Origin of the sequence: Providencia sp. PROV174 (genome assembly GCF_028480685.1) — a bacterium.
GTDB classification, from domain to species: domain Bacteria; phylum Pseudomonadota; class Gammaproteobacteria; order Enterobacterales; family Enterobacteriaceae; genus Providencia; species Providencia rettgeri.
This window is the reverse complement of the sequence record NZ_JAMPOT010000014.1, coordinates 288358-346028: the sequence shown is the minus strand read 5'-3', so window position 1 is coordinate 346028 and position 57671 is coordinate 288358. Positions and strand designations below refer to the sequence as shown.

Annotated in this window: 53 protein-coding genes and 1 other RNA gene (2 of these 54 only partly in view); 17 read left to right on the top strand and 37 right to left on the bottom strand. The window is 40.7% G+C overall.

Going from position 1 to position 57671, the window contains the following annotated elements; translation table 11 throughout:
• The 4 genes from prfB to xerD all read right to left on the bottom strand — a co-directional run.
• A protein-coding gene (gene prfB, locus PSE60_RS14425) for a peptide chain release factor 2 (protein WP_210837139.1) occupies window positions 1-432 on the bottom strand; the annotation gives its coding sequence in 2 pieces (ribosomal slippage) (window positions 1-353 and window positions 355-432; 1101 coding nt in all) (it extends 670 nt beyond the left edge of the window).
• Window positions 433-561: 129 nt separating this feature from the next.
• Window positions 562-2295, bottom strand: coding sequence for a single-stranded-DNA-specific exonuclease RecJ (recJ, locus tag PSE60_RS14420; RefSeq protein WP_272665841.1), 1734 nt, complete (start codon window positions 2293-2295; stop codon window positions 562-564).
• A 9-nt stretch (window positions 2296-2304) separates the two neighbouring features.
• Window positions 2305-3009 (bottom strand): bifunctional protein-disulfide isomerase/oxidoreductase DsbC, encoded by a 705-nt coding sequence (gene dsbC, locus PSE60_RS14415; RefSeq protein ID WP_272665840.1) that lies wholly within the window; start codon window positions 3007-3009, stop codon window positions 2305-2307.
• Between the two features lie 21 nt (window positions 3010-3030).
• Entirely contained in the window at window positions 3031-3933 is a 903-nt protein-coding gene (gene xerD, locus PSE60_RS14410; RefSeq protein WP_109912915.1) for a site-specific tyrosine recombinase XerD, read from the bottom strand.
• Between the two features lie 117 nt (window positions 3934-4050).
• Between xerD and fldB the strand changes: the two genes are divergently transcribed.
• Entirely contained in the window at window positions 4051-4569 is a 519-nt protein-coding gene (gene fldB / locus PSE60_RS14405) for a flavodoxin FldB (RefSeq protein WP_004913034.1), read from the top strand.
• A 90-nt stretch (window positions 4570-4659) separates the two neighbouring features.
• On the opposite strand, the gene PSE60_RS14400 is transcribed toward fldB, so the two are convergent.
• A complete protein-coding gene (locus tag PSE60_RS14400; protein WP_042851636.1) occupies window positions 4660-5070 on the bottom strand; it encodes a protein YgfX in 411 nt (136 codons plus the stop codon).
• The gene (gene sdhE / locus PSE60_RS14395; protein WP_004913039.1) at window positions 5051-5317 is read right to left on the bottom strand and encodes an FAD assembly factor SdhE; all 267 of its coding nucleotides are present in this window, start codon (window positions 5315-5317) and stop codon (window positions 5051-5053) included. The genes PSE60_RS14400 and sdhE overlap by 20 nt, the downstream gene beginning before the upstream one ends.
• A 247-nt stretch (window positions 5318-5564) precedes the next feature.
• Between sdhE and ygfZ the strand changes: the two genes are divergently transcribed.
• The 3 genes from ygfZ (at window position 5565) to PSE60_RS14380 (ending at window position 8320) form a co-directional block, all read left to right on the top strand.
• Window positions 5565-6548, top strand: coding sequence for a tRNA-modifying protein YgfZ (ygfZ, locus tag PSE60_RS14390; protein ID WP_272665839.1), 984 nt, complete (start codon window positions 5565-5567; stop codon window positions 6546-6548).
• A gap of 11 nt (window positions 6549-6559) precedes the next feature.
• Window positions 6560-7180, top strand: coding sequence for an HD domain-containing protein (locus PSE60_RS14385; protein WP_272665837.1), 621 nt, complete (start codon window positions 6560-6562; stop codon window positions 7178-7180).
• Window positions 7181-7423: 243 nt separating this feature from the next.
• Window positions 7424-8320 (top strand): YncE family protein, encoded by an 897-nt coding sequence (locus PSE60_RS14380; RefSeq protein WP_272665836.1) that lies wholly within the window; start codon window positions 7424-7426, stop codon window positions 8318-8320.
• 96 nt (window positions 8321-8416) lie between these two features.
• Here PSE60_RS14380 and gcvP read toward each other — a convergent pair whose 3' ends face one another.
• From gcvP to PSE60_RS14345, 7 genes are all read right to left on the bottom strand, one after another.
• Entirely contained in the window at window positions 8417-11293 is a 2877-nt protein-coding gene (gene gcvP, locus PSE60_RS14375) for an aminomethyl-transferring glycine dehydrogenase (RefSeq protein ID WP_272665835.1), read from the bottom strand.
• 414 nt (window positions 11294-11707) lie between these two features.
• Window positions 11708-12100 carry a glycine cleavage system protein GcvH gene (gene gcvH / locus PSE60_RS14370; RefSeq protein WP_123382449.1) on the bottom strand — a complete coding sequence of 131 codons (393 nt, stop codon included), beginning with the start codon at window positions 12098-12100 and terminating at the stop codon, window positions 11708-11710.
• 45 nt (window positions 12101-12145) lie between these two features.
• A complete protein-coding gene (gene gcvT, locus PSE60_RS14365) occupies window positions 12146-13240 on the bottom strand; it encodes a glycine cleavage system aminomethyltransferase GcvT (RefSeq protein WP_272665834.1) in 1095 nt (364 codons plus the stop codon).
• Between the two features lie 519 nt (window positions 13241-13759).
• Window positions 13760-14989 (bottom strand): FAD-dependent 2-octaprenylphenol hydroxylase, encoded by a 1230-nt coding sequence (ubiI, locus tag PSE60_RS14360; RefSeq protein ID WP_272665833.1) that lies wholly within the window; start codon window positions 14987-14989, stop codon window positions 13760-13762.
• 26 nt (window positions 14990-15015) lie between these two features.
• Entirely contained in the window at window positions 15016-16194 is a 1179-nt protein-coding gene (ubiH, locus tag PSE60_RS14355) for a 2-octaprenyl-6-methoxyphenyl hydroxylase (RefSeq protein WP_272665832.1), read from the bottom strand.
• Between the two features lie 34 nt (window positions 16195-16228).
• On the bottom strand, window positions 16229-17551 hold the full coding sequence (gene pepP, locus PSE60_RS14350; RefSeq protein WP_272665831.1) for a Xaa-Pro aminopeptidase: 1323 nt from the start codon (window positions 17549-17551) through the stop codon (window positions 16229-16231).
• A gap of 191 nt (window positions 17552-17742) precedes the next feature.
• Complete coding sequence (locus PSE60_RS14345) at window positions 17743-18321, bottom strand: YecA/YgfB family protein (RefSeq protein WP_004913063.1); 579 nt, start codon at window positions 18319-18321, stop codon at window positions 17743-17745.
• 139 nt (window positions 18322-18460) lie between these two features.
• Here PSE60_RS14345 and zapA point away from each other — a divergent pair, with 139 nt between their 5' ends.
• The 3 genes from zapA to PSE60_RS14330 all read left to right on the top strand — a co-directional run bounded on the left by zapA (window position 18461) and on the right by PSE60_RS14330 (window position 19796).
• Window positions 18461-18790 (top strand): cell division protein ZapA, encoded by a 330-nt coding sequence (gene zapA / locus PSE60_RS14340; protein WP_004913067.1) that lies wholly within the window; start codon window positions 18461-18463, stop codon window positions 18788-18790.
• A 111-nt stretch (window positions 18791-18901) separates the two neighbouring features.
• Window positions 18902-19083: non-coding RNA, 6S RNA (gene ssrS / locus PSE60_RS14335), on the top strand.
• 119 nt (window positions 19084-19202) lie between these two features.
• Complete coding sequence (locus PSE60_RS14330) at window positions 19203-19796, top strand: 5-formyltetrahydrofolate cyclo-ligase (protein ID WP_272665830.1); 594 nt, start codon at window positions 19203-19205, stop codon at window positions 19794-19796.
• Between the two features lie 38 nt (window positions 19797-19834).
• Here the strand turns inward: PSE60_RS14330 and serA are convergent, their stop codons facing one another.
• Complete coding sequence (gene serA / locus PSE60_RS14325) at window positions 19835-21085, bottom strand: phosphoglycerate dehydrogenase (RefSeq protein WP_004913072.1); 1251 nt, start codon at window positions 21083-21085, stop codon at window positions 19835-19837.
• 444 nt (window positions 21086-21529) lie between these two features.
• Window positions 21530-22192, bottom strand: a complete 663-nt coding sequence (rpiA, locus tag PSE60_RS14320; RefSeq protein ID WP_102137421.1) for a ribose-5-phosphate isomerase RpiA — start codon at window positions 22190-22192, stop codon at window positions 21530-21532.
• A 203-nt stretch (window positions 22193-22395) separates the two neighbouring features.
• On the opposite strand from rpiA, the gene PSE60_RS14315 reads away from it, so the two are divergent.
• Entirely contained in the window at window positions 22396-23307 is a 912-nt protein-coding gene (locus PSE60_RS14315) for a LysR family transcriptional regulator ArgP (RefSeq protein WP_210837163.1), read from the top strand.
• Here PSE60_RS14315 and PSE60_RS14310 read toward each other — a convergent pair.
• The 4 genes from PSE60_RS14310 to PSE60_RS14295 form a co-directional block, all read right to left on the bottom strand.
• A complete protein-coding gene (locus PSE60_RS14310) occupies window positions 23304-24038 on the bottom strand; it encodes an oxidative stress defense protein (protein WP_272665829.1) in 735 nt (244 codons plus the stop codon). The genes PSE60_RS14315 and PSE60_RS14310 overlap by 4 nt on opposite strands.
• A gap of 151 nt (window positions 24039-24189) precedes the next feature.
• Complete coding sequence (gene argO / locus PSE60_RS14305) at window positions 24190-24825, bottom strand: arginine exporter ArgO (protein ID WP_272665828.1); 636 nt, start codon at window positions 24823-24825, stop codon at window positions 24190-24192.
• Between the two features lie 197 nt (window positions 24826-25022).
• Window positions 25023-25895 (bottom strand): small-conductance mechanosensitive channel MscS, encoded by an 873-nt coding sequence (gene mscS / locus PSE60_RS14300; RefSeq protein WP_210837166.1) that lies wholly within the window; start codon window positions 25893-25895, stop codon window positions 25023-25025.
• A gap of 142 nt (window positions 25896-26037) precedes the next feature.
• Complete coding sequence (locus PSE60_RS14295) at window positions 26038-26403, bottom strand: YacL family protein (RefSeq protein ID WP_272665827.1); 366 nt, start codon at window positions 26401-26403, stop codon at window positions 26038-26040.
• Between the two features lie 190 nt (window positions 26404-26593).
• Here PSE60_RS14295 and PSE60_RS14290 point away from each other — a divergent pair, with 190 nt between their 5' ends.
• On the top strand, window positions 26594-26971 hold the full coding sequence (locus PSE60_RS14290; RefSeq protein ID WP_272665825.1) for a VOC family protein: 378 nt from the start codon (window positions 26594-26596) through the stop codon (window positions 26969-26971).
• A gap of 65 nt (window positions 26972-27036) precedes the next feature.
• Here PSE60_RS14290 and acnB read toward each other — a convergent pair whose 3' ends face one another.
• The 9 genes from acnB to nadC form a co-directional block, all read right to left on the bottom strand.
• On the bottom strand, window positions 27037-29634 hold the full coding sequence (gene acnB / locus PSE60_RS14285) for a bifunctional aconitate hydratase 2/2-methylisocitrate dehydratase (RefSeq protein ID WP_272665824.1): 2598 nt from the start codon (window positions 29632-29634) through the stop codon (window positions 27037-27039).
• A gap of 441 nt (window positions 29635-30075) precedes the next feature.
• Window positions 30076-30429, bottom strand: a complete 354-nt coding sequence (locus tag PSE60_RS14280; RefSeq protein WP_272665823.1) for a VOC family protein — start codon at window positions 30427-30429, stop codon at window positions 30076-30078.
• A 393-nt stretch (window positions 30430-30822) separates the two neighbouring features.
• Window positions 30823-31146, bottom strand: coding sequence for a hypothetical protein (locus PSE60_RS14275; RefSeq protein ID WP_042851637.1), 324 nt, complete (start codon window positions 31144-31146; stop codon window positions 30823-30825).
• A 16-nt stretch (window positions 31147-31162) separates the two neighbouring features.
• Window positions 31163-32536, bottom strand: a complete 1374-nt coding sequence (locus tag PSE60_RS14270; RefSeq protein WP_272665822.1) for a hypothetical protein — start codon at window positions 32534-32536, stop codon at window positions 31163-31165.
• Window positions 32537-32830: 294 nt separating this feature from the next.
• On the bottom strand, window positions 32831-34258 hold the full coding sequence (lpdA, locus tag PSE60_RS14265; protein WP_272665821.1) for a dihydrolipoyl dehydrogenase: 1428 nt from the start codon (window positions 34256-34258) through the stop codon (window positions 32831-32833).
• A gap of 204 nt (window positions 34259-34462) precedes the next feature.
• On the bottom strand, window positions 34463-36322 hold the full coding sequence (aceF, locus tag PSE60_RS14260; RefSeq protein WP_109912932.1) for a pyruvate dehydrogenase complex dihydrolipoyllysine-residue acetyltransferase: 1860 nt from the start codon (window positions 36320-36322) through the stop codon (window positions 34463-34465).
• Window positions 36323-36335: 13 nt separating this feature from the next.
• Complete coding sequence (aceE, locus tag PSE60_RS14255; RefSeq protein WP_004913119.1) at window positions 36336-39002, bottom strand: pyruvate dehydrogenase (acetyl-transferring), homodimeric type; 2667 nt, start codon at window positions 39000-39002, stop codon at window positions 36336-36338.
• Between the two features lie 171 nt (window positions 39003-39173).
• Window positions 39174-39947, bottom strand: coding sequence for a pyruvate dehydrogenase complex transcriptional repressor PdhR (gene pdhR, locus PSE60_RS14250; RefSeq protein ID WP_272665820.1), 774 nt, complete (start codon window positions 39945-39947; stop codon window positions 39174-39176).
• Between the two features lie 726 nt (window positions 39948-40673).
• A complete protein-coding gene (nadC, locus tag PSE60_RS14245) occupies window positions 40674-41576 on the bottom strand; it encodes a carboxylating nicotinate-nucleotide diphosphorylase (protein ID WP_272665819.1) in 903 nt (300 codons plus the stop codon).
• A 107-nt stretch (window positions 41577-41683) separates the two neighbouring features.
• Between nadC and ampD the strand changes: the two genes are divergently transcribed.
• The 7 genes from ampD to yacG all read left to right on the top strand — a co-directional run bounded on the left by ampD (window position 41684) and on the right by yacG (window position 47258).
• On the top strand, window positions 41684-42226 hold the full coding sequence (ampD, locus tag PSE60_RS14240; RefSeq protein ID WP_272665818.1) for a 1,6-anhydro-N-acetylmuramyl-L-alanine amidase AmpD: 543 nt from the start codon (window positions 41684-41686) through the stop codon (window positions 42224-42226).
• Window positions 42227-42494: 268 nt separating this feature from the next.
• The gene (gene ppdD, locus PSE60_RS14235) at window positions 42495-42920 is read left to right on the top strand and encodes a prepilin peptidase-dependent pilin (RefSeq protein WP_272665817.1); all 426 of its coding nucleotides are present in this window, start codon (window positions 42495-42497) and stop codon (window positions 42918-42920) included.
• Window positions 42921-42932: 12 nt separating this feature from the next.
• Complete coding sequence (locus PSE60_RS14230; protein ID WP_272665816.1) at window positions 42933-44333, top strand: ATPase, T2SS/T4P/T4SS family; 1401 nt, start codon at window positions 42933-42935, stop codon at window positions 44331-44333.
• Between the two features lies 1 nt (window position 44334).
• Window positions 44335-45522, top strand: coding sequence for a type II secretion system F family protein (locus PSE60_RS14225; protein WP_272665815.1), 1188 nt, complete (start codon window positions 44335-44337; stop codon window positions 45520-45522).
• A 149-nt stretch (window positions 45523-45671) separates the two neighbouring features.
• Window positions 45672-46277, top strand: coding sequence for a dephospho-CoA kinase (gene coaE, locus PSE60_RS14220; protein WP_210837418.1), 606 nt, complete (start codon window positions 45672-45674; stop codon window positions 46275-46277).
• An 8-nt stretch (window positions 46278-46285) separates the two neighbouring features.
• Window positions 46286-47044 carry a cell division protein ZapD gene (zapD, locus tag PSE60_RS14215; RefSeq protein ID WP_210837387.1) on the top strand — a complete coding sequence of 253 codons (759 nt, stop codon included), beginning with the start codon at window positions 46286-46288 and terminating at the stop codon, window positions 47042-47044.
• Window positions 47045-47060: 16 nt separating this feature from the next.
• Window positions 47061-47258, top strand: a complete 198-nt coding sequence (yacG, locus tag PSE60_RS14210; RefSeq protein WP_004262008.1) for a DNA gyrase inhibitor YacG — start codon at window positions 47061-47063, stop codon at window positions 47256-47258.
• Between the two features lie 77 nt (window positions 47259-47335).
• Here yacG and mutT read toward each other — a convergent pair whose 3' ends face one another.
• The 3 genes from mutT to secM form a co-directional block, all read right to left on the bottom strand.
• Window positions 47336-47743: an 8-oxo-dGTP diphosphatase MutT gene (mutT, locus tag PSE60_RS14205; RefSeq protein ID WP_272665814.1), complete on the bottom strand. Its 408-nt coding sequence runs from the start codon at window positions 47741-47743 to the stop codon at window positions 47336-47338.
• 61 nt (window positions 47744-47804) lie between these two features.
• Window positions 47805-50516, bottom strand: coding sequence for a preprotein translocase subunit SecA (gene secA, locus PSE60_RS14200; RefSeq protein WP_210837389.1), 2712 nt, complete (start codon window positions 50514-50516; stop codon window positions 47805-47807).
• An 86-nt stretch (window positions 50517-50602) separates the two neighbouring features.
• Window positions 50603-51133, bottom strand: coding sequence for a secA translation cis-regulator SecM (gene secM / locus PSE60_RS14195; protein WP_004913160.1), 531 nt, complete (start codon window positions 51131-51133; stop codon window positions 50603-50605).
• A gap of 75 nt (window positions 51134-51208) precedes the next feature.
• On the opposite strand from secM, the gene PSE60_RS14190 reads away from it, so the two are divergent.
• Complete coding sequence (locus tag PSE60_RS14190; protein ID WP_272665813.1) at window positions 51209-51730, top strand: DUF721 domain-containing protein; 522 nt, start codon at window positions 51209-51211, stop codon at window positions 51728-51730.
• A 38-nt stretch (window positions 51731-51768) separates the two neighbouring features.
• On the opposite strand, the gene lpxC is transcribed toward PSE60_RS14190, so the two are convergent.
• From lpxC to murC, 6 genes are all read right to left on the bottom strand, one after another.
• Window positions 51769-52686, bottom strand: a complete 918-nt coding sequence (lpxC, locus tag PSE60_RS14185; RefSeq protein WP_004262020.1) for a UDP-3-O-acyl-N-acetylglucosamine deacetylase — start codon at window positions 52684-52686, stop codon at window positions 51769-51771.
• 99 nt (window positions 52687-52785) lie between these two features.
• A complete protein-coding gene (gene ftsZ / locus PSE60_RS14180) occupies window positions 52786-53943 on the bottom strand; it encodes a cell division protein FtsZ (protein ID WP_004262022.1) in 1158 nt (385 codons plus the stop codon).
• Between the two features lie 60 nt (window positions 53944-54003).
• Window positions 54004-55260 (bottom strand): cell division protein FtsA, encoded by a 1257-nt coding sequence (gene ftsA / locus PSE60_RS14175; RefSeq protein WP_210837392.1) that lies wholly within the window; start codon window positions 55258-55260, stop codon window positions 54004-54006.
• A 35-nt stretch (window positions 55261-55295) separates the two neighbouring features.
• A complete protein-coding gene (gene ftsQ / locus PSE60_RS14170) occupies window positions 55296-56102 on the bottom strand; it encodes a cell division protein FtsQ (RefSeq protein WP_210837393.1) in 807 nt (268 codons plus the stop codon).
• A gap of 1 nt (window position 56103) precedes the next feature.
• Window positions 56104-57024, bottom strand: coding sequence for a D-alanine--D-alanine ligase (locus PSE60_RS14165; protein ID WP_272665812.1), 921 nt, complete (start codon window positions 57022-57024; stop codon window positions 56104-56106).
• Between the two features lie 2 nt (window positions 57025-57026).
• Window positions 57027-57671 carry the 3' end of a UDP-N-acetylmuramate--L-alanine ligase gene (gene murC / locus PSE60_RS14160; protein WP_210837397.1) on the bottom strand. It continues 819 nt past the right edge of the window, so the window shows 645 of its 1464 coding nt (coding positions 820-1464); its start codon lies off the right edge, out of view — the gene reads right to left on this strand; the stop codon is at window positions 57027-57029.

The window sequence follows — 57671 nt, the reverse complement described above, 5'->3', positions numbered from 1 at the left end:
TCTTGAGCCTCAGTACCGCCAGAACCCGCTTGTAAGTCAATGTAGCAGTCTGCGCTATCGTATTCGCCTGAAAACATACGACGAAATTCAAGTTGCTCTAACTTGCCTTGTAATTGCTCTAATTCAGCTTCTGCTTCATTGAATGTATCTTCATCATCTGCTTCAACCGCTAGCTCTAATAAACCTTCAACATCTTCAAGGCCTTGCGTCATCTGGTCAATCGTTTCAACAATTGCCTCAAGCGATGATCGTTCTTTACCAAGGGCTTGTGCTCTCTCGGGTTCATTCCAGACATCCGGCTGTTCAAGCTCAGCGTTGACTTCTTCTAAGCGTTCTTTCTTGGCATCATAGTCAAAGATACCCCCTCAGAACCACTGTCCGTTCAGACAGGTCCTGAATCTTACTTTTTACTGGGTTTATTTCAAACGTCATTTTTCAATATCTTATGGTTAGTCAAAAATAATTTTTTATTCACAAACCGCTTAGTATAGCGGAATTTATCTCATGTTTATAGCGCCATCAAACGCTATTTACTGGTTATTCTTCTGGTTTATAACCCGCTTAATCCGGCCAAATATGCTCAATCATTAATTGTACGTTTTTTTGTCCACGATATTCGTTTACGTCTAATTTAAAGGCTATTTTAGCTTTTTTGACACTGTTGTCTGGCCACCTACGGACATCAATATTAAACATAATTGCATCTAACATAGGCCCACCATTCACAGGTTCTAGCATCAGTTTCAGATGACGTTCGCCGACCAGCCTTTGCTGTAATAATTGAAACTCACCATCAAAGACAGGTTCTGGAAATGCTTGCCCCCAAGGACCGCTTTCTCGAATAAGTTCTGCTGTTTCTAAACAAAACTCATGCCGTGAAAGCTCACCATCACTCCAGATTACTCCAGCTAATTGTTCAGGTTGAACTAATTCACCCATCAATAATTCGAAATGATGTTTAAAGGCGTCAAACTGTTCAACATGCAAAGTCAAACCTGCTGCCATAGCATGCCCCCCAAATTTTTGCATGATGCCGGGTTGTAACGTATTCAACCGTTCTAGTGCATCCCGCATATGAACACCTTGAATAGAGCGGCCAGAACCTTTTAATAAACCATCACCTGCAGGGGCAAATGCGATAACTGGACGATGATATTGTTCTTTGATCCTTGAGGCGAGTATACCGACAACGCCTTGATGCCATTCAGGATGATATATGGCTAAGCCATTCGGTAACTGGCTTTCACCGTATTCGAATTGATTAAAAAGCACGAGTGCTTCTTGTTGCATACCCGCTTCAATCTCACGACGGGTTTGATTTAACCCATCTAATTCATTCGCCAGTTCCCTTGCATACGCCATATCGTCTGTCAGTAATAATTCAATACTCACTGACATATCATCTAATCGACCTGCCGCGTTTAACCTAGGACCGAGAGCAAAACCAAAGTCATTTGCCACTAACCTGGATAAATCTCGTTTGGAAACCTCAATGAGGGCTTTAATACCTGCGCAACAACGCCCTGCTCTAACACGGTTTAGCCCTTGGTGAACTAAAATACGGTTATTGGTGTCAAGAGGCACCACATCGGCAACGGTTCCTAGTGCAACCAAATCAAGGTATTCGGCTAAATTAGGCTCTGCTAACCCTTGTTTCGCAAACCATCCTTGCTGACGTAAATACGCACGTAAGGCTGACATTAAATAAAATGTGACACCCACCCCCGCTAATGATTTAGATGCAAAGCAACATTCATCTAAGTTCGGGTTGATTATCGCATCCGCAGCAGGCAACGTTTCCCCCGGCAGATGGTGATCGGTAATAATTACATTCATTCCATAATGATTAGCAGCGGCAACCCCTTCATGAGATGAAATGCCATTATCAACCGTTATAATGAGATTTGTTCCGCGTTTACTAGCTTCTTCAACAACCAATGGCGTTAAACCATAACCATTTTCAAAACGGTTCGGAACGATATAATTGATATTTCTATATCCCATTGATTTTAGAGCTCGAATCGCTAATGCCGTACTCGTTGCTCCGTCGGCATCAAAATCGCCAACAATGGTAATAGCTTCATGTTCATTTAATGCGCGATAAAGTAGTGGTAGTGCCTTATCAACACCCGATAATGTCCGATAATCCAATAAATTAGCTGCTTTACGCTCTAGCTGAGTTATGTCCGTGATGCCCCGATGTTGGTAAATCCGTTGTAATAGTTCAGGCAAGCCAGGGAGTTGAGCCGCAGAGCTTTGTTGCTGTCTTTGTTGTAAGAGCGTTTCTACATTCACAATAATTAACTATTTTTCGTTGAGTAATTGAACAAGGGCATCCGGTTTCATATAGCCAGGTAACATTTGCCCATCAGGTAGGATGATTGCTGGAGTTCCCGTCACTTTAAATAAATTACCCACACTCATGTGCTTACTTAGGTCAATTTTACAGTCATCAATGATCGCAACGTCCTCACCTTTAAACGCTTGAGTTAGTGCCTTTTGTTGTAGGCCATTACACCAGATAGACGCCATTTTTTTTCCTACGTCACTATCTGCGCCTTGGCGTGGATAAGCCAGATAACGCACAGTGACACCTTGGCGGTTTAATTCATCAACAGACTCATGTAATTTTTTACAATAACCACAGCTAATATCGGTAAAAACGGTCACAACATACTTTTCTTGAGGGGCTTTAAAGATAATCATTTCATCTTTTAGCGCCTCTACTTTTTTCAATAACGGCTGGTTACTGATATTAACCGGGGTTTTACCGCTCATATCATAAATTGGCCCTTGCAATAAATACTTGCCGTCATCTGTGATGTATACAACGCCGGTTGATGTTTCAACAACATTCAACCCAACAATGGGTGAAGGTTTAATCACCTCAACAACCATATTGTATTTTTCCAATGTATCACGGATAACTTTTTCTTCCGTTGCCCCATAAACTGTGGAAGTAAACGACGCAATACATGCGGCAGCCAATAATAACAATTTGCGTTTCATAGATAGTCCTTTAATCATGCATCACCCCCTTGGATGATGCTGCTCATGCAATACTCGTAACCGTTCAGTCGCAACATGAGTATAAATTTGTGTGGTTGATAAATCGCTATGACCTAACAACATTTGTACCACGCGTAAATCGGCCCCATGATTGAGTAAATGGGTGGCAAATGCGTGTCTTAGAACATGCGGTGAGAGTAGCTCACTGTCAATATGAGCAAGTACGGCGTAATATTTTATTCGGTGCCAAAACGTTTGCCGAGTCATTTTCGTGCCACGCTTACTTGGGAATAGAATATCGCTCGTTTTGCCATTTAATAAATCAGGGCGACCTTCATCAATGTATTTCTCTAGCCAATATATTGCCTCTTCCCCCAAGGGAATCAATCTTTCTTTATCGCCTTTACCGACAACACGAATAACCCCCTGCCGCAAGCTTATATCTGAAAAAGTTAAGCCGATTAATTCAGATACACGTAAACCACATGCATATAGTACTTCTAACATAGCTTTATCACGTAGCTCTAAAGCATCTTCGGTAGCAGGTGCGTTTAATAAATCTTCAACTTGTTTTTCACTTAAATCTTTGGGTAAACGCTGCGGGATTTTGGGTGCTGCAATCACTGCTGAAGGGTCATCCAGTCGGATTTTTTCCCGATACAAATATTGGAATAACCGACGCATCGCGCTTAATAAACGTGCTGAACTAGTTGCTTTATATCCACAATCAATGCGTTCAGCAAAAAAAGATTGCAAGTCAATTGATTGAACATTTTCTAAATGCAGCTGGTGAGCATCAAGCCATTTATCTAATAATTGAAGATCATTACGATAAGAAGCTAATGTATTTTCGGCAAGATCTTGTTCAAGCCAAATTGTATCAAGAAATTGTTCAATTAATGGATTAAGTTGTTTTGTTTCCACGACAAATCTACTTCCTTTAGATAATACCACACGATTCTATTATGCCTGAATGTGGTTGCTTCTGTTACAATACATCTCTTGTGATGAAAACCATAGCTGGACATAGTAATAATATATATGAAAATAGGTCTTTTTTACGGTTCTAGTACCTGTTATACCGAAATGGTTGCAGAAAAAATACGTGATATTCTCGGCGATGATTTCGTCACACTGCATAACGTTAACGATACACCGCCTGCAGAAATGGAACAGTATGATGTTCTTATTTTGGGAATACCTACGTGGGATTTTGGTGAAATACAAGAAGATTGGCTTGAAATTTGGGAAGCGCTTCCCAATCTTAACCTCGCAAATAAAATCATTGCGATGTATGGTCTTGGTGACCAAATAGATTATGGCGAGTGGTTTCTTGATGCCCTTGGCATGCTCTACCATCAACTAAAACCAACTGGTGCTAAATTTGTTGGCTTCTGGCCGACCGAAGGCTATACCTTTGATAGCCCTAAACCACTCAATGAAACTGGTGATATGTTTGTTGGGCTTGCATTAGATGAAGTCCACCAGTTTGAACAGACCGATGAACGCATAGCGCAATGGTGCGTACAGATTTTTCAGGAAATTGAAGCGCTATTATGATGCAAACTGATGTTTGCTTGCTGAATCGATAACCCAACGTGAGGGCTATCTAGCCGTATTTAGGCCACCAATTTGGTTGTTCTTGGTAGCCTAAATATCAGGGTATTGCAGCAATAACTGGTTTAAATTACGCCAGTTTTCCTCCGAAAGTGCGTCTTTAGCTACCCATAAATGGATCTTTTGCGGTTTACCTTGTAAGGCTTCTAATGTCAGCAATATGCCGTAACGAGTAAGCCAAGGTGCTTTCAGTATTCGCCACTCGTTTTTCTTCCACTGAAGCTTATTGCCATTAACCAGTACAGCAACCCCTTTTATTTTACTGATATTTTTCTGACTCTTCGCCCAACTCGCAACGACCACCACTAGTAGCGGCAGCCATATCATTGAGTTACCAGGAGACCATGGAGTCAGAAGTAAAAACATCCCAATGACCCCATGAACACAGGTTGAGAACAATTGAGTTTTCCATGAAATGGAGAGATTAGATTTCCACAGGACCACGATTTTTATTTTTTTCCTGAATCAGTTTAATCATACGAAAAAGTTCGTCATCATCTGGGCGACCATGATTCATTAACCAGTTGAATAAATCAGGGTCCGCACATTCTAATAATCGAACAAATACCTGCTTATCTTGGGTTGTCAGGTTATCATATTCATACTCAAAAAACGGCATGATTGAAATATCTAATTCACGCATACCACGGCGGCATGCCCAATGAATTCGCGCTTTATTCTCAATATCCATTCTACTACGGCCTTTTTTGCAGTTAACTGATTAGATTGATTATTTTCCATACTCTAACAGATTATCTGCCAAGAAAACATGTTATAGACTACATAGTTGTAATTTTAGTAGTAAAATACCGTTTTTCTACAAACAGCTGATGAAAAACTATTAGATAATACAGGTTCATCATAATAACTACTTGCAATGTTATCTAGCTATTTTACCATTAGGCACCCTTATCTATCAAAGAACAATAGGTGAAATCATGACTAACCACATTGATAGTACACAGCAATTTCCTCTCGGATCTCAGTCTTTACCACTCGTTTTGATTTCACTGGAAAACTGGGAACTTATTCACCTTCACGGCGCCGATGCAGAAAAATACCTGCAAGGCCAAGTGACCGCGGATATTGCCATACTCACGCAATCGCACACATTAACAGCACACTGTGATCCCAAAGGTAAGATGTGGAGTGACCTCCGCTTATTCCATCACTTAGATGGCTATTCCTATTTATTAAGAACTAGCGTTGCCGATTCACAACTCGCTGAACTGAAAAAATATGCCGTTTTCTCGAAAGTCACTTTTGAAAAGAAACCGGATCTGAAATTAATTGGGGTCGCAGGTAAAGGCGCTAGAGAAGCGCTGGCAACACTATTTACTGCATTACCTGACGACCAAAACCAAGTGGTTACTGACGGCGCTTCCACCATATTGCATTTTGCATTGCCCACAGAGCGTTTTCTGGTAATCACCAGCGAAGAAACAGCACAAAAAATGGCTCAAACCTTGGGTGCTATTCAAGTCAATGATGAACAATGGCTAGCCCTTGATATCGAAGCAGGTTTTGCGGTTATCGATCAACAAAACAGTGCCCAACATTTACCTCAAGCAACCAATTTACAAGCCTTACCTCATGGTATTAGCTTTAAAAAAGGCTGTTATACCGGTCAAGAAATGGTTGCCCGTGCAAAATTCCGCGGTGCAAATAAACGTGCGATGTATACCTTAAAAGGCACAGGTACCACCATTCCTACCATTGGTGAAGGTGTGGAATGGCAGCTTGGTGATAAATGGCGCCGAACAGGAACGGTACTAGCGGCTATTCGCTTAGGTAGTGGCGAAATCTATGTACAAGTCATTATGAATAACGATATGGAAGCCGATAGCGTTTTCCGTGTTATGGGTGATGAGCAAAGTCATCTAACTATCGCACCATTACCTTATTCATTAGAAGAGAATTAATTGGAGTTTTTATGTCATCTGCATTAGGTAGTAAGCCCGTAGAGGTGGTTAATTTTGGGGCTTTTACCGAAGTCGTCCAATTTTTGATGGAATTAGATAAACTCAAAAGTGTTTATCGTAAAAACAAGTTATTAAACCGTGAACGCCAAGAAAATACGGCAGAACACAGTTGGCAATTTGCGGTTGCCGCAATGAGTTTTGCACCTTATGTACAAGGCGTTAATATCGAACATGCGATAAAACTTGCCCTTGTGCATGATATTGTTGAAATTGACGCAGGTGATGTATTGGTATTTGATAATGCCGCTCGTGATGCTATTCATGAAGAAGAAGTTAAAGCGGCTAAGCGTATTTTTAACTTACTACCTAGCCCGCAAAATGAAACATTGCTAGCTTTATGGAATGAGTATGATGCATTAGAAAGCCCGGAATCTGTGTATGCGAATGCCATTGACCGAGCAATGCCAATGCTGATGAACCTGCACAATCAAGGGCAAAGCTGGGTCGAAAACCACATTCGTCTGGAACAAGTTCTCAGTAAATGTGATTATATTCAGCAGATCCTCCCTGAATTCTATCAACAACTTAAATTACAATTGGAGCTAGCTCAGCAAAAAGGCTGGTTGCTGTAATTGTCACCAAAGCGGCTGAAAAGCCGCTTCATTTAACGTTTTACACTCATCTAATCTAATGTGTATTGCTCGTAGCAAGATATACCTTTCACTAATTCATTATTTCAATTTAAATAATAAACCACTTTATATTTTTTAATAATTATTAATCTCGACTTATATAGAAATGCCAATATTAATAACTTGCCAATTATTAATATCACTCCTATCTTTATCATTGAACATTTGCCCGTGAGGTTTAAAATGCAAAAATTCAATGAATATTCAAATCCTTACCTTTTACTACTAGATGTCCATTCACCCGCTATAGTTCAATTCAATAAATCAACGCGTCAAACAATCCCAATTATCGAAGGACTTGGCGGAACCCCTGATGGTATAGCCATTGACCCTGCTAATCGATTAATTTATTGGAGCAATATGGGGAATGATTATGAAGCTGACGATGGCTCCATCAACGTGATGAATTTTGATGGTACTGGCAGAAAAATGCTATTAGGCAATGGAAAAATAAGAACGCCAAAACAATTACACCTTGATTTAGTGAATCAACGATTATATTGGTGTGACCGTGAAGGAGGTATGGTTTCATCATGTAATATCGATGGTTCTGATTTATTCGTCCATGTAGCAAGACCTCGAGATAAACACAATAAAGTGAATATCTTAGACCAATGTGTTGGCATTACTGTTGATGTCGCAAATAATTGGCTCTACTGGACTCAGAAAGGAACCCCTAAAGGCAATTTAGGTCGTATTTTTAGGGCACCATTAACGCCTGAAACCCAACAATTAGCCAATCAACGAAACGATATTCAATTACTCCTTCAAGACCTCCCCGAACCTATTGATTTATTGCTTGATAAAGAAAACCATATTTTATATTGGACAGATAGAGGCGCTGAGCCCGATGGTAATAGCTTAAATTGTGCCAATATTTCTGCTGATGGATTAAGCCATTACAAGGTGATAAGCCGTGGTTTTAAAGAGGCTATTGGACTCACATATGATAAGCCTGCACAACTGATGTATGTGGCTGACCTTAATGGAGGGGTTTACCGAGTCATTATAGAAACAGGTGCTGTGGAAAAGCTACACCAAGGTAAAAATTATACGGGTATCTCACAATATTTAGGTTAAATAAATCCTAAATAAAGGCTTGAATTCAGTAACTCACCGAAATCAAGCCTAAAGAGTATTTAATTCACACTATTTAATGAAAGGTGTGAATTATTCCTACATATAATCTTCAATCGGTACGCACGAACAGTGTAGGTGACGGTCCCCATACACATCATCAAGGCGTTTTACCGCAGGCCAATATTTATTCGCTTTCGTTTGTTCAGTAGGGAATACGGCAAGCTCACGGCTATAACTATGAGGCCATTCCCCAGCTAACTCTGTTTGCACATGAGGCGAATTCACTAATGGGTTATCTTCTAGCGTCCATTGGCCTTTCACTACTTGGTCAATTTCATCACGGATAGCTAACATGGCATCAATGAACCGATCAATTTCCGTAATACTTTCCGACTCTGTCGGCTCAATCATTAATGTTCCCGCCACAGGGAAAGACATGGTTGGTGCATGGAAACCATAATCAATTAAACGCTTAGCAATATCGAGTTCACTGATACCCGTATCTTTTTTAATCGGACGTAAATCGACAATACACTCATGAGCCACATAGCCTTCTTGTCCTGTATATAAAATGTCATAACAGCCAGAAAGACGCTTAGCAATATAGTTCGCATTCAAAATAGCAACTTGGCTGGCTTTGCGTAAGCCATAAGAGCCCATCATACGAATATACATCCAGCTAATTGGCAAAATTGATGCACTGCCAAATGGGGCGGCGGATACCGCACCTTGGTCAGTTAACATTTCTTGCTCAACCACGGAGTGCCCCGGTACGAACGGTGCTAAGTGTTTTTTCACACCAATAGGCCCCATACCTGGGCCACCACCGCCATGAGGAATACAGAATGTTTTATGTAAATTGAGGTGAGAAACATCCGCACCAATAAAGCCTGGCGTCGTTAACCCAACCTGAGCATTCATATTTGCGCCATCAAGGTATACTTGACCGCCATATTGGTGAATAATTTCACACACTTCACGAATACTTTCTTCATATACCCCGTGGGTTGATGGGTAAGTTACCATCACACAAGAAAGAGCTTCGCTATGTTGTTGGGCTTTTTCACGTAAATCAGTTAAGTCGATATTGCCTTCATCATCACAACGCACTACCACCACTTCCATACCTGCCATATGCGCAGAAGCTGGATTAGTACCGTGAGCAGAAGCTGGGATCAAACAAATATTTCGCTCTCCTTCATTGCGACTTTCATGATAGCGACGAATAGCTAATAAGCCTGCATATTCACCTTGAGCCCCTGAGTTAGGCTGCATACAAACCGTATCATAACCGGTTAATTGCACTAACCAATGAGAAAGCTGTTCTATCATTTGATGATAACCTTGCGCCTGCTCAGGTGGGCAGAACGGATGTAGCTCGCCAAATTCAGGCCAAGTAATTGGGATCATTTCCGCAGCCGCATTAAGCTTCATAGTACAAGAACCGAGTGGGATCATTGCTTGGTTTAATGCTAAATCTTTGCGCTCTAAGCTATGCATATAGCGCATCATTTCGGTTTCACTGTGGTAACGATGAAAGTTGGGATGTACTAAAATTTCATCATCACGTTGCATCGTGTTTGGAATTGCTTGTTCTGTCGCTGACACTGACTGGTCTAGTTTTTCAAAATCCAGCTTAGTTTCGACACCTGTTATCACTGCAAACAATTCATTTAAATCTTGGCGGGTCGTGATTTCACTAAAAGTTACACCGACTGCACCACGAATGTCAGTGCGTAAATTCACTTTGGCTTTTTCAGCACGCGCTAGCACTGCTGTTTTGTCAGCAACTTCAATACAAAGTGTATCAAACCAAGTTTTATGGCGTGATACGAAACCTGCGTCTGCTAATGCCTTGGCAAAAATAGAGCTGAAGCGATGAATACGTTCTGCAATTATTTTCAGCCCTTTTGGCCCATGATAAACCGCATACATTGCTGCGATATTGGCTAACAGCACTTGGGATGTACAAATATTCGAATTCGCTTTTTCACGGCGAATATGCTGCTCACGGGTTTGCATCGCCATACGCAGTGCGGTATTACCTGCCGCATCACGCGACACACCGATAATACGTCCCGGCATTGCCCGTTTAAATTCGTCGCGACACGCAAAAAATGCCGCATGTGGCCCACCATACCCCATGGGAACACCAAAGCGTTGCGCTGAACCGAAGACAATATCTGCCCCTTGCTTACCCGGTGCAGCCAGTAATACTAGTGCCATCATATCTGCGGCAACACAGCTGACAATTTTACGTGCTTTTAGCTGAGCAAAAAGCGCGCTGTAGTCATGGACATTACCTGTCGTGCCAACCTGTTGAAGTAACACACCAAAAACACCTTCGTGTTCCAATGCTTTCTCTGCGCTATCCACAATCACTTCAAAACCAAAAGTACCCGCTCGCGTGCGAACGACATCTAGCGTTTGCGGATGAACATCATCCGCTACAAAGAAACGTTCTGCGTCTTTCAGTTTGCTGATCCGTTTTGCCATTGCCATAGCTTCAGCCGCAGCAGTGGCTTCATCCAATAACGACGCTGAGGCAAGGTCTAAACCAGTAAGGTCGATAGTTAACTGTTGAAAATTCAATAATGATTCTAAACGGCCTTGTGATACCTCCGGTTGATATGGCGTATAAGCGGTGTACCAACCCGGGTTTTCTAATAAATTACGCAAGATAACTGGCGGAAGCACCGCTGGCGTATACCCCATACCAATGTAGCTTTTGTAGCGCTTATTGAGTGACGCTATCGCTTTTAATTCCGCTAAGGCTTCTTGCTCAGTTGCTCCCCCACCCACTCTTGGCGGCTCTGCAAGCAAAATGGCTTTAGGGACAATTTTGTCCATCAAAGCATCTAATGACGTTGCACCCACGGTGTCTAACATGGTTTTTAATTGTTGTTCTGATGAACCAATGTGGCGCGAAATGAATTCTGAACGGTTTTCTAATTGACTCAGTGACATCGACATATCTGTGTTCCCATCCTTTGTCTGCTATGCATAAGTTGTAGGGCGGTTATTACGGAACTTGCGAGATAACGCTTAAAATCAATGATATTGCGGTTGTTTCTTGTTTCTAACTAATTAGATTTTATCAATCGTCTAAATAGCTCATCTTATGGCTATCACTAAAAAGTGTTTATTCTAAATAGTTTGCGTTATGGCTAGGCGGTAAACGAAGACAATCTTGGGGAACATACACAAGTATGTAACCCGAGTTGTTGAGTGCATCCACCCATAAAACAAGCGTATTAATAAATCCCATAAATAGTTCATCTTGTGGCTAGGCGGCAAACGAATAAGACCCTAGGAGCATACATCAGTATGTGACTAGGGCGAATGAGCGAAGCCAACGCCGCCACAAGAAGAAATATGACTAGGATTTTATTCTTCGGCTTCGATCATAGAGGTATAACCCGCCGCATCAATTAAATCCGCCAGCTCTGCGGTATCGGATGCTTTAATACGGAAAATCCAACCTTCTTGGTATGGCTGTTCGTTCACGAGTTCTGGTGCATCATTCAGTTCGCCATTAACCGCCACAATTTCGCCACTCAGTGGTGCGTAAATATCGGATGCCGCTTTAACTGACTCGACGACTGCAACGTCATCACCTGCACTTACTGCAGTACCTACTTCGGGTAAATCAACAAACACCATGTCACCTAACGTTTCTTGCGCATGTTCGGTGATACCAACCGTAAACTCACCATTACCTTCATCGCGCAGCCACTCATGTTCACGGGTGTACATTAATTCTTTAGGTGTATTGCTCATCATTAGCCTCTCAATTTTTAAATTTATTAATTAGATTCGCCCAAATTACACTAAGCATTTTCCTTCACGGACAAAGCCCGGTTTAACGACTTCAACTGGCATTTCTCTTTGTCTGATTTCAACAATTGCTTTGTCTTGAATTCCGTTCGGGACACGCGCTAATGCAATACTAAAGCCAAGGGTTGGCGAGAAAGAGCCACTGGTTATCACCCCTTCTTGTAGTTTCCCTAGTTCATCAGTAAAGCGGACAACTTGCCCCGCACGCAGTATACCTTTTTCACGCATCACAATACCGACAAGTTTTTCAGTACCTTGTTCGCGTAATTTTTCCAATGCTTCACGGCCAATAAATTGACGATCTTCTGGTTTCCAAGCGATCGTCCAGCCCATATTCGCGGCAAGGGGAGAAATGCTTTCATCCATATCTTGCCCATATAGGTTCATACCGGCTTCAAGGCGTAAAGTATCACGTGCCCCTAGGCCCGCAGGGTGAACCCCTGCGTTGAGTAACTTATGCCAAAATTCAACAACCTGCTCTTTAGGCATGGCAATTTCATAGCCTTTTTCACCCGTATACCCAGTGGTTGCGATGAATAAATCACCGGCTTGAACGCCATAAAATGGTTTCATTCCTTCAATAGCACTGTTTTGTTCCGCACTGAGTAATGAATGAACTTTTTCTGGTGCTTGTGGCCCTTGAACAGCCAATAGCGCTAAATCATCACGAACACGAATTTCAACCGCATAGCCTTTAGCATGCTGTTCAATCCAATCGAGGTCTTTATCACGCGTTGCTGAATTGACGACGAGACGATAAAAGTCATCAGCGAGGTAATACACAATCAAGTCATCAATAACACCACCAGAAGCATTCAGCATGCCTGTATATAAGGCTTTACCTTGCTCTGTAAGTTTATTGATATCATTGACGAGAAGATAACGCAGAAAATCACGACAGCCTTCGCCGTGTAAATCGACAATAGTCATATGGGAAACATCAAACATCCCTGCTTCGGTTCTGACAAAATTATGTTCATTGATCTGTGAACCATAATGCAACGGCATCATCCAACCATGAAAATCGACCATTTTTGCACCGCAGGCTATATGTTCATCATATAGTGTTGTTTGCTTTACCATGAATACCCTCTTTACATTATTAATATGACAGGGTGATTGCGTGGTGAAAATTACCCATCTGCAACAAAATCACGTGATAATTTTAACCCGACGCAAACGATAACTTTTTAAAAACCTACCACTGTTTGCGGTTCTATTCTATAAAAAAAAATAGGGCTACCATTCCTCTGTATTACTGATTGCGCTCTGCTTTTGCCAGCGATTTTTGTTAAATAATTGAGAATGATCACTCAAAACCCTTACATTTAGAGTCCAACGGTGCAAAATATCACCAAAACTAGAGTTTGAATGATGGCTTAATAAATAAAGCCCACCATAGCAATATAAATAAAACTAATGCGAAAAAACGAATGTAATTAGTTTTTTTCAGTCAGGAAATAAAAGAAGCGGTCTACTACTCATATTAAAACGAGGTCATTAGGATTATTTCTTATACAAAAATCAGTGATGACACTATGTGTATTGAGATAAATATAGAAAAGGCACAATTGATAATATTGCGCCTTTACAGAAAGGGATTTAGAGAGCGTCTTCGACTTGTAACTGTTCCAGCCACTTAGGCATATCAAATAGCCCCATCGCATGGTTCAACAATTGCGGTTTAATCCCCGGTAAGCTATCCGCTAACACTAACCCAATATCACGCAGCAACTTCTTCGCAGGGTTATTACCATCGAATAATTCACGGAAGCCTTGCATACCGGCTAACATCAACGCTGCACTGTGCTTACGACTACGTTCATAATCACGCAAGTATAAATATTGACCAAAATCTTTGCCTTCACGGTGCAAACGTTTAATTTCCCCCATCAACATCGCGACATCCATAAAACCAAGGTTAACCCCTTGGCCCGCTAATGGATGGATGGTATGAGCCGCATCCCCTAACAAAGCTAAACGTTGCGCCGCAAATTGCCTTGCATAACGCCCCGTAAGAGGAATAGTTAATCGTTCACTTTCCACTTGGCAAAGACCAAGACGAATATCAAATGCAACTGCCAATTCTTTATTAAAATCAGCAGGTTCTAAAGATTGGCGCCTTGCTGCTTCAGTGGCAGGCTGAGACCAGACAATCGAGCAAAGATTAGGGTCACTTAATGGTAAAAACGCCAAAATACCTTCACCATCAAAAGCTTGGCGAGCAACACCTTCGTGAGGTTTTTCAGTTCGGACCGTAGCAACTAACGCGGTATGTTCATAATCCCAAAAGGTTAATGGGATATCCGCATGACTACGCAACCACGAGTTTGCCCCGTCAGCCCCCACAATTAACCGTGCTGTTAACATGTTTTCATCATCTAACGTAATAAAAACATCATTTTCTCCCCACACCACTTTTTTAATCGTTGCGGGTGCTAATAATGTCACATCGCGAAGCTGCGACGCCTTTTGCCATAGTGCATCACGTACGACATTATTCTCAACAATATGCCCTAAATGCATTAAGTTGCGTTCTTGAGCGGTAAAAGTAATACGCCCAAAACTGTCGTTATCCCAAACTTCCATGCCATTATATGCAGAAGCTCGCATTCCTTTAATCGTTGACCAAACACCTAAATGAGACAGTAACTTTTCACTTGCCGCATTAATAGCTGATACCCTTAAAGCGTGCGGTTCTGCTGCACTAAATGGTACCTTAGGTGGATGATTCTCAATTACCGCAACACGTAGCCCACTCCCTTCAAGCCCACAAGCGAGTGCTAACCCAACCATACCACCACCGGCGATAACCACATCAAATGATTGCATATTCTTTATTCCTCTTTATTTCGTGGTTATTGGTGTGCAACCCAACCCAATGTTTGGCGAGCCAAAACATCACGAGCTGGCGGTAACATTTCCATTGCCATTAAACCTAAGTTACGCCCGACAATAAGCGGTAAACAGCGATTCGCAAATAAACGAACCAAACCGTCGGTTATCGTAACCGTTTTGTCTCTATCTAACGCCCGAGCTTGCTGGTATTGGCTTAGGAGTGAATAACATCCAATATCTTGCCCCTTGGCATCTGCATTTACCACCATGTGAGCCAATTGCATCACATCACGGATACCTAAATTAAAACCTTGCCCCGCAATAGGATGCAAAGTCTGAGCCGCATTTCCAACTAACACAACTCGATGACTGACTGGGTTAAGTGCTTTACGCAATACCAGTGGATAGCAATGGCGCTTACCTGCCATAACGATTTCACCTAACCGCCAGCCAAATGCTTGCTGTAATTTATCCGTGAATGTCGCATCATCCCAAGCTCTGATGGTGTTTGCTTGCTCTTGTTGATGGCACCAAACCAATGAACTACGCCCTTGTGACATCGGCAATAGTGCTAATGGACCAAATTCAGTAAAACGTTCAAAAGCTTGGCCTTGCGGGTCAATGGCGGTTTTCACATTCGCGATAATAGCCACTTGCCCATAGTCATCTTGTTGCCATTGCATATGGCAGGCTTTACCTATCGCGGAATGGCTGCCATCCGCAGCAATGAGTAATTCCCCGGTTACCTTATCGCCGTTATCCAAGGTGACCGTCACAATATCTTGTTCACGATGAACATTTTCTACTTTTGCAGGGCAATAAAGAGTAACTCCAGGGGCTTTACGTAACAACGAAAACAGGCGGGCGCCTGCTTCGTGCAATTCAATGACATTGCCTAGAGCATCGATATGATAATCATCTGCAGCAATGTTCACAAAACCAGCATGGCCTCTATCAGACACATGAACGTGATTAATGGGGGTCACACAATCCGCTAAAGCAGGCCAGACGCCTATTTTTGCTAACGATTGGCAAGTACCGTGGGCTAACGCAATCGCTCGTGCGTCGAACCCGGGATGTTTGCCATCCGGCAAAGCTGCCTCGATTAATGAAACCGATAATTTTCCTTGGCTAAGGGATGATATCGCCAGTGCTAATGTTGCACCCGCCATACCGCCCCCCACGATGATCACATTCATGCGTTGTTTATTACCTTTCTATGATGACTGACATCTACCCTAAATTGTGCGTTGCTGCTGCCATTAGGGCTTCAATTTCATCAGGGTCTTTCACGACTAAGTCTGTTAAGTTTTCATTTCCGTTTTCGGTGATCACAATATCATCTTCGATACGTACACCAATTCCGCGATATTGTGGTGGCACATCGGCATCTGGAGCAATATACAAACCAGGCTCGACAGTTAATACCATTCCGACTTCAAGTATACGGTCCCGATCTGTGCCGTAAAAACCTACGTCATGTACATCTAACCCTAACCAATGACTTAAACCATGCATAAAGAATGGCTGATATGCTTTGTTTTCGATCAATTGATCTACATCGCCTTGTAAAATTCCAAGTGCGACGAGGCCTTCAGTTTTGATACGAACAATTTCACGAGTCACCTCATGGATACTGGTTCCCGGACGATATAGCTCTAACGCGGTATTTAATGCTTTGAGGACGATATCGTAAATTTCACGTTGTGCTTGGCTAAATTTACCATTAACTGGGAAAGTACGTGTGATATCCCCCGCATAACCTTCAAACTCTGCACCCGCATCAATTAAGACTAATTCGCCATCCTTCATTAGGCTCTCATTTTCGGTGTAATGCAAAATACAGGCATTTTCACCGCTGCCCACAATGGAGTTGTACGAAGGAAAACGTGCACCATGGCGAGTAAATTCGTGCTCTAACTCACCACAAAGTTGATACTCATACATATTAGGTCGGCAAGTTTCCATGGCTCTGACGTGTGCTAGAGCAGAAATTCGCCCAGCCATACGCAGGGTGTTAATTTCTTCTTCCGACTTAAATAAGCGCATTTCATGAACAATTGGCCGCCAATCTACCAATGTTTGTGGTGCTCGTAAGTTGCGGCGGCTGCCTTTACGTAAAATATCTAAGGCATCAAATACCAATTTATCGGCATAGGCAAACTCACCTTGTGCATGATAAACCACGTCGAGGCCATTCAATAATTGATAAAGCTGCTCTTCTATTTCATTGAAAGGTAACGCTTTATCAATACCTAGCTTTTCAGGAGCAGCATCTTGCCCAAGGCGGCGACCAAACCAAATCTCAGCAGTTAAATCACGAACACGGTTAAAAAGAACAGTATGGCTATGTTTTTCATCGCTCTTAATCAGGACTAATACAGCTTCAGGCTCACTAAACCCCGTCAAATAAAGGAAATCACTGTGTTGACGGTACGGGTATTCGCAATCCGCATTACGCTGCGCAGGAGGCGCTGAAAAAATAATTGCTGCACTGCCTGATTGCATTTGAGCCAATAATGCATTGCGACGAGAAATAAATTCCTGTTTATTCATACCGTTTTTGCCTTATTATCAGAATAATTAGATTGCTGAATATATTGCTTGTGTTTAACCAATCACATACAACATACACTGGCGAAATGACTTAAAACTGGATACATCCCGTTTTCAAGCACTTAATTTTATCAGTAATAAATTATTCATCGACAAAGTTAAGTGGCTTTGAAAACGCACATTAATAGAAATTAATGAAGAACGGGCTTATCATTTTCCACTGCCGTTGGGCCTTTAGTTGGCTCAATCAATGCAATGTAACATAATTGTACCGCCACCCTGACATACTCAATCACTTCTTCTAACGCTTGCTCAAGTTCTTCTTGGTCTTCGTCTTCATCATAACCAAGCATACCAATATTGCGTAAATCGGTGATAACTTCACTTATCTCTTTTTTATCAGCCAATTTCGGTTGTGTAACTCCAAGCCCTAATAAAAAGTGATTAACCCAACCAGCCAGTGCATCAGCATGGTCAAAAACAGAAGCGTCTTCGTCAGGGAATAGCATGGCAAATGCAAACTCGCTGTCATCAAGTGCTTCAAATGTGGTATCAAAAAGTTCTCGCAGTGGCTGTGCAACAGTTTGAGGGAAAGCTAAACCATCGTTAGCAAGGTCATGGACTAACGTTTGCCAGCTATGGTCACGACCCCCACCGCAGATCAACCCGGTTATTAGACCATGGATTTCCGCGGCAGTAAGTGCGATTGAGTGCTGTTGCAGAAGTTTGTCCAGTGATTCATAGTTTGGTAAAGATTTTTGTATAGACATCTGAATTCGTCATGTTAGCTTATGATTCGTGATATGCTACCATCAAGGATAGCCGCTAGACCAGTATGCTTTTGTCTTATCTATTAATTGCGCCAAATATGATGTATTTACGGCGAGTATTATTCAGTATGGAGGTATCATGTCCGCACAACCTGTCGACATCCAGATTTTCGGGCGCTCAATGCGAGTCAACTGCCCATCAGAACAAAAAGAAGCCCTTCTTGAGTCGGCTAAAGAATTAGAACAACGCTTGCAAAATCTGAAAGATAGAAGCGGTGTCACCAATATGGAACAGCTTATTTTTATCGTAGCATTGAACGTCTGTCACGAATTAGCACAAGAAAAGACAAAAACGCGTGATTATGCTTATAATATGGAAGAGAAAATAAAAATGTTGCAGCACACAATTGAACAAGCGTTGCACGATCAGGTGAAAATTACTGAGAGGCAGGTATTGCCCCTAGAGTAAATCTGCTTATTAATCAGACACTAGTAGAAAAAAATATACAAAATTAAGGTTGCATTTTAAATCTAGTTTCGTACAATGAAATCACTGAGTAACGATAAGTTCTCAAACCAAATTTCTCTGAGATGCGCGTGAGTGGGCGAGTCCCCTGAGCCGATATTTCAACTAAATAGAATGTGGTTATGGCGCTGGTGAGCATGCCTGATTCGCTCAGGAAGCCTAAAGGTTGCTAAACTGCGTTCACCTTGAACCAAGGGTTCAAGGGTTACAGCCTACAACGGCATCTTGGAGACCCTCAATTAAGTTTCTGCTTATTTTTCATTTGTTTTCTACATAACCGTTCATCTTACGATATACTCTAAGTAATATAATTACTGGGTTAACTGTTTTTATCGTATTTATAACAGGTTATCACATGCAAGATTCTCTCTCGACACAACGCCAGCTGGTACGTCAAACTATCCGTCAGGCACGCCGCCAACTAAGCCTTGAACAACAACAAAGTGCCGCTGAGCAAGTCATGCATAACGCATTACACCACTCGAAAATTGCACAAGCCAATAATATTGCTCTGTTTCTTTCTTTTGATGGGGAAATTGACACAAAGCCGCTTATTCATGCACTTTGGGCTCAAGGTAAGCAAGTGTATCTTCCTGTTTTACATCCTTTTAGTCGTCACCATTTACTGTTTCTTCACTATCGTCCAGATAGCCAACTCGTTAAAAACCGATTTCATATTGATGAGCCACCACTTGATGTCAGAGATGTGCTACCACTCGAAAAACTGGATATCATGCTTATCCCATTAGTGGCATTTGATGCTCAAGGACAACGGTTAGGTATGGGAGGTGGGTTTTATGATAGGACTCTAGCAAATTGGCAACAAACCGGTTTTTATCCGATTGGGCTTGCCCATAATTGCCAGCAAGTAGAAAAACTCCCTATAGCTCACTGGGATGTACCTTTACCCGAAATTATTACGCCGCAAAAAATATGGCGCTGGTCATAAATACCCGCGCCATTATTTCACTCAATTTTTAGCGTAGTTTAGAATAATAAACGTGCACGAATGGTGCCTGGCAAGTCTTTTAATTTCTGAAGTGCTTCATCTGTTTGGTTTGGTGTTTGCATTAATACATCAATAACCACATAACCCACATTGCCAGAAGTACGTAGGTACTGACCGACAACATTAATATTATTTTCCGTGAATACTTGGTTAATGCTATTCAGAATACCTGGACGATTTTCATGAATATGCAAGAAACGGTTTGTATCTTCAGTATGCACTGGCAGAGAAACTTCAGGGAAATTAACCGCAGATAAGGTTGAACCATTATCTGAGTATTTCGCCAACTTACTTGCCACTTCTAGTCCAATATTTTCTTGAGCTTCTTCTGTAGACCCCCCAATGTGCGGCGTTAAAATCACATTGTCGAACTTAATCAATTCAGAGATAAATGGGTCATTAGGGTCATTATTTGCAGCAGGCTCGCTTGGGAAGACATCCACCGCTGCACCGGATAAATGCTTGCTTTCTAACGCTTCAGCCAGTGAAGGAATATCAACCACCGTTCCGCGTGATGCGTTAATGAAAATAGAGCCGGGTTTCATACGGTCAAATTGTTCTTTAGCAAACATATTTTTTGTACTTGGTGTTTCAGGTACATGTAAGCTAACAACATCACTCATATTCAGCAGTTCAGTTAAAGAACGAACTTGTGTTGCGTTACCTAAAGGTAGCTTGTTTTCAATATCATAAAAGAAAACATTCATACCGATACCTTCAGCTAAGATCCCTAACTGAGTACCAATGTGACCATATCCAACAATACCAAGGCGCTTACCACGCGCTTCAAAACAGCCTTTAGCTTGTTTTTCCCAAATACCGCGGTGTGCTTGCATATTGGCTTCAGGAATGCGACGCAGTAAAAGTAATAACTGGCCTAATACCATTTCTGCAACAGAACGTGTATTCGAAAATGGTGCGTTAAAAACAGGAATACCGCGCTTTGCAGCGGCATCTAAATCAACTTGATTGGTGCCGATACAAAAGCAACCTACTGCAACGAGTTTTTCTGCTGCAGCGAAAATTTCTTCAGTAAGATGAGTACGGGAACGGATACCTACAAAACGTGCATCTTTAATCGCTTCTTTTAATTCTTCGTCGGATAACGCACTTTTGTGATATTCAATATTGGTGTAGCCCGCGGCTTTTAAGTTATCAACCGCACTTTGGTGCACACCTTCTAGCAGTAAAAATTTAATTTTGTCTTTTTGCAAAGATACCTTAACCATTTCCCTACCCTATCGTGAACGTACTTAAGATTTATAACAGATGAACATATGTGTTTGCCTAACATAGCTCAAGAGAGATGACATCTATCTACCTTGAGCTATGAGCGTATACCAACATAGCAAAAAATAGCGCAGTAGCAATACAACCGTTTGCTTAATGGGTACTAAAAAGCGCGAAGAAAAAGAAGTTAAATGGTAGAAAATCAGGGGCGGTAACACAAAATAAGGATTTTTCCTGCACAATGCCTATTTGTGTGAGATATATCACCAAAATAGCTCGATATTAAAAAAAATAAAATAAATTTCAAATTGATGATATTTATAAAACTGGTTAATTAATTTAGCGTTTATCAGCTCATAAACTAACTGCAAAATATCAGTAAAACAAAAAAGCCAGTGGGTATAATGCCACTGGCTTATTAGAATAATTGAATACGATATAGATTATAGCTTGATGGTTTTAACGCCTTCGTTTGCAGTTCCCATCAAAACGACGTCAGCCCCACGATTCGCGAACAACCCAACAGTCACGACCCCCGCAATTCCGTTGATGGTATTTTCGAGTGCCACAGGGTCAACAATATTTAAATTATGGACATCTAAAATGACATTGCCGTTATCTGTAATTACATTTTGACGGTACTCTGGCGTGCCACCCAGTTTAACCAATTCACGTGCCACGTAGCTACGCGCCATTGGGATCACTTCAACAGGCAGTGGGAATTTACCCAATACATCAACTAACTTAGATTGGTCGACGATACAAACAAAGGTTTTTGCAATTGCAGAAACAATTTTTTCACGTGTTAAAGCGGCACCACCGCCTTTGATCATATTCATGTGGTGGTCAACCTCATCAGCGCCATCAACATAAACATCTAATGAATCCACTTCATTACAATCAAATACCGTAATACCCAATGATTTTAATTTTTGAGTTGATGCCTCTGAGCTTGATACCGCACCTTCTATTTGACCTTTCATTGTTGCTAATGCATCAATAAAGTGTGAAGCCGTTGAACCCGTTCCAACACCAACAATCGTGCCCGGTTTTACGTAATCAAGTGCTGCCCAACCTACCGCTTTTTTTAATTCGTCCTGAGTCATGCTCATGCCTTTTAAGATTTAATTGAGTCGTGATTAAGGTTATTAATAACTAGTATATACCGGACACCCAATAAGTGGCAGCCTTGTTCGTTGTATTTGTGTCATGGTTATTGGGATTTACGCCACAACAATAATATTTTTAAGTGTTGCGTGTAAAAATATGGCATAGTGCTTGGTAGAATAACAACAAGGAGATCTTTTTGATGAAGCGCCCTGACTATCGCGCATTACAAGCACTGGATGCCGTTATCCGTGAACGCGGCTTTGAGCGCGCAGCTCAAAAGCTCTGCATCACGCAATCTGCTGTTTCACAACGCATAAAGCAGTTAGAAAATCTATTTGGGCAGCCATTACTTGTGCGTACCGTTCCGCCACACCCAACTGAACAAGGGCAAAAATTACTAGCACTGCTTCATCAAGTCGAATTATTAGAAGAGCAATGGTTAGGTGATGAAAATAGTGGCTCCACCCCGTTGTTACTTTCACTTGCCGTCAACGCCGACAGCTTGGCAACTTGGTTTCTTCCAGCCCTAAACCCTGTATTAGGCAATAGCCCTATTCGGTTAAATATTCAGGTTGAAGATGAAACACGAACCCAAGAACGTTTAAGACGTGGCGAAGTGGTAGGTGCTATCAGTATTCAACCCCAAGCCTTACCCGGTTGCTTAGTCGATAAACTTGGCGCACTGGACTATATTTTTGTCGCGTCACCCGGCTTTGCGGCAAAATATTTCCCTGATGGCGTTACTCGCTCTTCGTTATTAAAAGCGCCTGCGGTTGCTTTCGACCATTTAGATGATATGCACCAAGCCTTTGTTCAACAAAACTTTGGCTTGTCACCGGGCAGTGTTCCATGCCATATCGTGAACTCCTCGGAGGCCTTTGTACAGTTAGCGAAACAAGGTTCGACCTGCTGTATGATCCCACATTTGCAGATAGCCAGTGAATTAGCGAATGGTGAATTGGTTGATTTAACTCCAGGGTTATGCCAACGACGCATGCTCTACTGGCACCGCTTCGCACCTGAAAGCCGTACAATGAAAAATGTGACTGACGCCCTATTAAAAACCGGGCGCCAGATGTTAAAACAAGAAGATGAATCAGTAAAAAGCTAGCGTTTTAATTCAAATACCACATCGACTTGGTCATTAAAATCAATACTCTGTTGTTCATAGGTTTCATCAATCTTGAGGTCTTGAGCAACAGAGGCTTTCATTGCCCCGCCGTAATTTCTTGCAGTAATTGGATATGGCACCGCCGCTGGCGCATTATAGTTAATGCTATACACTGGGCCTAACTGAACATTAAAGCCTTTCGCTAAGATATTGGCTTGTTCCGTTGCATTTTTAATCGCTTGAGACCGTGCTTCATCACGATACTGTTGCGGGTTAGCTACACCAAACTGTACTGAATTTATTTCATTGAGACCCGCAGCTAAAGCGCCGTCTAACAAGACATTAAGTTGGTCTAATTTCTTCACTTTCACTTCAACAGAACGTGTTGCCGTGTAGCCTTCGATAGTTGATTTTTGTTTCACACTGCTATAATCATATTTAGGCTGAGTTCGGACATTTGCTGCGTTAATATCTTGTTTTTCAATACCATTTTTCTTAAGAAACTCAAAATACTCTGCAACTCGCTTATCGACCCCAGCTTTTGCCGCTGCCGCATCTTTTGCAGTAACTTCCACCAAAATATTCAGCGTCGCCATGTCTGGAGCCGCCTTCACGATTGCGTTACCCGAAGTAGTAATGTGTGGACCATTCGGTAACGGGTCAGCCAATGATATGGTCGGAACCGCAGCACCTGCTACCATCGCAGCTAAAACTAAAGATTTTAATTTCACAGAACCTCCCAAGACAATTATTTATCGCTAAAAAAGGGATAATTAGTACAAACTATCCCTGCGCTCAATTTAACAGTAACACATGGAACAAAAAGTACAGTCAGAATAATGAGAAATTGAACGTTATTGCTTGTCTGTTGAAGATATATTGTTATTGAGAAAGCAAACCGAGCCCTTTAAGCCCCTGCATAGCGAGTTGAAATGCAATAAACCACATCACGCTACCGACAAAAACATTAATAATGCGCTGTGAACGCGGTTTATTTAACACGGGTGAAAACCAAGCAGCAAGTATTGCTAACGCAAAAAACCACACAAAGGAAGCTGTTAAAGCACCCGCCGTAAACCAAGGTCTCAGCTGGCTTTCTAATTGGCCTCCCACACTGCCCAAGACAACGAAGGTGTCTAAATAAACATGAGGGTTCAACCAAGTGACAGCAAACAATGTGACAATCACTTTCCATCTCGTGATAGCTCGGTTTTCCGTTTGAAGTATTACCTCATCAGGGCTAAGGGCAGTACGAAACGCACCATAGCCATACCACATAAGAAATGCTACACCAGCCCATGTAATCAACTGCATTAATATTTCAGACTGGCTTAATAAAGCACTCCCACCAAAAACACCCGCGACAATTAAAGCGGTATCACTTAATGCACATAATAATGCGCTCATTAAATGAAACTGCTTTCGGCTGCCTTGCTGCAAGACAAAAGCATTCTGTGGACCTAAAGGTAATATCATTGCGGCACCTAACAGTGCGCCCTGTAAATAGATAGAAAACATGCATTAATTCCGGTTTTTTATTCAATTAATATGCATGAATATTAACGAGAAAAAATTATTAGTGGAAATGATTAAGTCTAATAGGTCATAAGCTTCACTTATAACTAAAAACAATTCAGTAAGAAAAATAGAGGTGTGAGAAATGAATAAGAGCCCATCAAAGACAGGCTCTTATTTTCAATAAATACGACTAAATATTACTCTGCAGAATCTTGCTTGATAGGCGTATTTTGTTTATGAACATGAACATCCATTTGTGGGAATGGGATACCAATATTATGTTTATCCAATGCCCGCTTAAACTCTTCAAGCAAATCCCAATACACCGGCCATGCATCACCATTGGTGGTCCAAAAACGGACTAAATAATTTAATGAGGATGGCGCCATATCATGTAAACGGATAGTCACGCCTTTCGCATGCTGAATACGGCTATCCGCAGCGACGATATCCCCTAATACTTTTTTCACCACATCAATATCAGAATCGTAAGCAACACCGACAATAATATCTTGGCGGCGATTAGGCTCACGACTGGTATTAATAATGTTATCGGCAATTATCTTTCCATTAGGAATAACAATAATACGGTCATCTGCCGTTCTTAGCGTCGTTGAAAATATTTGTACATTTTGCACTGTGCCTTCGACTGCACCAATCGAGACATATTCTCCCGCTTTTAGTGGTCTAAATACCACCAGCAAAACACCTGCTGCAAAGTTACCCAGTGAATTCTGTAATGCTAGGCCAACCGCTAAACCGGCCGCACCCATTACCGCAATCACCGAGGCAGTTTGTACACCAATTTTCCCTAATACAGCAATTAAGGTGAACGCAATGATGGTATAGCGTGCAATTGCCGATAAAAAGTCACTGACTGTTGAATCAATGCCTTTCATGGTCATCACGCGATGTAAACCACGTCCGACCCATTTTGCAATCATCATCCCGACAATCAAGATAACGATAGCAGACACGATATTCACAACATACTGAACGAACAGATCTTGGTTTGCCACAAACCAATTCGTTGCATCATTCAACGCGCCTGTAACATCATCAGTATTCATATATATATGCCCTTTAGGATCCAATTATCAATATTAATCCCAGCCAATTAATCTTTAACAAAGCGTTTAATGGCTGGCCGCACATTGCAAATAATAGCGATGATTTATTAAAACACAAAACAAATCACTAAATAAAATTATTTTATCTATTTTCTATAACAAAAACTCGATAATCTTTTAACATTAATAGGAAGTCATCAATCCCACAAAATGCAACACTTTCGTTATCGTAATAGCTCATACCTTCTTCCAACCCTTCAGTTTCAAATGACAACTGATTAGCACGGACCATCACCTCTTCGTCATCTAACAACAATGTGTACTCATGACCAATTAATTCCCATTGTTTTTCACTACCTTTAATTTTTTCGTAATTTTCCTCAATAGCATCTAACAGACTAAGGTCATTTTTAACCTCTTCATTAAGCCAATATCCAATAGCCTCATGATCCATCGAGAATTTAGCGGAGATAGCTCCGGTGATATCTTGGAAAAATTGGTAGTCCATATGCAGTCCCTCTACTCTTGCGTTATTGAACCTAGTATAACGCGAGTCAAACCGCTTTGTTGAGAGGTATTACCACCAGAAAAAATAAAACTGAGTAAAGCATCGGTTTCAACACATAAATCATATGATTCATTTACTATTAAATAGGCAAATAACTAAAATAGTCATAGTTCAATCAATAGGGACCATAATGATCAATCGCTTAGACCATATAGTACTCACCACAACTAACCTTGATGCCTGCCTTGATTTCTACCAACGTGTATTAAAAATGGAAGTTGTTACCTTTGGTGAACAGCGCTACACACTAAGTTTTGGGCAACAAAAAATCAATATCCACCAATATGGAAAAGAATTCGAACCCAAAGCGCACTTGCCTGTACCGGGCTCACTCGATTTATGCTTTATTAGTGATATACCGCTGTGTGACGTACAAAAACAGATTGAACAACAAGGCATAAAAATTATCGAAGGGCCAGTAAATCGTACAGGGGCAACTGGGGCGATCAGATCAATTTACATACGTGATATCGATTTAAATCTAATCGAAATTTCTGAATATATTTAACTAACTTATTATATTGAAACAAAAAAGGCTCCTAATCAGGAGCCTTCATTATTAATATTACCTTATTACACGGCTGTTTGGAAAATCACGCCATCCGCTTTTTCGGTATATTGTGATAATTGGTCAAAGTTCAGGTAACGGTAGGTATCCGCTGCTGTTTCATCGACCTTATCCATAAATTGCAAATATTCTGACGGCGTTGGCAAACGACCTAATAAAGAAGCTACCGCAGCCAGTTCTGCTGATGCGAGGTAAACATTCGCACCTGTCCCTAAACGGTTCGGGAAGTTACGTGTCGAAGTGGAAACAACTGTTGCACCATCTGCCACACGTGCTTGGTTACCCATACACAGAGAACAACCTGGGACTTCAATACGCGCTCCACTCTTACCAAAGACGCTGTAATAACCTTCTTCGGTTAACTGTGCTGCGTCCATCTTAGTTGGAGGCGCAACCCATAAACGTGTTGGTAATTGGCCTTTGTGGGAATCCAATAACTTACCTGCTGCACGGAAGTGACCGATGTTTGTCATACAAGAACCGATGAAAACTTCATCAATTTTCTCGTTTTGAACATCAGATAATAAACGTGCGTCATCTGGGTCATTTGGTGCACACAGAATTGGCTCTTTAATATCATTGAGGTCAATTTCAATCACTGCTGCGTATTCCGCATCTGCATCACCTTCTAGCAGCTGTGGATCCGCTAACCAGCTTTCCATTCCTTTGATACGGCGTTCGATAGTACGACGGTCGCCATAACCTTCAGCTATCATCCATTTTAATAGAACGATATTCGATTGCAGGTATTCAATAATTGGCGCTTTATCCAATTTGATAGTACAACCCGCCGCTGAACGCTCTGCTGACGCATCCGCTAATTCAAACGCTTGTTCAACTTTGAGCTCAGGTAAGCCTTCAATTTCTAAGATACGACCAGAGAAAATGTTTTTCTTACCTTTTTTCTCTACGGTCAGAAGGCCGTCTTTAATTGCATACAGTGGAATTGCATGAACGAGGTCACGTAAAGTGATACCCGGCTGCATTTCACCTTTAAAGCGAACCAATACTGACTCAGGCATATCCAGAGGCATCACCCCTGTTGCCGCAGCAAATGCGACTAAACCTGAACCCGCAGGGAATGAAATACCAATTGGGAAACGCGTATGTGAGTCACCACCTGTACCGACGGTATCTGGCAGTAACATACGGTTTAACCATGAGTGGATAATGCCATCGCCTGGACGCAGAGAAACACCGCCACGGTTCATGATGAAATCAGGTAAGGTGTGGTGTGTTGTCACATCAACAGGTTTTGGATATGCCGCGGTATGGCAGAATGACTGCATGACTAAATCTGCAGAGAAACCCAAGCAAGCCAAGTCTTTGAGTTCATCACGGGTCATTGGGCCAGTTGTGTCTTGTGAACCTACAGAGGTCATTTTTGGCTCACAATATTCGCCAGGGCGAATACCTGGACGACCGCAAGCACGACCAACCATTTTTTGTGCTAATGAGAAACCACGATTGCTTTGTGCAACGGATTTCGCGTGACGGAACACATCTGTTGCTTCTAAGCCCAGAGATTCACGTGCTTTACTGGTTAAACCACGGCCAATAATCAGTGGAATACGACCACCTGCACGAACTTCGTCAATCAGCACATCTGTTTTTAATTCAAATGTTTCTAGCAGCTCGCCCGTTTCATGGTTACGAACTTCACCTTTAAATGGATAGATGTCAATCACATCGCCCATATTCAGTTTAGAAACGTCCACTTCAATCGGTAATGCACCCGCATCTTCCATTGTATTAAAGAAGATTGGTGCAATTTTGCCACCTAATACCACCCCACCACCACGTTTATTTGGTACAAATGGGATATCGTCACCCATAAACCACAGCACCGAGTTAGTCGCTGATTTACGAGAAGAACCGGTACCGACGACATCACCCACGTAAGCTAATGGGAAGCCTTTTTTATTCAGCGCATCGATTTGCTTGATTGGGCCAACATTGCCCGCATCGTCTGGTTCAATACCATCGCGTGCGTTTTTCAGCATTGCTAACGCGTGTAATGGGATATCTGGACGTGACCATGCATCAGGAGCTGGCGATAAGTCATCTGTGTTAGTTTCACCAGTCACTTTGAACACAGTAACTGTCATTTTTTCTGCTAGCGCAGGGCGCTCTTTGAACCACTCGGCATTTGCCCATGATTCAATAACTTGTTTCGCGTGAACATTTCCCGCTTTCGCTTTTTCTTCTACGTCGTAGAAGTTATCAAACATCAGTAAGGTGTGGGAAAGTGCTTTAGCGGCAATTGGCGCTAGTTTTTCGTCATCCAACGCTTCAATCAGTGCGTGGATGTTATATCCGCCCTGCATGGTACCTAACAGTTCAATGGCTTTTTCAGGGGAGATAAGAGGGGAGGAAGCTTCGCCTTTAGCTATCGCGGCTAAAAATCCAGCTTTTACGTACGCTGCTTCGTCAACACCAGGGGGGACGCGGTTGGTCAGCAGATCTAACAGGAAATCTTCTTCACCTTTGGGTGGGTTTTTGAGTAACTCTACCAGTGCAGCTACTTGTGACGCATCTAATGGCTTAGGGACAATCCCTTGAGCGGCACGCTCGGCTACGTGCTTACGGTATTCTTCTAGCACGACGTTCTCCTCGCTTCTTTGTTATTTATATACCCGGCTGTCTGCACCATACTGACAAAATTATCATCCGGTGCCAGGTCAGAGGAATTTGCTCGCATAATCTCAATGGCGGTAAAATTATGCCCAGCTTCGGGCGATCAGCATAGCAGAATTTAAACGTAATGTTAATTCATTCACAAGAAAGCAACATTTAACTACTAACTTTACGCCTTAACACTTCATTACTGGTTAGTTTTCAGCTTAAGATACTATTAACCATCGTAAAACGCCGAAAAAACCATACTTTTTATAATGCATTTTAAAATTTAAAGCACCCTAATTAGTGCCTTTTTTCATCAGCTATCACAAATTATATTTTTTATCGCAATTTTATTTATATTACTAATTGATAAGGTAAATCATTGCGATTGGTTTTAATTTTTTTAAATATTTTAATTGGTTTTATTGTCCTTTTAGGCCAATTAAGTTACCAAATGGATCTTCCACTTGGCACATTCGATTGTTACCATCTATTAACATTGGTCCGCGGTACAGTTTTGCCCCTAGTTGAGTGAAATGCTCAAAAGCCAAATCAAAATTATCGACTTGCCAATACAATACCGTTCCTTTTTTACCTTCACTGACTTTTTTATCCGCTTGCACCACTTCTATCGTGAAGTCTCCGACATGCAGTAAGGTGAAATCAAATTCAGGCAAGTATTCTGCCTTTGCTTGTGGAAAAGCTTGCTGATACCAAGCCAAACCCGCTTGAACATCAGGTACATGAATTAAAATTGCAGTGGGTTTTAGTTCCATAGCGCTTTCTTATTGATATGTATTATTTTGTTTTATCTACACGAATGATTGAAAGCTAGTAGATGTAGATAAAGTGTAAACAATAGCCAAACCAGTATTTGCCTACACCTTTAGCATCATCAAGTCAGACCATATTACGTGTTTTTCTGATAAATAACGAAGAATGGCAGATGAACAGCCCTTATAAATACACAAAAATTATTTATAGGTGCCCAACCGCGATCCCCCCAGCCCACTGCTCACCTCAAGCTGTAAGTAACTGAGCGAGCCCGGATTTAAAATAGGTAGTCGCTATATCCTTACATGCCAAGCTGAGCAACTGTTCATCCAGCTAGCTGAGGATGAGTAAAACCGTTAACAGAGATCCCAGCACTTGCTGGGATCTTTTAACTTTTAAAAATCAGACCACTCTGCGTAGCTAATATCATCTTCGGTTAATTCAGTGAATCCGTCTTGACTTAGCATTTTATTAAAATAAAGGATCGTGTCTTCTAGTGCCTTCTCAATAGTATCTCCATACCCAATAGCACATTCGGGAGAACCATCAAATTTTCTTTTTATTGCCAAGTCAGTCATTCCAGTAAAATTTCCGGATTGACTTTCATAAATTTTCACTTTCATTTTTGAATAAGGCAAAATAGGGATCATTGTAATTGTGAATTCAGCAACTGTTTTCTCTATACGGCCCACATTTTTAATGTTTAAATCATGCCACATAACGTATTCCTCTCTATTATTGTTTTCCAAACGATATTATCTTTCCTTCGATTGTTTTATCTAAATATTTCCCGTTCTTATAATAACGAGTTACGTTGTCTGTAGCCCCTCTTATCTTAGAGGCTTTAGCGCCTTTTAAACTTCTTGAAAACTCTTCAGCTTTTCGTTGATATTGTTCAATATTACTTGCACCAACTTCTTTTCCATGCTTTTCATAATGTTTCTGTAACGATTCTTCAGGTGAATTAAAACTACCTTTATGCCATTGCTCCTTAATATTGTTCTTATTCTCAGATAAATAAGCAATATCTTCTACTGTAATCTGATTAGGCTGTGGGGTTACATGTGTATTATCTATACGTTCAGGTATTTGATCTCCGCCAGTATTCATCCGCCCTTTTTCGGGTATCTGGTTTCCACTCGTATCAATTTTTCCTTGCTCAGGTATTTGGATTCCACCTGTACCTATCCGGCCTTGTTCAGGTATTTGGTCCCCACCAGTATGAGGTTTCTCAACACTTGAATTTTTTGCTGCTTTATCTAAATCATTTGAGCAACTCATGCCAAAAGAGCAATCAAACGTTTCCGCTAGGCCATCACGAATATTACCTAATGTCTTTTCGATACCTTTTACAATATTGCTATTTGCCGTTTGTGTTACTTGTGAATTTGAAGCAACGCCATGAGGTAATGTAGGAACATTCGGTGTGGGAACAGCAAATACACTACTTTGGGCTATTTTCAGCTTATTTAATTCATTTACATTAAACTGAATTTTATCCGTAATACTTTTATGTTGTCTCTTAATTTCGAGCAATTGAATTATAGCATCACGGTCAGCTCGCTTATTAACCGCATCTATATATAGATTTATATTATCAAAAGGAAACCTCGGTATACCCGGTATATTATCGTCAAAATCATCTGCGAGGAGCCTGTCTCTATCTTCAATTGTGCGAAATTTAAAGGTTGCTGAAATTTTTAATTTTGAGGAGTCTGAAGATTGAAAATTCCATTTATATGTACAAGGGTACTTTTGCGGATCAATGATAAATTTCCAGCCAGGCGATTTCTCAATTTCCGCAATATCCTTTCTCAATGTAATTAAATCATTTTCAATTAATGTTTGTTTAGATTTTAAATCATCCTTAATTGTAGTAGAAGAATCTTGAAAAGCATCGACTTTGTGATTATCAACATCATCATGGATATGAGCTATATTTTTATTATCATAAAGATTTTCATTTAAAACATTTTTTAATTCTTCATACCTCCCAGTTAAATCAATATCTTCATGAGCATTATCATAATTATTAAAATAATCATTAAAATGTTCTCTTGGATTGTTTCCCCATACAGTTATTGTACCTAGGTGTGTCACATCATCCATAAACTAACTTCCTTATTAGTTATCAATAAAAAATAGAATAAAGAAATTAGAATTTAATATTTTTATAGTCAACTAACCGTTATTATTAATAAAGATTCGGCCATTTAAAATTAAACACGTATTACTTATAAAACAATTAATATTGATTTTAATAAATAACAGAACAGAGCTATGTGACTGATTGTATATATTCAAAAAAACAAAAAAAGCCAATGTGTTTCCACATTGGCTTCAATTCGCTTTGGCGATAAACAGCATACTAGAGATACTGTTTATCTGTGCGATTAAAGAAAATTATTTTTTCTTTTTCGCTTTTGCGTTTGGTAAATCAGTAATGCTACCTTCGTAAATTTCAGCAGCCATACCGATTGATTCGTACAGTGTTGGGTGAGCATGGATAGTCAATGCTAAATCTTCAGCATCACAGCCCATTTCAATTGCTAGGCCGATTTCACCCAGTAATTCACCACCGTTCACACCGACAACCGCACCACCGATAACACGGTTAGATTGCTTGTCGAAAATCAGTTTAGTCATACCTTCAGAGCAATCAGATGCGATTGCACGGCCTGATGCTGCCCATGGGAAAGTCGCAACTTCATAGCTGATGTTTTGTTCTTTCGCTTCTTTCTCAGTTAAACCAACCCAAGCAACTTCTGGTTCAGTATAAGCGATAGATGGAATAACTTTCGGGTCAAAGTAATGTTTCAGACCAGAGATAACCTCTGCGGCAACGTGACCTTCGTGAACACCTTTGTGAGCCAACATTGGTTGACCAACGATATCACCGATAGCGAAAATGTGCGGAACGTTAGTACGCATTTGTTTATCGACATGGATAAAGCCACGGTCATCAACTTCAACGCCTGCTTTGCCTGCATCTAAGTTTTTACCGTTAGGAACACGGCCGATAGCTACTAATACAGCATCATAACGTTGTGGTTCTGCGGAAGCTTTTTTACCTTCCATAGAAACGTAGATACCATCTTCTTTCGCTTCAACAGCTGTGACTTTAGTTTCTAACAGTAGGTTGAATTTTTTACTGATTTGTTTGGTGAATACTTTAACCACATCTTTGTCAGCCGCTGGGATGACTTGGTCAAACATTTCAACCACATCGATTTGAGAACCCAGTGCATGATACACAGTTCCCATTTCTAAACCGATAATACCCCCACCCATAACCAGCAGACGCTCAGGAACTTCTGTCAGTTCTAACGCATCAGTTGAATCCCAAATACGTGGGTCTTCATGAGGAATGAATGGTAATTGAATTGGACGTGAACCCGCTGCAATAATTGCGTTATCGAAGTTGATAGTCGTGCTACCGTTTTCGCCTTCAACAACCAGTGTATTTGCACCAGTGAATTTACCTAGACCGTTAACCACGTTAACTTTACGGCCTTTCGCCATACCAGCCAGACCACCCGTCAGCTGATTGATCACTTTTTCTTTCCATAAGCGAACTTTAGAGATATCCGTTTTTGGCTCACCAAATACGATACCGTGTTCTGCTAATGCTTTTGCTTCTTCGATCACTTTTGCAACATGCAATAAAGCTTTTGAAGGGATACAGCCAACGTTTAAACAAACACCACCAAGGGTTGAATAACGTTCTACTAAAACAGTTTCTAAACCTAAGTCAGCGCAACGGAAAGCCGCAGAATAACCTGCAGGGCCTGCACCAAGCACAACGACTTGGGCTTTAATTTCAGTACTCATCATGACCTCTTTTTGTTTTGTCCAGCGGTACTGCTGAATAAACGATCTTCCACTGGAAAAGTACACACCGAGAGCAGTTTACAGAATTGTTAACACCCTGAAAAGGCTCATTTCGTGATGTAACTCCCAACCTTTCGTAGCAGCAGCAAAAAATTCTGCCTCAGCCTAAATAAGACAGACCGGCTTATTCGCCGGTCTTATTATTTACATCACTAAACGGCGAATATCGCTCATTAATTGCCCTACTAGGGTGATGAAGCGCGCTCCATCAGCCCCATCGATGACACGGTGGTCAAAGGACAGTGACATTGGCAGGATCAGGCGAGGAACAAACTCGCTACCATTCCAAACAGGTTTCATTGAAGAACGTGACAGCCCCATAATAGCAACTTCAGGTGCGTTCACGATTGGTGCAAAACCAGTTGTACCGATACCACCAAGGCTAGAAATGGTGAAACATCCGCCTTGCATATCAGACGCAGTGAGTTTACCTGCACGCGCTTTCTTAGAAACTTCCATCAGTTCACGAGATAACTCTAAAATACCTTTTTTGTTAACGTCTTTGAAGACAGGAACAACGAGGCCATTTGGAGTATCAACTGCAATACCGATGTTGATATATTTTTTCAGGAACAGACGCTGCGCATCTTCAGAAATGGAGCTATTAAAGCGTGGCATTTCTTCCAGAGCACGAGCAACCGCTTTCATGACAAAAACTAATGGTGTGATTTTCACATCCAGTTTTTTCTTCTCAGCTTCTTTGTTTTGTTGCTTACGGAACTCTTCAACTTCAGTGGTATCCACTTCTTCCATCAGTGTAACATGTGGGATCATCACCCAGTTACGGCTTAAGTTAGCGCCAGAAATCTTTTGGATACGCCCCAGTTCAACTTCTTCGACTTCACCGAATTTGCTGTAATCCACTTTCGGCCATGGCAGCATACCTGGTAAACCGCCACCTGCAGCTGCAGGAGCTTCCGCACGTTTTACTGCATCTTTCACGTAAGCTTGAACGTCTTCACGCAGGATACGACCCTTACGGCCTGTACCTTTCACTTTCGCTAAGTTAACACCAAATTCACGCGCTAAGCGGCGAATGACTGGAGTTGCATGGATGTATGCATCATTTTCAACAAATTCAGTTTTGTTGTCAGTTGCTTTCGCTGGCGCTGCTTGTGCAGGAGCTGCCGCAGGAGCCGGAGCAGACGGTTGAGCAGCTGGAGCCGCTGCTGGAGCTGCACCTGCCACTTCAAAGGTCATAATCAGCGAGCCAGTTTTCACTTTATCGCCAGTCGCAATTTTAATTTCTTTAACTGTTCCCGCAAATGGCGCTGGTACTTCCATTGAAGCTTTGTCGCCTTCAACCGTAATGATTGATTGCTCAGCGGAAACAGTATCACCCACTTTGACCATCACTTCGGTAACTTCAACTTCATCGCCGCCGATGTCAGGAACATTAACATCTTTAATTGCTGAAGCTGTTGTAGCTGCTGGTGCCGCTGCTTGTGCAACAGGAGCCGCAGCAGGTGCCGCGCCTGCAACTTCAAATACCATGATCAGCGAGCCAGTTTTCACTTTATCGCCAGTCGCAATTTTGATTTCTTTGACCGTTCCAGCAAATGGCGCAGGAACTTCCATTGAGGCTTTATCACCTTCAACTGTAATTAAAGATTGCTCAGCTTCTACTTTGTCACCGACTTTAACCATGATTTCAGTAACTTCAACTTCATCGCCACCGATATCTGGTACAGCAACATCTTTAGATGCTGCTGCGCTTGGTGCTGCCGCTGGAGCCGCAGGGGCTTCTGCAGGAGCAGGCGCTGCGGCGCCCGCCTCTGCTTCGAATACCATGATTAATTTGCCTGTTGTCACTTTATCGCCAACAGCAATTTTAATTTCTTTTACCACACCCGCTTGTGGAGATGGGACTTCCATAGAAGCCTTATCACCTTCAACGGTAATAAGTGATTGCTCTGCTTCTACTTTGTCGCCAACTTTAACCATCACTTCGGTGACTTCAACTTCATCAGCACCGATATCAGGCACTTGGATTTCAATAGACATTGATTTTTACCTCTTATGCCAAACGTGGGTTAACTTTATCTGGGTTGATGTTGTATTTTTTAATCGCTTCTTCAACGACTTTTACATCAATCTCACCACGTTTAGCTAATTCACCTAACGCTGCAACGATCACATAGGATGTATCCACTTCAAAGTGGTGACGCAGGTTTTCACGACTGTCTGAACGACCGAAACCATCTGTACCCAGAACACGGTAATCACTTGCAGGAACATATGTACGAACTTGTTCTGCGAACAGTTTCATGTAGTCAGTTGATGCAACGGCTGGTGCGTCATTCATCACTTGTGCAATGTATGGAACGCGTGGTGCTTCAGATGGATGCAGCATGTTCCAACGCTCACAGTCTTGGCCATCACGAGCCAATTCAGTGAAAGAAGTCACACTATAGACATCAGAACCAATTCCATATTCTGCAGACAGAATGTCAGCGGCTTCACGCACGTGGCGCATCATAGAACCTGAACCTAACAACTGAACTTTACCTTTGCTACCTTCAACAGAAGCCAGTTTATAGATACCTTTACGGATACCTTCTTCTGCACCTTCTGGCATTGCTGGCATATGATAGTTTTCATTCAGCGTCGTGATGTAGTAGTAAACGTTTTCTTGTTTCTCACCGTACATACGCTCTAAACCGTTTTGCATAATGACAGCAACTTCATAAGCAAATGCAGGGTCATAAGAAATACAGTTAGGGATAGTCAGTGATTGAATATGGCTATGGCCATCTTCATGCTGTAGGCCTTCACCATTCAGTGTTGTACGGCCTGAAGTACCACCGATTAAGAAACCGCGTGCTTGCTGGTCACCCGCTGCCCACATCAAGTCACCAATGCGTTGGAAACCAAACATTGAGTAGTAGATATAGAATGGGATCATTGGCAGGTTGTTAGTGCTGTATGATGTCGCAGCCGCTAACCAAGAAGAACCCGCACCCAGCTCATTGATACCTTCTTGCAGGATTTGACCTTTCGAGTCTTCTTTATAGTAAGCAACTTGCTCACGGTCTTGCGGAGTATATTGCTGACCTTTAGGACTATAGATACCGATTTGACGGAATAGGCCTTCCATACCAAATGTACGCGCTTCATCAGCGATAATTGGTACTAAACGCTCTTTGATCGATTGGTTTTTCAACATGACGTTCAGCGCACGAACGAACGCGATAGTTGTTGAAATTTCTTTAGATTGTTCTTCCAATAATTGGCTGAAATCTGCCAGTGCTGGGATATCTAATTTTTCGTCAAAGGTTGAGCGACGAGCGGGTAAATAACCACCTAACGCTTGACGGCGCTCATGCAGATATTTGTACTCTTCGGAATCTTTTTCAAACGTAATGTATGGCAGTTTTTCAATTTGCTCATCAGCAACTGGTACATTGAATTGATCACGGAAATGACGAACGCCATCCATGTTCATTTTCTTCACTTGGTGAGCAATATTTTTACCTTCTGCAGTTTCACCCATACCATAACCTTTGATGGTTTGCGCTAAAATAACAGTTGGTTTACCTTTCGTTTCTTGTGCTTTTTTGAATGCTGCGTACACTTTCTTCGGATCGTGACCACCACGGTTCAGAGCCCAAATTTCATCATCAGTCATATCTTTAACTAATGCTGCAGTTTCTGGGTAACGATTAAAGAAATGCTCACGTACGTATGCACCGTCACGCGATTTAAAGGTTTGGTAGTCGCCGTCTAAGGTTTCGTTCATTAATTGAACAAGTTTACCGCTCGTGTCTTTACGCAGTAATTCATCCCAACGGTCGCCCCACATAACTTTGATAACTTGCCAGCCAGCACCATTAAAGATACCTTCTAGTTCATTAACAATTTTACCATTACCTGTAACTGGGCCATCTAAACGTTGCAAGTTACAGTTGATAACAAATACTAAGTTATCTAATTTATCGCGAGTGGCGATAGTAATTGCACCTTTAGATTCTGGCTCATCCATCTCACCATCACCTAGGAATGCATATACGCGCTGAGCTGATGTATCTTTCAGTCCGCGGTTATCAAGATATTTCAGGAACTTAGCTTGATAGATAGCATTAATTGGACCCAGACCCATTGATACGGTCGGGAACTGCCAGAAGTCAGGCATTAATTTAGGGTGTGGATAAGAAGACAGACCATTTCCACCAATTTCTTGACGGAAGTTATTCATTTGCTCCTCAGTTAAGCGACCTTCCAAGAACGCACGTGCGTAAATACCTGGAGAAATGTGGCCTTGGAAGAAGACTAAGTCCCCGCCGTCATTGTTATTATGCGCGCGGAAGAAGTGGTTAAAGCACACTTCATACAAAGTTGCTGATGACTGGAAAGAAGCCATGTGGCCACCCAGCTCTAAGTCTTTTTTGGAAGCACGTAAAACAGTCATTACTGCGTTCCAACGAATTGCAGAGCGAATACGGCGCTCTAAATCCATGTTACCAGGGTATGCCGGCTCATCTTCAACAGCTATTGTGTTGATGTAATCAGAATGACCAGATGCGCCAGCGGCAATATTAACACCGCCTTTACGCGCTTCGCTTAATACCTGTTCGATAATAAACTGAGCACGATCAACACCTTCTTCACGGATGACCGATTCAATCGCCTGTAGCCAGTCGCGAGTTTCAATCGGATCCACGTCATTTTTTAACATATCTGACATGGTGTATTCCTTATCTGTTATCTATTTTATATGTTTATGTGGAGCCTATCTTCCTGCTATTTTTCCAGTTGCCGTAAAACAGCGGGAAGATAGGCCCTGATGTAGTTGCCGCTTTAACTCTCAATTAGAGTATTCACAATAATATAGACGCAGCAGTCAGGATCTATATTATTAATTCAAATCAGGATGTTGCTGTAACCGACGTAAAGAACGTTCTCTGCGAGTTTGCTCTCGGCTAATATCCAACAGTAAATCTTCGATAAAGGCTAAGTGACGATGAGAAGCTTCACGTGCCTTTTCGGGCTCTCTTGCCATTATAGCGGCAAAAATCTGTGCTCGATGTTCACTAACTGCTTTATACATTTCTTTACGGGTATATAAGAACTCAAAATTCTGACGAATATTTTGTTCTAACATCGGGATCATACAGCGCAATAGGTGCAGCAAAACGACATTATGAGCAGCTTCAGTTACAATTAATTGATATTGTAATACCGCATCTGACTCTGCTTCTAATCCACCATTTTCTTCTTGCGCTGTCTTAATTAATTCATAGCTTTGCCGAATCCGCTCAAGATCCTCATCTGTACCACGAAGTGCCGCATAATACGCAGCAATACCTTCAAGGGCATGGCGAGTTTCAAGAAGATCGAATTGAGATTCAGGATTGCCTTCAAGTAGCTGAGCTAAAGGGTCACTAAAGCTTTGCCACATTTTCTTTTGCACGAATGTTCCGCCACCTTGGCGGCGAGATAAAAGGCCTTTCGCCTCTAACGTTTGAATTGCTTCACGCACTGATGGTCGAGATACGTCAAACTGTTTTGCAAGTTCGCGCTCAGGAGGCAGCTTTTCGCCAGGGCGTAGTGTCCCTTCGAAAATAAGATGTTCGAGACGCTGCTCTATTACATCTGATAACTTTGGTTGGCGAATTTTACCGTAAGTCATAATCTGCCATATTCATGAGTGAGTAATTATTGATTACGTATTACCCAGTGTTAATTGGTAATACCAATTTATTTATGGGTTAATAAAGTAACAAAGTATTCACTATCTGTCCATAAAGACCTTGCGCTAAATCATAAAATCCTGCAAATCTTAACAATTTTTTTTAATATTTAGCATGAATTGATAACTAAATATGCAATTTGACATGACATATTTTAACATTAAAACCGACTTATTATGCTTTAAAATAGAAACTGAATCGTTAAACCAACCAATAAATTGAATTTAAATTCATTAATAGTAATTATTTAACCAAATAATGCCATTGGCAGTACTTTTTACTCATCAAGACCACAATGATGTTAATAAATAGTTAAATTCACAACCACTTTTAAACTTAACTTAAATTCATTTGGTTAAATTACACTCAAACCTATCCCTTATCATCTTAGAATAAAGTTGATGTAGAAAATAAAATAGCGTTGTAATGTTTCAATTGATAGGTGGATAAAGGAACTGCATAATGCGCCAACTGACTAGGGGCTACAAAATATTTTGTTGTAACCCCATAAAGATTTAAATCAACACCAAGATACTGTTAGTTAACAAGTAAGCTAGATTCCTAAAACCTGCTTAACGTAAACAGCTACTCAAGATAAAGCTACATCAACAATACTATAACTTAGGATCTTAGCTGAGATAGCTTGGTGTGTCACACCATATAGCTTAATGATTTTTATCAATAAAACGCATAGATAAATCCATGGCTTTAATATGTTTGGTTAGCGCACCAACAGAAATAAAATCAACCCCTGTTTCTGCGAACTCTGTTATTGTGTCTAAGGTAACATCGCCAGAAACTTCAAGTGCAGCCTTTCCTGCCGTTAACACCACAGCTTCTTTCATCATGACTGGAGTAAAGTTATCTAACATGATGATATCCGCTTGCGCTTTTAAGGCTCGTAATAACTCATCTAAACTTTCAACTTCAATTTCTATTGGGACATCTGGATGCGCGCTACGCGCTAATTCAACAGCTCGTTCGACTGAACCAGCTGATATAATATGGTTTTCTTTTATTAAGTAGGCATCAGATAAACCTAAGCGATGGTTAAACCCACCCCCCATCAATACTGCATATTTTAAAGCAGTCCTTAAGCCCGGGATAGTTTTACGTGTATCAAGTAACTTAGCTCTTGTACCTGCGATTTGTTTTACATATTCAGCAGTAATACTTGAAACAGAAGAAAGCGTTTGAATAAAATTCAAAGAGGTGCGCTCACCTGTTAGTAAAATTTGTGATGGCCCCTGCATCTCGCAGAGAACTTGGTTAGGAGTAACGGTTTCACCATCTTGAACTTTCCAATCAATTTTGACTTGCCCACCAAGTTGAAGAAAGACCTCATCTAACCATTGCTTCCCACAAAAAACGCCATGTTCGCGGGTAATAATTCTAGCACTCGCTTGCGCATCTATGTTTAACAGCTGACCAGTGATATCTTTTTTATAATCAATAGACTGACCTAAATCTTCTTTCAAAGCCACACTGACCATAAAAGGAATATCAATTTGTAACCGCTCAAAAAGCATTTCACGTCTTTGCTGTTCATCATATCGCCGTATCGTCATTTTTAACTCCAAAATATGCACTCGCTTTGTTTCATCTATGCTAATCTTTTCGTTTGCAGATAACGAGTGTTAACAAAAAAAGAAAAGAGAATACTATGGATAACGATATGAAAATACACAATGGTTGGCTAAATAATGTGACTCATATCCCTTCTCCACATTATGATGAGCGCCCCACAAATACCATACCTTCTCTGTTAGTCATTCATAATATCAGCCTTCCACCTGGCCAATTTGGTGGCCCTTATATAAATCAATTATTTACAGGGACTTTAAACCCTGATGAACATCCATTTTTTAATGAAATCAAACATCTTCGCGTTTCAGCTCATTGCTTAATACGCCGTGACGGCACCATCATTCAATATGTCCCCTTTCATTTACGAGCTTGGCATGCTGGGCAGTCTTCCTACCAAGGCCAAGAAAAATGTAACGATTTTTCTATTGGTATTGAACTAGAAGGTACTGATTTTGAACCATTTACCGAAGTACAATATCAATCCCTTACTTATTTAACTAATTTACTTATAGTTGAGTATCCACTAATTAAAAATAATATTACCGGCCACAGTAATATTGCTCCTGGTCGCAAAACAGATCCTGGCCCATTTTTTAATTGGACACATTATAAAAGTAAACTAAATAATTAATGATTGAATTATTGCTCCGGGTAAAATCTATATTGATCTTACCCGTGAATACAAAACAGGCGCATTTATCTTCACTTAATTTATCAACAAATCCCACTTTCTATTTTATCTTTATTATTTATTGCGAAGCTGCTCGAATAAAAATGCAATCTAATTTATTTTTCAATAAACATTTACAAAGTGCTTCGCACTGCTTTTTTTAACCTCTAACTTTAACTAAAAAATCTAATTATGATAAAACCTCACTTAACAACGGAGGTTTTTATTTATGAATCAACAAGGATTTTCACTTATTGAAATTATGGTAGTAATTGCAATTATATCAATTCTAAGTGCTATTGCGATCCCAGGCTATCAAAGCTATATGCAAAAAGCAGCAATTACCGATGTACTCCAAACCGTTATTCCTTATAAGAACAGTATAGAAATATGCAGTTTTAATCGAGGAAGCTTATTACAATGTAATGGAGGTAATGATGATATCCCTACCAATATAACGGGGAAATACATTAGTAAAATAGAAGTTAAATCTGGGGTTATTACGTTTTCTACTGACAAATCATTATCAGACTTAAAAGTCACATTAACACCAACCCTTCCAACTTTAGATAAACCCTTTAACTGGGCGGTTGTTTGCGAAAATAAAAATAATGCTAGCTTGAAATCACTATGTGAAAAAACATTTATCTTCTAATTGGGAATGTTTATGAATATAACTAAGAATGACCAATTTATTTATAAAGAGCTTAAGAGTTTATGCGATAGAAACTACATTATAATCATCGATTATAATCAAAAAAGGTTATCTATCGCTGTTGTTAAAAAACCAGATGATAACTTAATAGCCACATTGAAATTTATTGCTAGTGTCCCTGTTTGTTATGACATTTGGCCAAAAGAAAAAATAGACCATTATTTTAATAACACAGTACATGAAATAAATGAGGAGGAAACAAATTATCAATCACAAGAGCCTGAACTATTAAACACGTCATCACCGGCTATTAATTTCGTTGAAGAATTATTAAAAACAGCGGTTCATAAACGCTCATCTGATATACACCTTGAGCCAACCAAACAGGGGTTAAAAATTAGATTACGTGTAGATGGGAAGCTATATTTTATTTCTTCTCCCCCTTATGAAATTAATAGTGAGATCATTGCTCGTATAAAAATACTTGCAAAAATGAATATTGCGGAAAAAAGGCTTCCACAAGATGGTCAAATGAATTGGTACTTTGACGGACAAAATTATAGCATTCGCCTTTCGAGTATTCCGACCATTCATGGTGAAAAGTTAGTCTTACGTATTTTGAATACGCAATTAAAATATTCTTTAGAGCACATAGGGATGTGCTCTTCCCTTCTTGAGCGGTTAAAAGAATATTTAAATCGTCCACAAGGATTAATTTTAGTCACAGGGCCAACAGGAAGTGGTAAAACAGTAACACTTTATAGTTATCTAGAATATTTAAATCAATCCTCAAGAAATATAACAACCATTGAGGACCCTATTGAAATCCCCCTACAAGGGATCAACCAAACCCAAGTCAATGAAAAATACAAACTTAATTTTTCTTTTATTTTGAGGGCACTTCTACGGCAAGACCCTGATGTTATTATGATTGGTGAAATCCGTGATGAAGAAACTGCTAAGATTGCGACCCGAGCGGCTCAAACTGGTCATCTAGTTTTGTCAACATTGCACACCAATTGTACAATTAGTGCTATAGAGCGAATGAATCAATTGGGGATAGAAAATAGTCAACTTAAATCCTGTTTAAAAATGGTTATTGCACAGAGGTTGGTACGAAAACTTTGCCCTCACTGCAAAGAAACAATACCTACAAAAACTGAATTGCATAATAACCATATAATCAATGAATGGTCCTCAAAAGGCTGTGAGCTTTGTTTTTCTGGTTTTATGGGAAGAACTGCAATTTATGAATACATAGATCAAAGCAATATCTGTGAAATCCTTAAAAATAATACATTAGAAAACCAAAATAATTTTGTTAGCCTTTTTAATGCAGGTATAGAATGCGTTGAAATGGGTAAAACCACGCTTCAAGAAATCTATTCTATTATCGGAAATGGAGTAAATTAACATGTTTATTTATTCATATATCGCCATTGATTTTAAAAATCAATTAAAACACAGTACACTAGTAGCAAAAAGTAAAAAACATGCTTTTATCAACATATCTGAAAGAAATTTAATTCCTATACAAATAAAATTAAAAACATTATTTACATTAGATAAGAAAAACATTAATTATCGAATTCATTTTTTTCATCAATTATCTTTATTATCATCATCAGGTATTAACCTAATACAATGTTTAAAAATATTGCATACTAACTGCCCCCTTCCCTTTTGGACTGATATCATTGAAAATTCAATAATCCATATTGAAAAGGGAGAGAAATTTTCACAATATTTAAAACAATACCCTACCATCTTTAATGACACAGTAATCAGTATTATTAGCATTGCCGAGAAAACAGGGCAGTACGAGGAAAGCTTTAGTACAATCAATTCAATTTTAGAGCATAACAATAAAGTATCTTTACTCATCAATAAATCGACACGATACCCAATAATTCTATCATCTTTTTCTATAATATTATTAGTCATTATGATGACCTATGTTGTTCCCCAATTTGAAAGTATCTATCAAAATGTTAGACACGAACTACCACTCATTACAAAAACTATAACTTTCATATCAAGTTTCCTAAGGGAATATTTACCCTACTTACTTAGTCTTATTCTATTTTTATTACCTTTCATATTTAAATATAAGGAAAAGGCACTGACCTTATTAAAAAAAACAATAATTCATTTACCTATATTAAAAAAATCATTACAACTTCACAATTTAAGTTTATATTTTTTAACGATGCATTCAACTATTAATGTAGGGTTATCATTATCTGAATGCTTAAAGTGCGCTATTCAAACCATTAATAATAATCAATATAACAAAGACTGCAAACACGTACATATGTCGGTACATAAAGGAGAATTACTCTCCTATGCTATGAGGCAAACTAAGTTTTTTCCTGATTTAGCTGTACAGCTAATGTCTATTGCTGAAGAATCTGGAAAAATACACTATTTTTCCAATTATTTATTCAAATATTATTCAGAGCAATATATTTTCATTACCGAAAAAAACCTAAAAAACCTTGAACCCATTTTACTCGTTTTAATTGCTATACTCGTGGGTATCGTCATGCTAGCAATGTATCTACCTATATTTAATTTAGGTAATGTTATAACTGAGTTATAAATAATTTAAGATAGATATTATATTTTTTCTTTAAGATATAATATATCGATTTGTTTTTTAACCTATTCACAGTAATATTACTTTGGGTGAAGACAAATGATTTATTTCAGTGTAATCTGTTTTTTTTCAACGAGTAAATGAATAATCATATGCCTTATATAGTTGCTTTAACAGGTGGTATTGGAAGTGGTAAAACAACTGTTGCAAACGAGTTTGCTAAACTTGGGGTTCCCCTAGTTGATGCGGATGTGATTGCACGACAAGTTGTTGAGCCTAACAGCCCAGCTCTAGAAAGCATTACACGCCACTTCGGTAAGGATGTCATTCTTCCCAACGGGGCGCTAAATAGGCAGCGCTTAAGAGAAATTGTTTTTTCCAAACCCGATGAAAAAAAATGGCTGAATTCTCTGCTTCATCCATTGATCCAACAAGAAACGCAAAAACAATTTCAACAAATAAATTACCCTTATGTATTATGGGTAGTCCCTTTATTAATTGAAAATAATATTCATCATTTGGCAGATAGGGTATTAGTTGTTGATGTTACTGTTGAAGAACAAATTCAACGAACTCTAAAAAGAGATAAGACCAGTTTAGAACAAGTTACTAATATACTTAATGCACAAGTCAGCCGTGAAAAACGACTTGATTATGCGAATGATATAATAACAAACTATTCTCATGACACGGATCTCTCAGACAAGGTAGCCGCTTTTCATAACCAGTACTTAACACTAGCAAAAATAAAAAAATAGGAATTAAAATGGGCGAATTAATTGCAACAAATTTTATTACTTATGAATACCCAATGAATGAAAAAATTCGTTCGTGGTTGCGCCTTGAAACACTTGTATCTCAAATTTATGAGCTAAGTAATATTACTTCCTACTCTACTGGTATTGCCTTTTTTCGTTCTGTTTCAGAATTAATTGAAATCCTTGATAGAGGAGAAGTACGTTCTGAACTCATGAAAGAGCTAGAAAAACAACGAGTTCAATTAGCTAATTGGGCCGAGGCTCCTAATGCCGATAACCAATTAATTTCTACATTGCTGGAACAATTATCTGATACAACTTCCAAATTGATGTCAGCCTCACGTTTTGGTCACCATTTACGAACAGATAAAATTATTAGTATGGTGCGCCAACGGTTAAGTATCCCTGGTGGCTGCTGTGGCTTCGACCTCCCCACTTTACAGCTTTGGTTAAATATTCCACAAATTGAAAGAAATAAAACCATCAATGGATGGCTGCAAAGCCTTGACCCTCTGAATAATGCATTAAAAACAGTCCTCACATTAATTCGTCAAAGTGGCAATTTTGAGGTAAAAGAATCTCATAATGGTTTTTATCAAGATAACGTCGAGGGCAAAGAGTTACTGCGTATCAAATTACCAATTGAGCACCTCATTTACCCACAAATTTCAGGTCATAAAACACGATTTGCTTTACGCTTTCTACATATCGACAGTGAGAATGGTATACTTCCAGATGTAATTAGTTTTGAGTTATCCTGTTGCTAGCTAGAGATAGATATTTATGAGTGAAATCATTGAAGTAAACTGCCCAACATGTAAAAAGATAGTTGTTTGGAATGAAAACAGCCCTTTCCGCCCATTTTGCAGTAAGCGTTGTCAACTTATTGACCTTGGTGAGTGGGCTAGTGAAGAAAAAAGAATTGCTAGTCAAGGGGATATATCTGACAGCGATGACTGGAGTGAACAACCAGATAAATAAAACGTTAAGTCGCGACACAGTAAATTAAGTGGAAAATATATCATTGTGTATTTTCCACTTAATATCGATATCAGTTATTAAGCTGATTCACTTCTCTGCGTTAATAAATCGACAATAATACGGTTTGCCGGTGGGAACTCATCAGCAATAAGGTCATGCTGACAAACCCAACGCGAATCTTGCCCTTCTTTACCGTACGGTTCATTTTCCCACGCAGAAACGATAAAAAAATAGAGCGTAATGAAACGGTCATCAAACTCATGATCAACGCGATGAAATAACTCGCTCTTAGTCACTACAATTCCGACTTCTTCTTCAAGCTCACGAATTAATGCTGCTTCAGGAGATTCATTAACCTCAAGTTTTCCGCCTGGAAATTCCCAAAAGCCAGCCATATGCGTGCCTTCAGGGCGTTTAGTAATAAAAATTTGTTGCTGGGAATTACGAATAATTCCAGCCGCGATATGCAAATGTTTTTTTTCCATAATTTTTTCGTCAAAAAGGCGGGTTACCCCGCCTTTTTTATATTAATGAGTTAAAAATAAATTAATTTAAGCGACCGTGACATTGCTTATATTTTTTACCTGAGCCGCAAGGACAAGGATCATTACGACCAATTTTGTGACCTTGAGTTGCTATTTTAGCCTCGGTTTCAGTCATTAAAGATTCAGCACCCGCTTCATGGCTTAATTGTTGCCTTTTCGCTAAACGCTCAGCTTCTTCACGACGCTGTTGCTCTAATGCTTCAACCTCTTCAGGTAAGCGAACTTGTACCTTAGATAAAGTACTAATCACTTCATATTTCAATGCTTCAAGCATGTTAGCAAACATACTGAAAGATTCACGTTTGTATTCTTGTTTAGGATCTTTTTGCGCATAGCCACGCAAATGAATGCCTTGACGTAAGTAATCCATTGACGCTAAGTGCTCTTTCCATAATGTGTCTAATGTTTGCAACATGACACCTTTTTCGAAATTACGCATCGCTTCTGCGCCAACAATTTCTTCTTTACGATCATAAACTTCAATCGCTTTTGCCATAATACGTTCACGTAATGTTTCTTCGTGTAACTCTGGCTCTTTATCTAACCACTCTTTGATCGGTAAGTCGAGGTCAAAATCATTGACTAAACGTTGGTGTAGCCCTTCAATGTCCCACATTTCTTCAAGTGATTGAGGTGGAATATAGGCATCCATCGTAGTGGTTAATACATCTTCACGGATACTATCAACCGTTTCTTTAATGTCACCGCCATCCAGTAATTCATTACGCTGAGTATAAATCGCACGACGTTGGTCACTTGCAACATCATCATATTCAAGTAATTGTTTACGGATATCAAAGTTACGGCTTTCAACTTTACGTTGTGCATTAGCAATAGCTTTGGTCACCCATGGGTGCTCAATAGCTTCACCAGGCTTCATACCTAACTTTTTCATCATTCCTGTAACGCGGTCTGAGGCAAAAATACGCATCAGCGCATCTTCCATTGATAGGTAAAAACGAGATGAACCCGCATCCCCTTGACGCCCTGCACGACCACGTAACTGGTTATCGATACGACGTGACTCATGACGCTCAGTACCAATAATATGTAAACCACCTGCGGCTAAAACAGCATCATGGCGAACTTTCCAGTTTGCTTTGATTTCATCAATTTGCTCTTGAGTTGGTTCTTCTAATGCAGCAACTTCAGTTTGCCAGCTGCCGCCTAACATAATGTCAGTACCACGACCGGCCATGTTAGTTGCAATCGTTACTGCGCCAGCTTGACCTGCGTTTGCGATGATATCCGCTTCCATTGCATGGAATTTTGCATTCAATACATTGTGAGCAATTTTAGCTTTTTTCAAAGCATTAGAAATTAATTCAGATTTTTCGATAGAAATCGTACCAACAAGAACAGGTTGCCCATTGGCGGTTCTCTCACGAATATCTTCAATAATTGCCGCAAACTTATCCGCTTCGTTCATATAAACGAGGTCTGGTAAATCTTTACGAACCATTGGACGGTTAGTTGGGATAACAATTGTATCAAGTTTATAAATTGAGCTAAACTCAAATGCTTCGGTATCCGCAGTACCCGTCATACCTGCAAGTTTTTCATATAAACGGAAATAGTTCTGGAAAGTAATTGAAGCCAAGGTTTGGTTTTCATTTTGAATTTCAACCCCTTCTTTTGCTTCAACTGCTTGGTGTAAGCCATCAGACCAACGACGCCCTTCCATTGTACGGCCCGTATGTTCGTCAACAATGACAATTTGGCCATCTTTTACAATATAATCAACGTCTAAGGTAAACAATGCGTGAGCACGTAAGCCTGCCATTACATGGTGCATTAACATGATGTTAGAAGGTGAATATAAAGATTCTCCTTCATCCATTAAGCCTTCTTTTGCGAGAAGTTCTTCGATTAATACTAGCCCACGTTCTGTTATGGTCACTTGGCGTGCTTTTTCATCGACAGAGAAATGACCTTCCCCTTGGAAAGTATCGGAATCTTCTTTCTCTTGACGTTGCAAATATGGAATAAGTTTATCTACTTTTTGGTACAGTTCAGAACTGTCTTCCGCAGGACCTGAGATAATCAGCGGTGTACGTGCTTCATCGATAAGAATTGAGTCGACCTCATCCACCAAAGCATAATGCAATTTACGCTGAACACGCTCTTCTGGACTAAATGCCATGTTGTCACGTAAGTAGTCAAAACCAAATTCATTGTTAGTACCATAAGTAATATCTGCCGCATACGCTTCACGTTTTGCAGGGGGAGCCATACCTGGCAGGTTGATACCCACAGTTAAACCTAAAAATTCAAATAATGGACGGTTATTCTCAGCATCACGCTTGGCTAAGTAGTCATTCACCGTAACTACGTGAACCCCTTTGCCACTTAATGCGTTGATATAAGCTGGTAATGTTGCCGTTAATGTTTTACCTTCCCCCGTACGCATTTCTGCGATACAGCGTTCATTCAGTACCATCCCACCAATAAGCTGTACATCAAAGTGACGCATACCAAATACACGTTTACTTGCTTCGCGAACTGTTGCAAATGCCTCAGGAATGATGCTTTCTAAACTTTCACCTTTTGTTAAACGCTCACGAAACTCCACCGTTTTTGCTTTTAGTTCATCATCAGATAACTTTTCGAAATCGGGTTCAAGACGATTAATTTTTTCAACTTCTTTACGTAAACGGCGCAGCGTACGGTCATTACGACTACCAAAAACTTTGGTCAAAATCTTTGTTAACATATTTTAATCTCTAATAATAAATTAATTGTTTTAAATTTTATGGCGCAAGACAGCACAGCAATAAGCTGGCTTGCCATCAATGAAGATTAAGCTGTTAACGGGCCGGCACGAATGCCGTGGACTTGGGCAATCCAAATTGCAGGTTGGTAGGCAATAATATGGGGATAGTTATAATGACTAAATTGGATAACACTTTCATCCCACTGAAGTGAACGCTGTGCTAACATGGCATACAGCGTATCTAGCATCAACTGTGGGACAATAAGCTTTTCAGTCTCTTCTGCTGCCGTGTTTACATCATCGTCTTCCGTTGCCGAAAAAGCAAAAGTAAGCTGCCGAATGACATTCCTTACCGCATGTTGCTGCCAGTAATTAACTGAATAGGATGACGATGAAGATGAAGAGCGCTGAGAATTCTGTTGAGAAAATAAATTGTCAAAGGCATTAACAGCTTGGCTCTGGCGATTAACGGGGGAAGAGTTAACCTGTGTGTGTTGAGATTCTGATAACGCATTTAAAATTGTAGGCAAACCGACACCCGTGGCAACCACACCTAATAGCAGGTGGGACCAAAAGTATTTTCTTCCGAGTTGTCGCCAAAAATTTAAAATGCCCATCAAACTCTTATATAATGAATAAGTGACAAAATTATTATTTGTAATTCGTTGTTTCATTCTCAGCCGGAGCTAAAAATGAGAGATAGTCATCCACAAGCACTTTTTGATGTTCTTGAAGGATCATTAGCAACATCATCGAACACTTTACAAACTATTCAGCGTAATGCAAAAGCAATTATCAAACTAAATCGTACTGTAAAAGGGTTACTGCCGGCTGAAATCAAACCCATGTGCCGTGTTGCAAACTACCGTAATAATATTATGGTCATTGAAGTGGCAAATGCCAGTTGGATGACCCGACTTAATTACGAAAAACTCAATCTTCTTTCCGCATTAAGAACGTCCATTCTACCATCTTTATCTTCTATCGACATCAGAATCAATCCCGATCTTATGCGAAAATCGAGGCAAAATAGCTCAGTAACTAAGCAAACGGCCTCAATGAGTCAAAAAACGAACGAACGTCAGATAAGTACACAAACCGCAAAAGCACTTTTGAAATTAGCAGAAAATAGTCCGAAAGGATTAAAAGAAAGATTTGAGCGGCTGGCAGCACTAGCCGGAGAGAGTACTAGTGCAACCAACAGAAAGGACTAACTTCGATTAGCTTTCGAAGATAGCTGCATAATTAAGTCTTATGCAAACACCGTTGAAGGTGCTTTGAATGCAACAGGCAATTGAGCTTCATCTTCAAATGTGACGAGATCCCAAGCTGATTCTTTCGCTAAAACTGCTTGTAACAGCTTGTTATTCAAAGCGTGGCCTGATTTAAATGCGGTGAACGCACCAATAATGTTATGCCCACACATGAATAAATCACCAATTGCATCCAACATTTTGTGACGAACGAATTCATCTTCAAAACGTAAACCATCTTCGTTAAGTACTTTATAGTCATCAACAACGATGGCGCAGTCAAAACTACCGCCTAAGCACAAGCCTTTTGATTGCAGATATTCAATATCACGCATAAAGCCAAAAGTACGCGCACGGCTAATTTGATTTACAAATGATTCCGCTGAGAAATCAAGTGAGTAGCGTTGTGTGCTACTATCAATCGCTGGATGCTGAAAATCAATTGTGAAATCAAGGCTAAACCCATTATAAGGTCGCATTTCAGCCCATTTATCACCATCTTCAACACGTACTGTTTCTTTTATACGTAAAAATTTCTTAGCACAATTTAATTCTTCAATACCGCCATCAAGCAGTAAGAATACAAATGGTGCGGCACTGCCATCCATAATAGGGATTTCAGGCGCATTGACTTCAATAACAATGTTATCGATACCTAACCCTGCTAAGGCAGCATTCAAATGCTCAACAGTCGAAATACGCACGTTATCTTCATTCACTAAGCAAGTACATAACATGGTGTCACGAACTGATTTCGCATCTGCCGGAAAATCAACCGGTGGATTAAGGTCAGTACGACGGTAGATGACCCCGGTATTGGCCGGCGCTGGACGTAATGTAAGCGTAACTTTCTTGCCGGTATGTAAACCAACACCAGTCGCTGTAATAATACGTTTTAGTGTCCGTTGTTTGATCATCGTATTTTTCTCGCAATGTTATAAGTCCTACTGATCATCATACAAGATAATCAGTAGGAAATTTTAGCACAAAAAGCGGAGAAACCAATATAAATAAAATTAATCGGCCTGCTTACGCAAGAACGCAGGAATATCAAGATAATCTGGTTCTTTATTTGTTTGCGTATTTTGGTCGTTGACCGCTTTAGCCGCTGGCTTCTCTTCTGTTAATGAAGACATGCTATTTTGCATTTGCTGATAGCGCTGTTCCATTGACGCCTGCTGAGACATCTTGTTGCTAACTAAAGTAATTTCTGGACGTTTGTCCATACCAATACCTGTAGCAACAACAGTGACACGCAGTTCTTCGTGCATTTCTGGGTCAAGGGATGTACCGATTACCACCGTTGCATTATCAGATGCGAAGGCACGAATAGTGTTACCTACCGTTTCAAACTCATCTAAACGCAGGTCGAAACCAGCCGTGATATTAACTAATACACCACGTGCGCCAGACAGGTCGATATCTTCAAGTAGTGGACTAGAAATAGCCATTTCCGCCGCTTCTTCTGCTCTATCTTCACCACGAGCAACCCCTGACCCCATCATTGCGTAACCCATTTCTGACATCACAGTACGCACATCAGCAAAGTCTACGTTCATTAAACCAGGGCGAGTAATCAGCTCAGCGATACCCTGTACTGCACCTTTTAGTACGTCATTTGCCGCACCGAAAGCATCCAGTAATGAGATACCACGACCAAGTACTTTTAATAATTTATCATTTGGGATAGTGATCAATGAGTCAACATGTTTTGACAACTCAGTGATACCCGCTTCTGCGAATGCCATGCGCTTTTTACCTTCGAAATTGAAAGGCTTAGTCACAACAGCAACTGTCAGAATACCCAATTCTTTGGCAACTTCGGCAACAACCGGAGCTGCACCAGTCCCTGTACCGCCGCCCATACCCGCTGCGATAAAGACCATATCTGCGCCATCTAAAGCATTACGCAGCGCCTCACGGTCTTCTTCAGCGGCATTACGGCCGACTTCAGGGTTTGCACCCGCACCCAGACCTTTGGTAATACCTGTACCGATCTGGATAGTTTGTCCAACTGCGGTTTTACGCAGCGCCTGTGCGTCTGTATTGACAGCGAAGAACTCAACGCCTTCAATACGTTCACGCACCATGTGTTCAACGGCGTTGCCGCCGCCGCCGCCAACGCCGATGACTTTAATCACCGCATCGTTGGTTAGCTCCATTGGTTCAAACATAATGTCTCTCCGTTTTGTGCTTACTACTTTTGAAGCTAATAATATGCTTCTTTATCAAAATTAAAATTCTTTTCTCAGCCAGCTAGTCACTTTACTGAACCAACCGCTAACTGATGCACGTTTTTCTGTCTCGGTATCATCGCCTAGATGGCTTTCTTTACCGTAATGCAGAAGCCCTACTGCTGTTGAGTAATATGGCTCCTGCGCATAATCCGTTAAGCCTGTAATGTTGAGCGGTGTACCAATTCGGACTTGCGTATGAAACACTTTTTGCGCACATTCAACTAGACCATCAATTTGTGCGGCTCCACCTGTCAACACGATACCAGCAGCCAAATGGTGTTTGACACCTTGTTGACGTAACTGTTCCTGTAAATTTAAAATTTCTTCATTTACTAAGTTTAACAGCTCAGTATACCTTGGCTCGATCACTTCTGCTAAGGTTTGACGCTGTAAACTTCTTGGTGGTCGCCCACCAACACTTGGTACTTCAACGGTTTCATCTTTACTAACAATAGAACCAACTGCACAACCATGGCGCACTTTAATGGCTTCTGCATCACTGGGTGGTGTTCCAAATGCATATGCGATGTCACTTGTCACCACATTGCCTGCATATGGAATCACTTTCGTATGGCGTAAAGCCCCGCCAGTATAAACCGCCATGTCCATTGTGCCGCCACCGATATCGACGACACATACACCTAATTCACGTTCATCTTCCGTTAAAACGCTATAACTTGCAGCGAGACCGGCAAAAATAAGCTGATCAACTTTTAGCCCACAACGTTCAACGGCTTTAACGATATTCTTCGCCATATCGTTATGGCAGGTGATCAAATGAACTTTAGCTTGCATACGTACACCCGATAAACCAACTGGGTTTTTAATCCCTTCTTGGTAATCTATTGCAAATTCCTGTGGTATTACGTGCAAAATTCTGTGTTCATCACGTACACGTACCGATTTTGCTGTATGCACAACACTGTCAACATCTTCTTGCGTCACTTCTTCTTCTGAAACTGGCACCATACCAATCTCATTTTGACAACTGACGTGTTTACCCGATAGCGCAAGGTAAACCGATGAAATTTGGCAATCGGCCATTAATTCCGCCTGGTCAATGGCTCTTTGTACACATTTTACCACTGATTCAAGGTCGTTTACGCCACCTTTGTCCATTCCACGAGATGGACAACTTCCCACCCCAATAATATTAACCATACCATCGGGCAGAATTTCGCCAACAAGGGCTGATACCTTGGAAGTTCCAATCTCAAGGCCTACCACTAATTTTCTGTCCGTTGCTTTAATCATTTTTTCTGCCTAATTTTTGTTATTAGTCATCGTCTTTATTGTAACTCCGGTGGAGCATCGACCAATAGTGGCGCCCAGCCCACCGCAGCACCACTGGAATAACGTAAGTCAACATAGTCAACGCGTTTATCCGTTGTTTGCTGCAAAAGCGGATACAGTTCAAGGAACCGATTTAACCGCTCTGACACATCTTTCTTACCTAGTTCGATTCTAACATCGTTATCTAAAATAATTTGCCATGCATTTCTGGCTGTCATCGATAATGATTTTAACTTTAGGTTATGTGCTGCTAACGTGTTCTTAAAAACTGCAAATTCTTTAAGGACATCTTTTTGGCTACCTTGTGGCCCATACAGCAACACATAATCCCCTTTACCATTTTCGCTAACTGGCAAGTTAAATACTCTGCCTTGTTCATCTACCATGTTTTGGTCATTCCACCTAGCGAATGGGCGGTATTCAACAATGTGAATTTTCAATTCATCTGGCCATTGTTTACGCACCGTCACTTGGCGTACCCATGGCATCATGCTTATTTGGTTCTGGATAGCGTTGACATCAACGGTCATAAATGTCCCCGGCTGCCCTAACGCTAAAATGGCCTTTCTGACATCATCGTTTTTGGTGTAATGGCGCTCCCCCGTTAACACCAATTTAGACATCGGCAGCCTGTCAGCATCTTTCATCCAAGTCATCACCATCCAACCACTCCAGAGGATAGTGCCAAGCACAAATAGGAAGAAAAATAACCCACCTAAAAATGCGCCATTACTCGGTCCTGAACGTGGATCCTCGTCATTATTCTGATTATGATGCCTAACGTTTAGTGCTGCTTGTGACATATCAACGAGCCAATTTTAAAATTTGTACAACTAACTGTGAAAAACTCATACCAGCCTGTCGAGCTGCCATCGGTACTAGACTATGGCCTGTCATACCCGGTGATGTATTAACTTCCAGCAGATAAAATTGACCATCATTATCTTGCATTACATCAACTCGTCCCCAGCCTTCGCAGCCAACGGCTTGGTAAGCTTTCAGTGCTAATTCTGCGAGCTCAGATTCGAGCTGTTCACCTAAACCACTTGGGCAAAAATATTGAGTTTCATCAGATAAATATTTTGCTTCGTAGTCATAAAAAATACCCGGTGGTTGAATACGAATTGACGGCAAAGTGTTATCTCCCAACACTGCAACCGTGAACTCCGGGCCACTCAGCCATTTTTCAATTAACAACGTTTCATCAAATTGAAACGCGAGGTCCAATGCCGCCGGCAATGACTCTAGGATATCAACTTTGCTCATGCCAACACTAGAACCTTCTAGACTAGGCTTCACAATCAGAGGTAGCCCTAGCAATTGCACTTTAGCAACAATTTGCTCATGCGATACCTGCTTATACTGCTGCTTTGTTAAGTAAACATATGGCGATACACTTAACCCTGCACCTTGCCATAATTGTTTTGTTCTCAGCTTATCCATACTCAGCGCTGAAGCCATAACACCACTACCGGTATAAGGGAGGTTTAGTGTTTCTAACAACCCTTGTAATGTACCGTCTTCACCACCTCGGCCATGCAATGCAATAAAAACTTTATTAAAACCTGCATCTTTCAAGGTTTCTACAGGGAAATTTTGGGGGTCAATAGGATGAGCATCAATACCTGCTTGGCGTAACCCCGCTAGCACAGCATTTCCTGACTGAAGTGAAACTTCACGTTCAGCAGATGAGCCTCCTAATAGAACCGCAACTTTCTCTGTCATTTTTATTCCTCAACCATCGGTGGCTGTAATTTTGCATCGGCTAGGTTTTTAGCTATTTTACCAATATTTCCTGCGCCTTGAACTAAAATTAAATCATTTTCATCAAGAGTTTGAGCTAATATATGCGGAATTTGTTCACTATCGGCAACATAAATAGGATCAATCTGACCTCGACCACGAATTGTTCTGCACAATGAGCGGCTATCTGCCCCCGGTACATGCTTTTCACCCGCAGAATAGACATCTAGCATTAGCAATACATCTACCTGCCCTAAAACATTCACAAAATCATCGTATAAGTCACGAGTACGGGTATAACGATGCGGTTGGAATACCATAACAATGCGTTTATCTGGCCAACCGGCTCTCGCGGCTTTAATTGTTGCGTCAACTTCTGTTGGGTGGTGGCCATAGTCATCGACTAGCATCACTTCACCGTCTTTGCCGTTCACATTACGTAAAGGGAAATTCCCTAAGAAGTCAAAGCGACGGCCTGTCCCTTGGAATTCAACTAATGCAGATAAAATATGTAAATCGTCAATACCTTCTTCTGTGGCAACTGCCACTGCGGCTGTCGCATTGAGCGCATTGTGACGTCCCGGTGCATTTAGAACCACCGTCAGCTCTGGCATATTTTCACGAGCAAT

Coding starts and splice junctions, on each gene's coding strand:
- lpdA (WP_272665821.1), bottom strand. CDS start 34,258: ATGAGTACTGAAATTAAAGCCCAAGTCGTTGTGCTTGGTGCAGGCCCT.
- ubiI (WP_272665833.1), bottom strand. CDS start 14,989: ATGCAATCATTTGATGTGGTTATCGCCGGTGGTGGTATGGTTGGGTTA.
- aceF (WP_109912932.1), bottom strand. CDS start 36,322: ATGTCTATTGAAATCCAAGTGCCTGATATCGGTGCTGATGAAGTTGAA.
- ampD (WP_272665818.1), top strand. CDS start 41,684: ATGAAAATACACAATGGTTGGCTAAATAATGTGACTCATATCCCTTCT.
- ftsZ (WP_004262022.1), bottom strand. CDS start 53,943: ATGTTTGAACCAATGGAGCTAACCAACGATGCGGTGATTAAAGTCATC.
- fldB (WP_004913034.1), top strand. CDS start 4,051: ATGAAAATAGGTCTTTTTTACGGTTCTAGTACCTGTTATACCGAAATG.
- PSE60_RS14290 (WP_272665825.1), top strand. CDS start 26,594: ATGATCAATCGCTTAGACCATATAGTACTCACCACAACTAACCTTGAT.
- secM (WP_004913160.1), bottom strand. CDS start 51,133: ATGGGCATTTTAAATTTTTGGCGACAACTCGGAAGAAAATACTTTTGG.
- zapD (WP_210837387.1), top strand. CDS start 46,286: ATGGGCGAATTAATTGCAACAAATTTTATTACTTATGAATACCCAATG.
- aceE (WP_004913119.1), bottom strand. CDS start 39,002: ATGTCAGATATGTTAAAAAATGACGTGGATCCGATTGAAACTCGCGAC.
- argO (WP_272665828.1), bottom strand. CDS start 24,825: ATGTTTTCTATCTATTTACAGGGCGCACTGTTAGGTGCCGCAATGATA.
- gcvT (WP_272665834.1), bottom strand. CDS start 13,240: ATGGTAAAGCAAACAACACTATATGATGAACATATAGCCTGCGGTGCA.
- PSE60_RS14270 (WP_272665822.1), bottom strand. CDS start 32,536: ATGGATGATGTGACACACCTAGGTACAATAACTGTATGGGGAAACAAT.
- serA (WP_004913072.1), bottom strand. CDS start 21,085: ATGGTTAAGGTATCTTTGCAAAAAGACAAAATTAAATTTTTACTGCTA.
- yacG (WP_004262008.1), top strand. CDS start 47,061: ATGAGTGAAATCATTGAAGTAAACTGCCCAACATGTAAAAAGATAGTT.
- PSE60_RS14315 (WP_210837163.1), top strand. CDS start 22,396: ATGAAGCGCCCTGACTATCGCGCATTACAAGCACTGGATGCCGTTATC.
- gcvH (WP_123382449.1), bottom strand. CDS start 12,100: ATGAGCAATACACCTAAAGAATTAATGTACACCCGTGAACATGAGTGG.
- PSE60_RS14295 (WP_272665827.1), bottom strand. CDS start 26,403: ATGGACTACCAATTTTTCCAAGATATCACCGGAGCTATCTCCGCTAAA.
- PSE60_RS14165 (WP_272665812.1), bottom strand. CDS start 57,024: ATGACAGAGAAAGTTGCGGTTCTATTAGGAGGCTCATCTGCTGAACGT.
- PSE60_RS14345 (WP_004913063.1), bottom strand. CDS start 18,321: ATGTCTATACAAAAATCTTTACCAAACTATGAATCACTGGACAAACTT.
- PSE60_RS14275 (WP_042851637.1), bottom strand. CDS start 31,146: ATGTGGCATGATTTAAACATTAAAAATGTGGGCCGTATAGAGAAAACA.
- gcvP (WP_272665835.1), bottom strand. CDS start 11,293: ATGTCGATGTCACTGAGTCAATTAGAAAACCGTTCAGAATTCATTTCG.
- lpxC (WP_004262020.1), bottom strand. CDS start 52,686: ATGATCAAACAACGGACACTAAAACGTATTATTACAGCGACTGGTGTT.
- PSE60_RS14225 (WP_272665815.1), top strand. CDS start 44,335: ATGTTTATTTATTCATATATCGCCATTGATTTTAAAAATCAATTAAAA.
- ygfZ (WP_272665839.1), top strand. CDS start 5,565: ATGACTAACCACATTGATAGTACACAGCAATTTCCTCTCGGATCTCAG.
- PSE60_RS14190 (WP_272665813.1), top strand. CDS start 51,209: ATGAGAGATAGTCATCCACAAGCACTTTTTGATGTTCTTGAAGGATCA.
- secA (WP_210837389.1), bottom strand. CDS start 50,516: ATGTTAACAAAGATTTTGACCAAAGTTTTTGGTAGTCGTAATGACCGT.
- ubiH (WP_272665832.1), bottom strand. CDS start 16,194: ATGAATGTGATCATCGTGGGGGGCGGTATGGCGGGTGCAACATTAGCA.
- ftsQ (WP_210837393.1), bottom strand. CDS start 56,102: ATGTCACAAGCAGCACTAAACGTTAGGCATCATAATCAGAATAATGAC.
- nadC (WP_272665819.1), bottom strand. CDS start 41,576: ATGACGATACGGCGATATGATGAACAGCAAAGACGTGAAATGCTTTTT.
- PSE60_RS14280 (WP_272665823.1), bottom strand. CDS start 30,429: ATGGAACTAAAACCCACTGCAATTTTAATTCATGTACCTGATGTTCAA.
- dsbC (WP_272665840.1), bottom strand. CDS start 3,009: ATGAAACGCAAATTGTTATTATTGGCTGCCGCATGTATTGCGTCGTTT.
- PSE60_RS14380 (WP_272665836.1), top strand. CDS start 7,424: ATGCAAAAATTCAATGAATATTCAAATCCTTACCTTTTACTACTAGAT.
- PSE60_RS14230 (WP_272665816.1), top strand. CDS start 42,933: ATGAATATAACTAAGAATGACCAATTTATTTATAAAGAGCTTAAGAGT.
- ftsA (WP_210837392.1), bottom strand. CDS start 55,260: ATGATTAAAGCAACGGACAGAAAATTAGTGGTAGGCCTTGAGATTGGA.
- ppdD (WP_272665817.1), top strand. CDS start 42,495: ATGAATCAACAAGGATTTTCACTTATTGAAATTATGGTAGTAATTGCA.
- coaE (WP_210837418.1), top strand. CDS start 45,672: ATGCCTTATATAGTTGCTTTAACAGGTGGTATTGGAAGTGGTAAAACA.
- pepP (WP_272665831.1), bottom strand. CDS start 17,551: ATGAATAAACAGGAATTTATTTCTCGTCGCAATGCATTATTGGCTCAA.
- PSE60_RS14330 (WP_272665830.1), top strand. CDS start 19,203: ATGCAAGATTCTCTCTCGACACAACGCCAGCTGGTACGTCAAACTATC.
- zapA (WP_004913067.1), top strand. CDS start 18,461: ATGTCCGCACAACCTGTCGACATCCAGATTTTCGGGCGCTCAATGCGA.
- pdhR (WP_272665820.1), bottom strand. CDS start 39,947: ATGACTTACGGTAAAATTCGCCAACCAAAGTTATCAGATGTAATAGAG.
- mutT (WP_272665814.1), bottom strand. CDS start 47,743: ATGGAAAAAAAACATTTGCATATCGCGGCTGGAATTATTCGTAATTCC.
- PSE60_RS14385 (WP_272665837.1), top strand. CDS start 6,560: ATGTCATCTGCATTAGGTAGTAAGCCCGTAGAGGTGGTTAATTTTGGG.
- rpiA (WP_102137421.1), bottom strand. CDS start 22,192: ATGACTCAGGACGAATTAAAAAAAGCGGTAGGTTGGGCAGCACTTGAT.
- mscS (WP_210837166.1), bottom strand. CDS start 25,895: ATGAATACTGATGATGTTACAGGCGCGTTGAATGATGCAACGAATTGG.
- sdhE (WP_004913039.1), bottom strand. CDS start 5,317: ATGGATATTGAGAATAAAGCGCGAATTCATTGGGCATGCCGCCGTGGT.